Below are 56926 nucleotides of genomic sequence, written 5' to 3'. Positions count from 1 at the left end.
CGGTCCCTCGGCGGCGAGCAGGGTGCGCGCTCCGGCGCGGACCTCCAGGTCCGTTGCGGTTATCACGCGCGCATACTCCTGTTGCTATTTGTCGTCGGTGAAGACCGGTGGGCGCTTCTCTTTGCGCGCTGCGACGGCCTCTTCGAAGTTGCTGGTCAGCAGGCGCACATAGAGCTGTCCGAGCCCTTCGGCCTGCATATGTCCCTCCAGACTACCGGCATCCAGACCGCTCCACAGCGTGCGCTTGGTCAACTCGACACCCGGGCGGGAGAACCCGGCGATCCGTTCGGCCATGTCGAAGCAGGTGTCGAGCAGCGCCTCCGGTTCGACGACCTGAGACACCAGGCCGATCCGCTCGGCCTCGGCCGCGTCGACATCGCGGCCGGTGAGCATGATCTCGAACGCCCGGGAGGCGCCGATCGCCCGCGGCAGCAGGTAGCTCAGGCCCAGTTCGCTGGCGGTCAGCCCATTGTTGATGCCGGCCGCCCGGAAGTAGGCGCCGTCCGCGGCGACCCGGATGTCGGCGGCCAGCGCCAGACAGAGCCCGCCGCCGATCGCCGCGCCGTTGACCGCCGCGATCACCGGCTGATGCAGCCGGCGCAACCCGAGGATCACGTCGTCGAGCAGTTCCATCGACCGCAGCCCGAAGCTCGGCCGGGTCAGACCGGCCACATGTGGGACGGCACCCGCGGATTTGTGATCGGCGCCGGACGAGAATCCACGTCCGGCGCCGGTCAGCACCACCGCCCGCACGTCGTTGTCGTAGCCGATCCGGGACAGCACCTCGCGCAGCGGCACCATGACGTCGAACGCCATCGAGTTCATCCGCTCGGGGCGGTTCAGCGTGACCAGCGCGACATGCGGGCGGGGACGTTCGACGGTGATGAACTCGGAGACGAACTCGGTGGGGTCGGCCATTCCAGGCACGCTATCGCGTGCCGCCGGTCAGTCCTGGGCGGGCTGACCCTGCGCGGCGATCGCCGCCTCCAGGTCGAGGTCCTTGACCTGCTGGACCAGATCCTCCAGTGCGGCGGCCGGCAGCGCCCCGGCCTGCCGGAACACCAGCGTGCCCTTCTTGAACGCCATCAGGGTGGGGATCGACTGGATCTCGGCGGCCGCCGCCAGCTGCTGCTCGGCCTCGGTGTCCACCTTGGCGAAGACGACGTCCGGGTGCTTCTCCGACACGGCGGCGAACGTCGGGGCGAAGGCGCGGCACGGGCCGCACCAGGAGGCCCAGAAGTCGACCAGCACGATGTCGTTGCCGGAAACGGTCTCGTTGAACTCCGCTGAGGTCAGGTCTTGGGTAGCCATGCCCGACCCAACGTCCGGCATCACCGAAGTTGTTCCCGGCTGGTGGCCGAAGAATGCAAAGCTGACTCACATCTGCGGGCGAACCGGCTGCTAGGTCCGCGGATAATGGTGACAATCAAGTGACCTCGGTAACGGCACCCGGACGAATCCATGATCGGAGAACCCTCGATGTCTGAGCACCCACGCACCCCCCGGTTCGCCGGCCTCGCCCTGACCGGCGCGGCCGCCCTGTCGCTGGCGGCGCTCGCCGCACCGGCACCGGCGCACGCCGACGACGGTTCGGTGATCGGCCAGGTCACGTCGGTCGCCGGCAACAGCTTCGACGTCGCCCAGCCGGGCGGGTCGGCCACGGTGACGTTCACCGACGCCACCACCGCCAGCCAGGCCATCCCGGCGCAGCAGGCCGAGATCACCCCGGGCAGCTGCCTCAAAGCCGGCCCGACCCCGGACAGCGCCCCCGCCGACAGCGGCGCGATCACCGCCCGCTGGGTGATGATCAGCACCCCGGTCAACGGGCAGTGCCCGCAGCGCCCGGGCGCACCGACACCGGTGCACCACGGGGTCCGCGGGGTCGTCACCGCCGTCGACGGCGACGTCATCACCGTGACCCGGCCGGACAACTCGACGGCCACCGTGACCGTCAACGAGGGCACCAACTTCCGCCGCCGGGTGGCGTCCAGCCCGCACGCGGTGACGCAGGGCCAGTGCGTCGTGGCCCGCGGCACCGAGGGTGGCGACGGCGCACTGCAGGCGGCCCGGGTCATCTTCTGGGCGCCGCCGCCCAGCGGCCACTGCCCGCAGCCGGCCGGATAGCGCCCGGCCGCCGGCTGAGCGGCTGCCACAGCCCACGTGGTGGAGCACCCCGGCCGGCAGCCCGTACCCTTACCAGGCGTGACTGGCATCGACCCGGACAAGCTCGCCACCTGCCTGCAGGTGCTCGCCGAGGTCGGTTCGCTGCCGCCGGACCACCCTGACTCCGTGACGGTGCGGCACGCGACCTCGCACGTCTTCAAGACGCTGAAGCAGCAGCGCCGCGCCGCCCGCCGCGACGCGGTGGCCGCCGCGGACAAGGCCGTCGTCGCCGCCACCGCGACCGGCGCACCCGGGCGCATCGATGACGAGACGCAGGGCATCCCGCTGGTGTCCACCGCCGTCGGGGCGTCGGCCGGCACCCTGCTGCGGTCCCGGCCCTGCTACATCTGCAAAACCCACTACACCGTGGTGGACGCGTTCTACCACCAGCTCTGCCCGGACTGCGCCGCGATGAGCCGGGCCAAGCGCGATGCCCGCACCGATCTGTCCGGCCGGCGTGCCCTGCTCACCGGCGGACGGGCGAAGATCGGCATGTACATCGCGCTGCGACTGCTGCGCGACGGCGCCCACACCACGATCACCACCCGGTTCCCCAACGACGCGGTGCGCCGGTTCGCCGCGATGCCCGACTCAGCCGACTGGCTGCACCGGCTGCGGGTGATCGGCATCGACCTGCGCGACCCGGCCCAGGTGGTGGCGCTCGCCGACACGGTGGCCGACGCCGGCCCGCTGGACATCCTGATCAACAACGCCGCGCAGACGGTGCGCCGGGCCCCCGGCTCCTACGCCGCGCTGGTGGAAGCCGAACGCACCCCGGCGCCCGAACTGGTCGACGTCGTCACCTTCGATCACGTCAGCGACGCGCACCCGCTGGCGTTGGCCGGCAGCCTCGCCGAACACCCGCAGCCGCACCGGCTGGCCGAGTTGGCGCTGACCGCCCGCAGCGCCTCCCCGGAGCGGATCGCCGCCGGCACCGCGATCGACGCCGGTGGGCTGCTGCCCGACACGGCCGCGGTCAACAGCTGGACGCAGCGGGTGCACGAAGTCGACGCACTGGAACTGCTCGAGGTGCAGCTGTGCAACCAGACCGCGCCGTTCATCCTGATCAGCCGGCTGCGCCCGGCGATGGCTTCCGCCGCGGCCCGGCGCAAATACGTCGTGAACGTCTCAGCGATGGAGGGCCAGTTCAGCCGGAAGTACAAGGGCCCGGGGCATCCGCACACCAACATGGCCAAGGCCGCGCTGAACATGCTCACCCGAACCAGTGCCGGAGAGATGCTCGAACAGGACGGCATTCTGATGACCGCGGTGGACACCGGCTGGATCACCGACGAACGGCCGCACCCCACCAAGCTGCGGCTGGCCGAGGAGGGCTTCCACGCCCCGCTGGACCTGGTCGACGGCGCCGCCCGGGTATACGACCCGATCGTGCGCGGCGAGGCCGGCGAGGACCTGCACGGCTGCTTCCTGAAGGACTACGCGCCGAGCCCCTGGTAGCCGTCAGGCCAGCTTCTTGCCGTAGGTCTGCCGCCCCATCAGGTACGTCGCCTCCACCCCGATCTCGCGCAGCTCCTGCGGCGGGACCCGGCGCGGATTGCCGGACAGCACAACCAGATCCGCGTACTTGCCGGGTTCCAGGCTGCCGGTCTCGGTGTCGACGTGCAGCTGCCAGGCCGCGTTGAGGGTCTGCGCGCGGATCGCGTCGTCGACGCCGATCCGCTGCTCCGGCGCCAGCACCCGGCCGCTGCCCTTGGCGGTCCGGTTCACCGCGGTGGCGATGTTGCCGATCGGGTCCGGCGGGGTGACGGTGCCGTCGTTGTGGAACGACGCCTTCAGCCCGGCGTCGAACGCGGACCGCGCCGACATCCAGTGCGCTCCGTGATCCGGCCCGAACAGCTTGTCCACCAGCACATCTCCCCAGTAGTAGATGTGCTCGATGAACAGGCTCGGGGTGACGCCCATCGCCGCGGCCCGCTGGAACTGGTCAGGCCGCATCGCCCCGACGTGCTCCAGGCGGGGGCGCAGCACCGGTTGGGCGTTGGACTTCTCGAAGGCGTCCAGTACGACGTCGATCGCCGCGTCGCCGTGCACGTGACACGACACCTGCCAGCCCTGCTTCATGAAACCGCTTGCCAGTTCCTGAATCTGCTCGGGCGAGTAGTTCATCGCGCCGCGGTGCCCGGGTCCCAGGTCCATCGTGGCGGTCGTCGGGTTGGTCAGGTACGGGAACGTGGTGAAGATGTTGCCCTGCCACGGTGAGCCGTCGGCCCACAGTTTCATCCCGATCTTGCTGAACAGCACGTCGGCGCCGGCCCGCCGGCCGCGGGCGTTGTTGGGGTCGTCCGCCAGCTCCGGGGTGCCGATCTCGTAGGCCCGGACTCGCACCGCGCAATCCGGGTCCTGCGCCAGCTTCCAGAACACATCACGCTGGCTGTCGGCCTCGTAGGAGTGCTCGCTGGCGGTGGCGATGCCAGCGCGGGCCAGCTGCGAGTATGCCCAGCGCAGGTTGTCCCCGGCGTTGGCCATGATCGCCCCGGAGAACGGCGCGGTCAGCGCCATCAGCGCTGCCGCCTCCCGCACCTCGCCGGTGAGCTTGCCGTCCGGTCCGTGCAGATACTGCGCACCGGTCGGATTCGGTGTGCTGTCGGTGATCCCGGCCGCGGCGAACGCGGCGCTGTTGCCGTAGGCGGCGTGGCCGCTGTTGGAGATGATGACGACCGGGTTGTTGGGGGCCAGCCGGTCCAATTCGGTTCGGGTGAACGGCTGCAGGCCGGTCTGCAGCAGCGGGTCGACGCCGTTGAGCAGGATCGGCTGTCCCTTGGCGGTGTCGGCGATCGCTTCGGAGAGCTTGCCGAACACCCCGTCGGCGGTGCGAACGGTGAACGGTCGCACATCGATCGCCGGCGGCGCCAGCGTCGTGCCCATCTCGAACGGGTGCCCGTGCGGTTCGATGAACGCCGGCAGCAGGGCACGCCCGCGCAGGTCGACGATCTTGGTCCGCGACCCGCGCTGGTTCAGCACGCTCTCCTTGGAGCCGACGGCGCTGATCCGCCCGCCGGTGACCGCCAGCGCCTGCACCTCCGGCGCCCACGGCGTCACCGTGACCACCGGCCCGCCGAGGAAGATCAGGTCGGCGCCGCCGTTGTCGTGCCGCGGCCAGCAGCCGCTGACGGCGGTGCCCGCGGCCGCGACCGCGAGTCCGGTCAGGAACCGTCGCCTGCTGGCTGACACCGCCACTCCTCGCGATCTGGCAGGCCACTGCGATACGCCCGCGGTGCTCAACCGTACGCGGTCGGGCTGGCGCCGATGCGACCCGTCACCCCGCCCGACTGCGCCATGCGGCACACGACGTATCGGGCCGGCCACTAGATTCTTCGGCAAGCCCCGGATTCGGAGGAGACCAGATGCTCAGCACCATGCAGGACGCCCCCCTGTCGATCGCGGACCTGCTGCGGTACGGCAGCACCGTGCACGCCGGCGCCGAGGTCATCACCTGGGAGTCGGACGGCCCGCGTCGGCAGAGCTACGCGCAGACTGGACGTCGCTGCGCGCAGTTGGCACACGCGCTGCGCAAACTCGGTGTCACCGGTGACGAGCGGGTGGCGACGTTCATGTGGAACAACGCCGAGCACCTGGAGGCCTACCTGGCGATCCCGGCGATGGGCGCGGTGCTGCACACACTGAACATCCGGCTCTTCCCCGAACAGCTGGTGCACATCGTCAACCACGCCGAAGACCGGGTGATCCTCGCCGACGCCAGCCTGCTGCCGCTGCTCACCCCGCACCTGGGACAGTTCGGCACCGTCGCACACCTGGTGATCACCGGCGGCCCGGTGCCGGAACTGACTGTGCCCGAGTCGATCACCGTGCACAACTGGGATCAGCTGATCGCCGACGAGCCGACCGAGTTCGACTGGCCTGCGACTGATGAGCGCCAGGCGGCCGCGCTGTGCTACACCTCCGGCACGACCGGCGACCCGAAAGGCGTCGCGTACTCCCACCGTTCGATCTGGCTGCACTCGATGAGCGTGTGCATGACCGACGGGATGGGGCTCCGTCAGGGCGACATCGCGCTGAACATCGTCCCGCAGTTCCACGCCATGTCATGGGGAATGCCCTACGCGGCGTTCATGATCGGCGCGTCACTGCTGATGCCCGGGCCGTTCCTGCAGCCGGCGCCGCTGGCGGAGATGATCGCAGCGGTCCGGCCGAACTTCGCCGCGGCGGTGCCGACGATCTGGCAGGGGCTGCTGCGCTACCTGGAGGACCACGACGTCGACATCTCGTCGATGAAGAAGGCCGTCGTCGGCGGGTCGGCCGCCCCGCCGTCGCTGCTGCACGACTACCAGGACCGCTACGGCATCACGGTGCTGCACGCTTGGGGCATGACCGAGACGTCGCCCCTCGGCTCGGTCGCCAACCCCCCGGCCGGAACCACCGGCGACCTCGCCTGGAGCTACCGGCACACCCAGGGCCGGTTCCCGGCCAGCGTGCGCGCCCGAGTCGTCGCCGACGACGGCACGGTGCTGCCCAACGACGGCGAGAGCGTCGGCGAACTGGAGGTGCAGGGCCCCTGGATCGCGGGCAGCTACTACCTGGTCGACGCCCCCGACAAGTTCGACGACGGCTGGCTGCGCACCGGCGACGTCGGGTCCATCACCCCCGACGGCTATCTGACGCTGACCGACCGAACCAAGGACATCATCAAGTCCGGCGGCGAGTGGATCTCCTCGGTGGACCTGGAGAACCTGATCATGGGGCACCCCGACGTGCTGGAGGCCGCGGTGATCGGCATCCCCGACCCCAAGTGGGATGAGCGGCCGCTGGCGGTGGTGGTGCTGCGTGCCGGCGCCGCCACCACGTTCGCGGAGCTCAAGGGCTACCTCGCGGAGAAGGTCGCCAAGTGGCAGTTACCGGAGAACTGGGCCGCCGCGACCGAGATCCCCAAGACCAGCGTCGGCAAATTCGACAAGAAGCGGTTGCGGGCGGCGTTCGCCGCCGGCGAGCTGAGCCTCGAACGGGTCTGAGGCTCAGTACTTTCCGGCGAAGCGGGGGTCGACGTCGCACATCGCCTGCCCGCCGCGCACACCCCAGTTGTCGGGTCCGCCCTCGCGCAGCAGGATCGTGACGTGATCGGCGGGGATGCCGCATACCGCCAGGCGCTCCACGACCTCCCGGTAGAAGTGCCGCTTGGTCTCGATGGGCCGGCCGGTGACCGCGTCGACGGTCACGATCGTGGCCAGTTCGGGCCGCGCAAGGCTCTCCGGGCAGGCGAAGCGGTGCGGCTCATGGACGAGCAACCGGACCCGCTTGTCGGCGGCCGGGACGCCGAACGCGGCCACCAGCGCATCGTGCACCGCGTCGATGATCGCGACCTCTTCGGCCTGGGGGTAGCTGCGACGGATCTCCACAACGGTGCTCGGCATGGGGTGGATCGTCCCACATCGATCGCGGTCGAGACTGCGCCGGTCTAGGTCAGGTCGTCGTGGTCGCCGCGCACCCAGGCGATGTGCCGATCTGCGGAGAAGCGGACGACTGCGGCGGCGTCGCTGTCGATCTCATTGGTGAACAGCCCGTAGATCCGGTCGAACCGCAGCGCCGCCAGGGTGTCGGCCATCCGTTGCACGACGGCGGCCGACAGCGGAATCCGGTTGGGGTAGCTGCGCAGGAACGCGACCGTGCGCCGGTCCGGGTTGGGGAAGATCGTGTCGCCGACCAGCAGCACACCGCGCCCGTCGGCGCCGCCGGACCAGCAGGCCACCGCGCTGCCCGGGAAGTGCCCGCCGACCTGTGTCACCGACACTTCGGGCGTGAGATCCAGTGTCCCCGACCAGTATTCGATCACCGGGTCGGGACGTGCCAGCCACGCCGCGTCCGCGGCGTTGACGTACACCGGCACCGGGCGGCCTTCGGAGCCCAACGCGTGGCTCCACGCCGCCTGCGCACCGAACATGTGCGGGTGACTGGTGACGATCGCTGTCACCGGTCCGCGGTCGCGCACCGCGGTCACCGCGGCGTCGTCCAGGAAACCCGGCGGATCCCACAGCACGTTCCCACCCGCACCGCAGATCAGCTTGCCGAATTGGCCGATGCCGACCGCCGGGGCTGCGCCGACACCGAGCAGTCCGGGTTCGAGTTCGACGACGGTGCTGCGCACCCCGGACGCGGTCAGTTCCGGAAGCGTCGCCCAGTGCTGACCGTCGGCGGGCACCCACTGCCGGTCGTCGGCGCAGATCGCGCAGACGACCGGCAGCGGTTCGGCGTGCTCGACGCCGCATGTCCGGCAGACCGCGAACATGCTGTCCGGTCGGCTCAGACGGTGAAGCCGACGGCGCGCATCATCTCGCGGCCCTCATCGGTGATCTTGTCCGGGCCCCAGGCCGGCTCCCACACCCAGGTCAGGTCCAGCGTCTTGACCAGGCCGGTGCCGACGGTGGCGTTCTCGACCTGCTCGAAGATCATGTCCTGCAGCGGGCAGGCCGGCGAGGTCAACGTCATGTTGATGACGGCGGCCGGGCCCTCGTCGTCCTGGCGCAGCGACAGGTCGTAGACCAGCCCCAGGTCCATCACGTTGATGCCGATCTCGGGGTCGATGACGTCATGCATCGACTCCTCCACCTCGGCGAGCAGCTCCTGCAGTTCGGGGGCGGTTTCTGCGGCCATCAATCCATCTCCATCGTTGCTTCGGCACCGGGTCCATCCGGTACCTGGGTTGTCACGCTGGCCGTTGCCAGCGCGTGCTCCTGCGTTCCGGCGCCGCCCGCGGATCTCGCCGCAAGTGCTTGCGCCAGCGCGTCTTTGAACGCCATCCAGCCCAGCAGCGCGCATTTCACCCGCGCCGGGTACTTCGACACCCCGGCGAACGCGATCCCGTCGCCGAGCAGTTCCTCGTCGCCCTCGACGGTGCCGCGCGAGGACAGCATCTCGTGGAAGGCGTCGAAGATGTGCAGCGCCTCGGTCACCGACAGCCCGATCAGCTGCCCGGTCAGCACCGAGGTGGCGGCCTGCGAGATCGAGCAGCCCTGCCCGTCGTAGGAGATGTCGTCGACGGTCTGGCCGTCGTCGGAGAGCGCCACCCGCAGCGTCAACTCGTCGCCGCAGGTCGGGTTGACGTGGTGCACTTCGGCGCCGAACGGCTCCCGCAGCCCGCGGTGCTGCGGGTGCTTGTAGTGATCGAGGATCACTTCCTGGTAGAACTGCTCGAGTCGCATCGGCTCACGCCCCGCCGAAGAACTGCACCGCGCGGTGGATGCCGGCCAGCAGCCGGTCCACCTCGTCGACGGTGTTGTACACCGCGAACGACGCCCGCGCGGTGGCGGCGACGTTGAACTTGCGGTGCAGCGGCATCGTGCAGTGGTGCCCGACCCGTACGGCGATGCCCTCGTCGTCGAGCACCTGCCCGACGTCGTGGGCGTGCACGCCGTCGATCACGAACGACACCGGGGAACCGCGGTCGACCATCGTTGTGGGCCCGACGATCTGCACGCCCTTGATGCCGGCCAGCCCGTCCAGGGTGGCCGCCACCAGATCGCGCTCGTGCGCCTCCACGGCGTCCATGCCGATCGCCTGCAGGTACCTCGCGGCGGCGGCCAACCCGACGACTTGCGAGGTCATCGGGGTGCCGGCCTCGAACCGCTGCGGCGGCGGCGCGTAGGTGCTCGACGCCATCGTCACGGTCTCGATCATCGACCCGCCGGTCAGGAACGGCGGCAACGCGTTGATCAGCTCACGGCGGCCGTAGAGCACCCCGATTCCGGTGGGCCCGAGCATCTTGTGTCCGGAGAACCCGGCGAAGTCGACGTCGAGCGCGTGCAGGTCGACCGGCTGGTGCGGCGCCGACTGGCAGGCGTCCAGCACGGTCAGCGCACCGACCGCCTTCGCCCGGCCCACCAGTTCGGCGACCGGCGCCAGCGCTCCGGTGACATTCGAATGATGGGTGAACGCAACGACTTTCACCCGCTCATCGAGTTCCAGCGAGTCCAGGTCGATGCGGCCGTCCGGGGTCACCGAATACCACTTCAGCGTCGCCCCGGTGCGCCGCGCCAGCTCCTGCCACGGGATCAGGTTGGCGTGGTGCTCCAGCTCGGTCGTGACGATGACGTCGCCGGGGCCGACCGCACGGTCGAACCTGCTGTCCCCCAGCACATACGACACCAGATTCAGCGCCTCGGTGGCGTTCTTGACGAACACCAACTCGTCGGCGTCGGCGCCGACGAACGCCGCGATGGTGGCGCGGCCGTCCTCGTAGGCGTCGGTGGCCTCCTCCATCAGCTGATGCGCACCGCGGTGCACGGCGCCGTTGGAGTTCAACAGGAACTCCCGCTCGGCGTCGAGCACCGCCAGCGGCTTCTGCGAGGTCGCCCCGGAATCCAGGTACGCCAGCTGTTTTCCGCCGCGCATCACCCTGCTGAGGATCGGGAAGTCCACCCGGATCGCGGCTAGATCCAACGCCGCCGAGCGACTGACGGAAAGGGTCATGTCACGCCCCTGCCGGTGCCGCCTGCTGGGTGAAGCGTTCGTAACCGTTCTCTTCGAGCTCGTCGGCGAGCTCCGGCCCGGCCGACTCGACGATCCGGCCGGCGGAGAAGACGTGCACGAACTGCGGCTGGATGTAGCGCAGGATCCGGGTGTAGTGCGTGATCAGCAGGATGCCGCCGTTCTCGGCCTCCTTGTAGCGGTTGACGCCCTCGCTGACGACCCGCAGCGCGTCGACGTCCAGACCGGAGTCGGTCTCGTCGAGGATCGCGAACTTCGGCTTGAGCATCGACAGCTGCAGGATCTCGTGGCGCTTCTTCTCGCCGCCGGAGAACCCCTCGTTGACGCTGCGCTCGGCGAACGCCGAGTCGATGCCGAGCGCCTCGAACGCCGCCCGCTGCTCCTTGATCCACAGGCGCAGCTTCGGCGCCTCACCGCGCACCGCGGTGACCGCCGTGCGCAGGAAGTTCGACATCGTCACGCCGGGCACCTCGACCGGGTACTGCATCGCCAGGAACAGGCCGGCCCGAGCGCGCTCGTCGACGGTCATCTCCAGCACGTCGGCGCCGTCGAGGGTGATCGACCCGGACGTCACCGTGTAGTTGGGGTGGCCGGCGATCGCGTAGGACAGCGTCGACTTGCCGGACCCGTTGGGGCCCATCAGCGCGTGCGTCTCACCGGAGTTCACGGTCAGGTCGACGCCGTGCAGAATCGGGATCGGGGCGCCGCCCTCATCACCGACACCGCCCGGCAGAACGCTGACGTGCAGATCCTTGATTTCCAGAGTGCTCATTGGCTTTTCGTATCCTTCGGGGGTTTTGGGGATTAGTCGGTCTCAGTGATCGCGAGTTCGCGCTCGATGGCCTCGGTGAGACGCTCCTGCACGGCCTCCACCGGGATCCGATGGATGATCTCGCCGAAGAATCCGCGGACGATCAGCTTGCGGGCGGCCTCCTCGGGGATGCCGCGGGCCAGCAGGTAGAACAGCTGGGCGGCGTCGAAGCGGCCGGTGGCACTGGCGTGGCCGGCGCCGGCGATCTCACCGGTCTCGATCTCCAGGTTCGGGATCGAATCGGCGCGAGCGCCGTCGGCGAGCACCAGGTTGCGGTTCACCTCGAAGGTGTCGGTGCCGACGCCGGCCGCCCGGATCAGCACGTCGCCGACCCAGACGGTGTGTGCGTCGGGCAGTTCGGAGGTCGGATCGCCTTGCAACGCACCCTTGTACAACACGTTCGACTTGCAGTTGGGCTGGCTGTGGTCGACGAACAGCCGCGACTCCAGGTGCTGACCGTCGTCGGCGAAGTACAGGCCGAGCATCTCGGCGTCGCCGCCGGCGCCCTCGTAGCGGATCCGCCCGGTCAGCCGGATCAGCTCCCCGCCCAGCTGGATCGCCGAGTGCCGCAGCACCGCGTCCTTGCCGAGCACCGCGTGGTGCATGGTGACGGCGACCATGTCGGCGTCCGCCTCGGCCACCCACACCACGGTCAGGTGCGCGCCGTTGCCGACCACGAACTCCACGTTGTCGGCGTAGGTACCGCCGCCGCGCAGGTCGATGACGACGGTGGCCTGCGACAGCTCCTCGGCGCGAATCTGCAGGTGCCCGTAGGCGGTTTCGCCGGCGCCGGGACCGGTGACGGTGATCTCCACCGGCTCGGCGACGACGGCCTGCTTGGCGACGGTCACCACGACCGCATTGGCGAACGACGAGAACGCCTGGGCGGCAACACGATCGGCGGGCACTCCGGCCTGGCCGAGCCGTGCGTCACCACGCTCGACGACCTCGATCTCGACACCGGCCGCATCGGTGACCGTGACGGTGGCGGCCGCAGTCGGATGTGCGGTGCCGTTGTGCAGGCCGCGCAGCCGCCGCAGCGGAGTGAACCGCCACGCCTCGTCACGGCCGCGCGGCACCTCGAAGGCGTCCACGTCGAACGAGGTGAACGCGGTGCCCTTGTTGAGGATCGCGCCTTCGCCGGCCTCGTGCAGGTTCTGTGCAGCAGTGGTCGTCACTCAGCCCACCGACCCTTCCATCTGCAGCTGGATCAGCTTGTTCAGCTCCAGGGCGTACTCCATCGGCAGCTCCTTGGCGATCGGCTCGACGAAGCCGCGCACCACCATCGCCATCGCCTCGTCCTCGGCCATGCCGCGGCTCATCAGGTAGAACAGCTGGTTCTCGCTGACCTTGGACACGGTGGCCTCGTGGCCGACGGTGACGTCGTCCTCGCGGATGTCCACGTAGGGGTAGGTGTCACTGCGGGAGATGTCGTCGACCAGCAGCGCGTCGCACTTGACGCTGGCCTTCGATCCGCGGGCGCCCTTGTGGATCTCCACCAGGCCGCGGTAGGAGGACCGACCGCCGTTGCGCGACACCGACTTCGAGACGATGTTGCTGGAGGTGTTCGGCGCCAGATGCACCATCTTGGCGCCGGTGTCCTGGTGCTGGTCCTCGCCGGCGAACGCCACGGTGAGCACCTCGCCCTTGGCGTGCTCGCCGGTCATCCAGACCGCCGGGTACTTCATCGTGATCTTCGAACCGATGTTGCCGTCGACCCACTCCATCGTGGCGCCGGCCTCGGCCCGGGCCCGCTTGGTGACCAGGTTGTAGACGTTGTGGCTCCAGTTCTGGATGGTGGTGTAGCGAGCGCGGCCGCCCGGCTTGACGATGATCTCCACCACCGCGGCGTGCAGCGAGTCCGAGGAGTACACCGGCGAGGTGCAGCCCTCGATGTAGTGCACGTAGGCGTCCTCGTCGACGATGATCAGCGTCCGCTCGAACTGGCCCATGTTCTCGGTGTTGATCCGGAAGTAGGCCTGCAGCGGGATGTCGACGTGCACGCCCTTCGGCACGTAGATGAACGACCCGCCACTCCAGGCGGCGGTGTTCAGCGCGGAGAACTTGTTGTCGCCGGCCGGGATCACCGTGCCGAAGTGCTCGCGCACCAGGTCCTCGTGCTCCTGCAGCGCCTGGTCGGTGCCGAGGAACACCACACCCTGGGCCTCCAGGTCCTCGCGGATCTTGTGGTAGACCACCTCGGACTCGTACTGCGCGGCCACGCCGCCGATGTAGCGGGCCCGCTCGGCCTCCGGGATACCCAGCTTGTCGTAGGTGTCCTTGATCTCCGGGGGCAGGTCGTCCCAGGTCTGCACCGGCTTGTCGCTGGCCTTGACGTAGTACTTGACCTGGTCGAAGTCGATGGTGCCCAGCTCACCGCCCCACTTGGGCACCGGCTTCTTCAGGAACGTCCGGTAGGCGCGCAGCCGGGTCTCCAGCATCCACTCCGGCTCGTTCTTCTGCGCGGAGATGTCGCGCACCACCTGCTCGGTGATGCCGCGCCGCGCGCCGGCACCGGCATGGTCGGTGTCCGCCCAGCCGTAGGCGTAGCCGCCGGCCAGTGAGGCGATCGTCTCCTCCTGGGTCAGCGGCTCCACCGCTGCGGTGGGGGCCTCTGGAGTGAGGGTCATGGTGACGCTCCTTCGGTGCTCGTGGTGGCTTCGGCGCAGTGGGTGCGTCGAAGGTCGATCAATGCTGCTGGTGCTGCTCTTCGGGCTTCGCGGCCCGCTTGCTCTTGTTCGGTAACGGGACATGGGTGGTGCAGACATAGCCGCCGTCTGCGATGGTGGCCAGTCGCTGGACGTGGGTGCCGAGCACGTCGGCCACCGCCTGGCGCTCGGCCCGGCACAGTTCCGGGAACTCCTTGGCGACGTTGGCCACCGGGCAGTGGTGCTGCAGAATCTGCACCCCCGGCACTCCCCCGTCGACCCGGGCGGTGGTGGCCGAATAGCCGGCCTTGGTCAGCGCCGCCGCGATCTTCTCGGCCGTCGCCTCGACGTCGGCGTCGCTGCTGCCGTCGATCGGGGTGACCTCGGCCAGGATGGCGTCGATGCGCTGCCGGGCGAACGCGACCACCGCGTCCTCGCCGCCGATCTCGCGCAGTTGGCGCATCGCCGCCACCGCGAGGTCGTCGTAGCGGTGGCCGAGCTTGCCGCGGCCCGCCTCGGTGAGCCGGAACCGCTTCGCCGGCCGCCCGCGGCCCACCTGCTGCCAGGCCGCCGCGGCGTGGGCTTCGGCGTCGCCGGCCTCGATCAGCGCGTCCAGGTGCCGGCGTACCCCGGCTGCGGACAGGCCCAGCCGGGTGCCGATCTCCCCGGCGGTGATCGAGCCGGACTCCATCAACAGTCGCACCACGGCGTGCCGGGTGCCCTCGTGCGAATCGTGAACCTCGGCGACCTCGGGTACGGCCGGCCGGGTGTTGCGCAAAACCGCACCGCCGGGACGCTGCCCGGCGGTCTTGGTTGCGGCCCTCACCTCGGTACCGATTTTCACAACACCAGTGTGACGCAATTCCGGTGACGGGTCTAGGCAGGGTTACCTCAGTTTCGGGCCCGATCGGAGTTGCGCTGGTCACAGTCTCGCGGCACCCGCAACCCCGACAGCCTCCCCGGACGGGCGGTGCCGGCGAAACCGTCGCAGCTGCCGGTCGCACCGGCCACAATGACCGGGACGCAATCGACAACCCCTGGAGGCACGGTGACCAGCTACCGGATCGGTTACCTGATCGGCAGTCTGTCGAGCAGGTCCATCAACCGGATCCTGTCCAGGGCGTTGATCCGGCTGGCCCCGCCGGAGCTGGAGTTCACCGAGATCCCGATCGCCGACCTGCCGCTGTACAGCCAGGACTACGACGCCGATTACCCGCCGCAGGGCCGGGCACTCAAGGAGGCGCTCGCCACCGCCGACGGCATCCTGTTCGTCACCCCGGAGTACAACCGTTCCATCCCGGGCGGGCTGAAGAACGCCATCGACTGGGCCAGCCGCCCCTGGGGCGACAACTCACTCACCCACAAGCCTTCGGCGGTGATCGGCATATCGACCGGCAAGATCGGCACCGCCGTCGCCCAGCAGAGCCTCCGCAGCGTGCTCAGCTTCTGCAACTCCCCGCAGATGAACGCCCCCGAGGCATACCTGCAGTACTCCTCCGAAGTGTTCGCCGACGACGGCGAGGTGCTCGATGAGAACACCGCCCGGTTCCTGCGCGACTACATGATCGAATTCGCCGACCACGTGCGCCGGGTGCGCACCGTGCTGCCACCGCAGCCCTGACCCCGGTGCCGGTTCACCCGCGCACCCGGAACCGGCCGCACCCCCGATAGTCTGCTGTGATGGCAGCCCGCCGGCATTCGCTGAGCACCTCGATCGCTCACTTGCACGGCGACGAGCGCACGGTCGGCGCACCGCTGAACCACGCCGAACAGGTCGCGCTGCGCCGCACCCGGCTGTTCGGTTCCACCGGCACGGTGCTGATGGCGATCGGCGCGCTGGGCGCGGGTGCCCGGCCGGTGGTGCAAGACCCGACGTTCGGGGTGCGCCTGCTCAACCTGCCGTCCCGGCTGGCGACGGTGGCGCTGACGATGACCACCACCGGCGCGGTGATGATGGCACTGGCCTGGCTGATGCTGGGCCGGTTCACGCTGGGGACACGGCGGATGTCACGCAGCCAGCTGGACCGGCTGCTGCTGCTGTGGATGCTGCCGCTGCTGGTGGCGCCGCCGATGTACAGCAAGGACGTCTACTCCTATCTGGCGCAGAGTCAGATCGCCCGGATCGGCCTGGACCCCTACCGGGTGGGTCCGGCCCCGGCGCTCGGACTCGACCACGTGTTCACCCTGTCGGTACCCAGCCTGTGGCGGGAGACGCCGGCGCCCTACGGGCCGCTGTTCCTGTGGATCGGCCGGGGCATCTCGACGGTGACCGGGGAGAACATCGTCGCCGCGGTGCTGTGTCACCGGCTGGTGGTGCTGGCCGGGGTGGGCCTGATCGTCTGGGCAGTGCCGCGACTGGCGGCGCGCTGCGGGGTGGCCGAGGTCAGCGCACTGTGGCTCGGGGCGGCGAACCCGCTGCTGCTGATGCACCTGGTCGCCGGCATCCACAACGAGGCGCTGATGCTCGGGCTGATGCTGACCGGCACCGAGTTCGCCCTGCGCGGCATCGACTCCCCCGATCCGCTGCTGCCGACGGACCTGCGCCGGTGGCGGGACTGGGCGCCGACCGCCGAGTTGCTGGCCGGCGCGGTGCTGATAACGATGTCGTCGCAGGTCAAGCTGCCCTCGCTGCTGGCGTTGGGTTTCGTCGCGATGGCGCTGGCCTGGCGCTGGGGCGGGAACCTGCGGGCCTTCCTGCTGGCCGGCACCGGGGCGATCGTGCTGGCTGTGGCGGTCTCCGGCCTGATCGGCTGGATCAGCCGGCTCGGGTTCGGCTGGGTGTTCACCCTCGGCACCGCCAACGTGGTCCGCAGTTGGATGTCGCCGCCCACGCTGCTGGCGCTGGGCACCGGGCAGATCGGGATCCTGCTCGGCCTCGGCGATCACACGACCGCGGTGCTGTCGCTGACCCGTGCCATCGGCGTGCTGATCATCGCGGTGGTGGTGACCTGGCTGCTGCTGGTGGTGTTGCACGGCCGGCTGCATCCGGTCGGCGGTCTCGGCGTCGCTCTCGGGATCACCGTGCTGCTGTTCCCAGTGGTGCAGCCGTGGTACCTGCTGTGGGCGATCATTCCGTTGGCAGCATGGGCGACCCGTCCGGGCTTCCGGATCGCGGTGATCGGGGTGACGCTGGCGGTGGGAATCTTCGGCCCGACCGCCAACGGCGACCGGTTCGCGATCTTCCAGATCGTCGACGCAACCCTGGCCAGTGCCGCCATCGTCGCCGCGCTGATCGCGCTGACGTATACCCGGCTGCCGTGGCGGGCGCTGCCCGACGAGACGGAGAACACACCCGCCCCGGAGCACGACCCGGCGTCGGACGCTTACGCTAATTCCCCGTGACCGCCGTGAACTCAGCCTCCGACATCGCGGTTCGGTTGCGCGGAGTGCGCAAGCAGTACGGTGCCACCGCCGCGGTCTGTGACCTCGACCTGGAGGTGCACCGCGCCGAGGTGTTCGCCCTGCTCGGCCCGAACGGCGCCGGCAAGACGACGACCGTGGAGATGTGCGAGGGCTTCGTGCGGCCGGACGCCGGCACCATCGAGGTGCTCGGCCTGGATCCGATCACCGACAACGACCGGCTGCGGGAACGCATCGGCGTGATGCTGCAGGGTGGCGGCGGCTATCCCGCAGCCCGGGCCGACGAGATGCTCAACCTGGTCGCGTCCTACGCCGCCGACCCGCTGGATCCGCAGTGGCTGCTGTCCACCCTGGGCCTGACCGACGCCGCCCGCACCACCTACCGGCGGCTCTCCGGCGGTCAGCAGCAGCGGCTGGCGCTGGCCTGTGCACTGGTCGGGCGGCCCGAACTGGTGTTCCTCGACGAGCCCACCGCCGGGATGGACGCCCACGCCCGGGTGGTGGTGTGGGAGCTGATCGACGCGCTGCGCCGGGACGGGGTGACGGTGGTGCTGACCACGCATCACCTCAAGGAGGCCGAGGAGCTGGCCGACCGGATCCTGATCATCGACCACGGGTCGGCGGTCGCCGCGGGCACCCCCGCCGAGCTGACCCGCACCGGCGCCCAGGGCGAGGTGCGGTTCACCGCGCCGCCCCGACTGGAGTTGTCACTGCTGGTCGCGGCGCTGCCGGAGGGGTACCGGGCCGTCGAGGCACTGCCCGGCGAGTACCTGGTCGAGGGGCCGGTCAGCCCGCAGGTGCTGGCCACGATCACTGCGTGGTGCGTCCGCGTCGACGTGCTGACCACAGCACTGCGGGTGGAGCAGCGCACCCTCGAGGACGTGTTCCTGGATCTGACCGGAAGGGAGCTGCGCGCATGACAGCCGAACCGACCTTCCCACCGGGCACCTTCGCCCCCGACCCGCGGCCCGCCGCGGTGGCGAAGATGCTGGCCGCGCAGTACCGGCTGGAGCTCACCCTGCTGCTGCGCAACGGCGAACAGCTGCTGCTGACGATGTTCATCCCGATCACCCTGCTCGTCGGCGGCACCGTGCTGCCACTGGGGCCGTTCGGCGAAGGCCACGCGCAGCGCGTCACGACGCTGCTGCCGGTGATCATGGCGCTCGCGGTGATCGCCACCGGGTTCACCGGCCAGGCGATCGCGGTGGCCTTCGACCGCCGCTACGGGGCACTGAAACGCCTCGGCGCCACCGCACTGCCGGTGTGGGGTGTGGTCACCGGTAAGTCGCTATCGGTGGTGACGGTGGTGTTCCTGCAGACCCTGCTGCTCGGGTCGATCGCCGCGGGTCTGGGCTGGCGGCCGACGGCGGCCGGGCTGGCGCTGGGCGGTGTGGTGATCGCGCTGGGCACAGTGTGTTTCGCCGCGCTGGGCCTGCTGCTCGGCGGCAGCCTGCGCGCCGAGATCGTGCTGGCCGTCGCCAACCTGATGTGGTTCGTGTTCGGCGGGTTCGCCGCCCTGACCGTGGAGACCGAACTGGTACCGCCCGGGCTCAAGTGGCTGGCCCGGCTGACCCCGTCGGGGGCGTTCACCGAGGCGCTGGCGCAGGCGCTGACGGTCTCCGTCGACTGGTTCGGCATCGTGGTGGTCCTGGTGTGGGCGACGCTCGCCGGCTTCGGCGCGGTGCGCTGGTTCAGGTTCAGCTGATGAGCACACCCGTCGGACGCGTGCTACTGCGGCTGGTCGATCTGCTACCGATGCCGAGCCTGCGCACCCAGCGGATCCTGGCCGCCGCCGTCGTCTTCACCCAGGGCTTCATCTCGGTGACCGGGGCCATCGTCCGGGTCACCGCATCGGGCCTGGGCTGCCCGACCTGGCCGCAGTGCTTCCCGGGCAGCTACACCCCGGTGGCGCGGGCGGAGGTACCGCACATCCATCAGGCGATCGAGTTCGGCAACCGGATGGTGACATTCGCGGTGGTGATCGCCTCGGCGTGCATCGTGCTGGCCGTCATCCGGGCCCGCCGGCGCCGGGAGGTGCTGGTCTACGCCTGGCTGATGCCGGGGTCCACCGTTCTGCAGGCCGTGATCGGCGGTATCACCGTGCGCACCGGGCTGACCTGGTGGACGGTCGCGGTGCACCTGCTGGTCTCCATGTTGATGGTGTGGCTGTCGGTGCTGCTCTACGTCAAGGTCGGCGAACCCGATTCGGGCGCCGTGGAGCGCGAGGTCGTCCCGGCCGCGCTGCGCCGGCTGACCGCACTGTGCGCGCTGACGCTGGCCGCGGTGCTGGTCACCGGGACGCTGGTGACCGGCGCCGGCCCGCACGCCGGCGATAAGAGTTCGGCGCGTGCCGTCGCCCGGCTCAAGGTGGAGGTCGTCGTGGTGGCGCACCTGCACGAGTCCCTGCTGGTGGCGTTCATCGGCCTGCTGATCGGGCTGGGGTTCGGACTGGCTGCGGTGACGGCTTCCCGCGCGGTGCGAGTTCGGCTGGCGGTGGTGATCGGGCTGTCCTGCGCCCAGGGGTTGATCGGGGTGGTCCAATACTTCACCGGGGTGCCGGCCGCGCTGGTGACGATGCACGTCGCCGGGGCGGTGCTGTGCACGGCGGCGACGGCGGCGCTATGGGCCGCGATGCGCGAACGGGTCCAGCCGCAGCCGGTCTAACGCGGACTCGACCGCGAGCGCGAACCGGCGCTGGGCGTCGTCCCGCCCGGCCGTGTTCAAGCCGCGCCAACCCAGTTGCGGTGCAACCAGATCCAGGCTGACCAACCGCACGTCGTCCGGCGGCCCGGTCACGTCGGCCCGGGCGTACAGCAGTTCGTCGATGCGGATGCTCAGCCGTTCGGCGGCCGCCCGCAGTGCTGTACGGCCCAGATCCCAGAGTTCGAAGTCGGGTTCGACGCTGTCGATGGTCCCGCCACCCGCCTGGAACGCATGCGACTGCCCGCCGGCGAAGAAGATCAGCGCCGTCGTCTCCCCCGACTGCGCGCCTGACGCCGTCGGCACCCCCGCGTACTGCAGGTCGCGCAGGTAGTGTGCGCCGACGTTCCAGGCCACCACATCCGGTGCGTTGAGCAGATTGCGGACCTTGGTGGTCCAGGCCAGGAACCCGGGGTCGGATGTCACCTCGCGATGGGCGGCCCGCAGGATCACCAGGTCGGCGTCCAGGGTATCCGGATCGTCCCAGGACAGTGAGCGCGCATGCAGGCCGCGCCGGCGCAGCGCGTCGATCAGCCGCTCGTCATCCACGCGGCCTGTGCTCTCGCCAGACGACAGCGGATCCCCCGCCAGCACGATGCGCGGATGGAAGATGTCGGGCCGGGCCAACTTCATGCGAGCCTCATGCCTGAGGATGATAGTCACCATGCATGCCGTGGAAGTCGCGAAAACCGGTGGACCCGAGGTCCTGAGCTACGTCGAGCGGCCGCAGCCGACGGCGGCACCCGGCCAGGTCGTGATCGAGGCGAGGGCCGTCGGGGTCAACTACATCGACACCTATCTCCGATCCGGGGTGTACCCGGCGCAGCTGCCGTTCATCCTCGGCGGTGAGGTGGCGGGCACGGTCGCCGAGGTCGGCGAAGGCGTGCAGAACCTGCGGGTCGGCGACCGCGTGGCGACTGCAGCGGCCACCGGCGGTTACGCGCAATATTGCACGGCACCAGCCGAATTGGTGGCGTCACTGCCGTCGACCGTGGATTTCGATGTCGCGGCGGCGGCGATGCTCAAGGGACTTACCGCGCACTATCTGATCACCTCGGTGTACCCGGTGCAGTCCGGTGACACCGTGCTGCTGCACGCCGGCGCAGGCGGGGTCGGTTTGATCCTGACCCAGTGGGCCACGCACCTGGGCGCGCGGGTCATCACCACGGTGTCGACGGCGCCGAAAGCGGAGCTGTCGCGGCGGGCGGGTGCCGTGGAGGTGCTGGACTACCCGGATGATCCGGCAGCGTTCGGCACCCGGATCCGCGAGTTGACCGACGGGGCCGGGGTGGCGGCAGTGTACGACGGGGTGGGTGCGACGACGTTCGACGCCAGCCTGGCCGCACTGGCGGTGCGGGGCACGCTGGTGCTGTTCGGCGCCGCCAGTGGTCCGGTGCCCCCGGTGGACCCGCAACGGCTCAACGCCGCCGGGTCGGTGTACCTGACCCGGCCGACCCTGGTGCATTTCACCCGCACAGAGCAGGAATTCTCCTGGCGCACCGGCGAACTGTTCGACGCGATCGCGGCGGGGATCCTCAAGGTGACCGTGAGTGGGCACTACCCGCTGGCGGCAGCCGCCGACGCGCATCGGGATCTGCAGGCGCGCAAGACCGTCGGCTCGATCGTGCTGACCCCTTAACCGTCGTCGGCCCAGGTGTCGGGCAGCAGCGGCACCCGCGGACTTTCGCGGAACCCGTTGTCCGACAGCCGGATCAGCCCGGTCGGTGCGCCTGCGGTGTCGCGATGGACCGCGCCGGCGAAGCCGCCCGGTCCCATGCCGCGCTGCGACGGGCCCCAGTCCGGGTCGACTCCGACGTTGGCGGTCACGAACGCGTCGTGGTGTTCGTGCTTCGCCGACCGGCGGCGCCGGCGCTTGCGGGCCTGCGCCCGCTCCTCAGCGGCCGCTGCCGCGACCTCCGCGGTCGGCGTTTTGCGCTTGGCTTCGCTGCCGGCCCCGGCGCCGAGGCCGGCGCCCAGACCCGGCCCGAACCTGGTGCCCGGTCCACCGCCGACCGCATACGGGAACGCGAACGCCGGGGCAGCCGGGGCCGGTGGCGTCGGCGGGACGCCGGCGGCGGGACTCATGGTCGCGGGAGGCGGTGCGGGTGGCGGGGGTGCCGGTGGCGCAATCACACCGGGACCGGCGCCGACGGCAACCGGTAGCACCGCCGGAGGGACGACGGCCGGCACCGGCGGCACCGGGGCCGTCGGCGCGCCCGTCAGCCCGGCCAGCCCGGCCAGCCCGGCCAGCGAACCGGCCGGCGCCAACGCCGCACCCATCGCCGCCGCCATCAGCGCCGGCGACTGGCTCAGGGTGCTCACGAATTGCATGACGTGCGTGGGCCAGTCGAACAGGGCGAGTGCGGCGATGTATTGCAGCGCCCGCACCAGCTGGGTCGGATCCTGGGTCACGGTGAGCAGGTTCTCGAAAAGTTCCAGCCCGCGGGCCAGATACCAGATCGGCTGGGCGGCGTTCGAGTAGTAGTCGTAGACCTGGCCGTTGAGCGTGCCCGCGGCCGGGTTCCAGTTCACCCCGAAGTTCCGCAGGAAGTCGGCCACCAGCGTCGTCAGCCAGTTGGAGACCGTCGGATCGTGCGCCACCGTACCGTCTTCGATCCCAAGGCTTTTCAGGATCGGATCGAGGAAGTCGAGCATTCCCTGCAGCGGGTTGCGCGGCGTCGACGGGTCCGCGGCCGACCCGGACCGCAGCACCGGCACGACTGCCCCCGGATGCGGCAGCGACGCTCGCGTCGCATCGGAGATCGCCTGGTAGGTCTGCATGACGGTGGCCGCTTGCACCCACATCCGCGCGTAGTCGGCCTCGTTGACGGCGATCGAAATCGTGTTGACCCCGAAGAAGTTCGTCGCGACCAGCACCCCGTGCATCGCGTGGTTGGCGGCCAGTTCGGCCAGCGTCGGCATCGCCGTCAGCGCCCCGGCGTAGGCCGCGGCGACCGCCTGGTGCCCGGCTGCCGCCACGGCACTGTCCGCAGCCGCCCGGTCCAGCCACGCCAGGTACGGAAGGTGCGCCGCTGAGTATGCTTGCGCGCTCGGTCCCTGCCACGCCCCGGCCTGCACCGCGCCCAGCACCGCCGTCAGTTCGGCGGCGCTCGCCGCGTACTCCGCGCTCAACGACGACCACGCCCCCGCCGCCGCCAGCAGTGGCCCCGGTCCCGGTCCCGCGCTCAGCAGCATCGAATGGACCTCCGGCGGCGACGCCATCCACACCCCGGCACCCCTTGCCTCCGGGGCCGACACGTCCCCGCGAATCGACCCAAACTTATATTTCGGTGTCCCGAACTATAGGTTATGGCGATCCGCTCCGAATGGGCGACACGGTGCTATCCGCCGGCCGGCTCCCAGGTCGTCGGCAACACCGGCATCCGGGCCCGCCCGCCGAACCGGTCGTCGTCGAGCATGGTGAGCCCCGCGGGCCGGGCCGCACCGGCCGGCGCCGCCCCGGCTAACCCACCGACACCGGCACCCCGGTCCGACGGCTCGGTAGCGGGCGGTGCCCAGTCCGGCGTGAGACTGACGTGCAGGTCCATGTCGCCGGCTCCGGCCTTGCGCTGCTTGGCACGGCGCCGGCGCCGAGCCTGGGCCTCCTCGCGGGCGGCCGCCGTGGCCGCGTTCGCGGCGGCAGCACTGTCGGGCTCGGGTGCCTTGCGCCGGGCACTCGCCGGGGTGGACATCCCCGATCCGGTTCCGATGCCGGGCGGGCCGACCAGGTACGGCGGGAAGAACGACGCAGGGGCCGGGGCGGGCGGTGGCGCCGGTGGTGGCGGTGGGCCGCTGACGCCCGCGGAGGCCGGGGCCGGTGCGGGTGGTGGCGCCGGCGCCGGGGCGGGCGCCGGGGGCGTCGGCACACCGGTGCTGGTCGCGAACGTCGGCGACACATCCGGCAGCACCGGCAGCGGGGCCGGGACGGGCTGCGGCAACGCGGCCAGTCCGGCGAGGCCGGCCAGCCCACCAAGCGCGCCCGCCGGCGCGGCCGCCACCGCTCCCGCCACGGCGGCACCCAGCGTCTGGCTGAGCAGTGGCAGCGCCTCGATGATGTGCGTCGGGAAGTCGAACAGCGCCCAACTGAGCAGCCACTGGAACGCGGCGACCGGGTTGTGGCCGAGTTGCTGCACGAAGTACAGGCCGTCTTCAAAGAGTTCCAGGGAACGGGCCACCCACCACATCGGCTGAAAGGCGTTCTGGTACGCGTCATAGGTCAGGCCGTTGAGGGTGCCGGCGGAGGGGTCCCAGTTCAAGCCGAAGTTCTTCAACACGTCCGCGACGAAACTGGTCAGCGAGTTGGAGACCGTCGGGTCGTGGGCGAGTTGACTGTTGCCGATCCCGAGGTGCTCCAACTGGTCGACCAGCCACTGCGGCAGCCCCAGCGGGTTGTCGCCGTCCTCGGCGGCCTGGCCGGTCGACTCGGATTTCACGACGTGCGGCGCCGGTCCCGGCTGCGTCACTGCCCCGACGGCGGCGGCCGAGGAGCCCGCATAGGTTCCCATCACGGTCGCGGCCTGGACCCACATCCGGATGTAGTCGGCTTCGTTGAGGGCGATCGGGATCGTGTTGATTCCGAAGAAATTCGTCGCTACCAGCACCCCGTGCGTGGCGTGGTTGGCGGCCAGTTCCGGCAGCGTCGGCATCGCCGCCAGCGCACCCGCGTACGCCGCGGCCGCTGTCTCGTGCTGTGCCGCCGCCGCGGCGCTGTCGGCGCCGGCCCGGACCAGCCAGGCCAGGTACGGCAGGTGCGCAGCGACGTAGGACTCGGCGCTCGGCCCCTGCCACGCCCCGGTCTGCACCGCGCCCAGCACCGCCGTCAGTTCGTCGGCGGTCGCCGTGTACTCCGCACTCAGCGACGACCACGCGCCCGCTGCGGCCAGCAGCGGCCCCGGCCCCGGGCCGGCACTCAACAGCGTCGAGTGCACCTCCGGCGGTGAGGCCATCCACGCCACAGCAGCCGTCACCGCCTCACACCCGCGTCACCGGCGTTGTTGAACATGATTGTCATTATCGACGGATCGCGGCGGCGAACGCAAGCCGAACCGCGAGGTTGATACAGGTGGCACGATCGGGTCCATGGCGATCCCGCAGTTCATCGTCGATCTGCGCACCCGGATCGGCCACGACCCGCTCTGGCTGATCGGTGTGACGGCGATCGTGCTGTACGACGACCGGGTGTTGCTGGTGCGGCGGTCCGACAACGGCGTCTGGGCTCCGGTGACCGGGATCGTGGACCCTGGTGAGGAACCCGCAGACGCCGCGATCCGAGAGGTCGCGGAGGAGACCGGTGTCACCGCCGTGCCCGAGCGCCTGGTGTGGGTGCATGCCACCGCGCCGGTCGTGCACGTCAACGGTGATCGGGCGCAGTACCTCGACCACGTGTTCGTGCTGAATTGGCAGGCCGGCAAGCCCTATCCGGCCGACGACGAGAGCACCGACGCGCGGTGGTTCCCGGTGACCGCACTCCCGCCGATGCCGGAGCACCTGCGGGCGAGGATCAGTGCGGGGCTGGTCGCTGGTGAGCGCACCCGCTTCGACTGGACCGGTGGGCCCTGATCAGAACAGGGTCGGCAGGTTCAGTGCCGAGTCGACGGCCAGCGCGCAGAACACCACCGCCAGGTAGTTGTTCGACTGCAGGAACAGTCGCAGTGGCTTGACCGGCTCACCGCGGCGCACCCCGGCGTAGAGCTGGTGGCCCATCGTCAGGAACCATGCCCCGGCCAGCGCCGCGACCGCCGCGTACAGCCACCCGGCGGCCGGCACCAGCGCCAGGGTCGCGGCCACCATCAGCCAGCTGTAGATCAGGATCCGCTTGGTGACGACGCGCTCGCTGGCCACCACCGGCAGCATCGGCACGCCGGCCGCCCGGTAGTCCTCCTTGTAGCGCATCGCCAGCGCCCAGGTGTGCGGCGGCGTCCAGCAGAAGATCACCGCGAACATCACCAGCGCCGGCCAGTCGACCCGGCCGGTCACCGCCGCCCAGCCGATCACCACCGGCATACACCCCGCGATACCGCCCCACACGATGTTCTGCGAGGTCCGGCGCTTGAGCAGCATCGTGTAAACCACGGCGTAGTACGCGATCGTGGCGACCGCCAGCAGCGCGGACAGTAGGTTGGCGAAGCGCCACAGCCACCCGAACGCAGCCAGGCTCAATGCGAGCCCGAACAGCAGCGCATCACGCTGCGGCACCGCGTCCCGCGCCAGCGGCCGGCGCGCGGTGCGTTTCATCATCTTGTCGATGTCGGCGTCGACCACGCAGTTCAGCGTGTGTGCGCCCGCAGCGGCGAGCATCCCGCCGAACACGGTGTTCAAGATGAGTACCAGGTGCTTGGTGTCCACCGCGCCGCGCTCGGCCAGAAGCATCGCCGGAATGGTCGTGACCAGCAGCAACTCGATGATGCGCGGCTTCGTCAACGACAGATAGGCCAGCAGCACACTGCGTATTCGGCGCGACGAAGCGCGCTCCCGAATACTCACGTGATGACTCCTAGGGATCGCAGCAGCGACAGCAGCTTCTACTACGGACGATGGTAGACCGCGACACCGCCTGCACCGAATCGCAGGGTCGGAGCAGCGGGTTTCCAGCGGGGACGAAGTTGCACGCGGTATTCCCGAGGCCACTGTGATATGTCGCATTCCGCGATATTCGCGCCTCGCCACTGCACAGGCCGCGACCCGGCACTAGTGTGAGAGCCAACCGGTTTGCCGACGATGAGGATCTGAACTTTCGTGACCACTGTTGAAGAGATCTCCGCCCTGACCCGACCGCATCATCCCGCCGACTGGGCAGAGATCGATTCAGTCGCCGTGGACACCGCCCGAGTTCTGGCGGCCGACGCCGTACAGAAGGTCGGCAACGGCCACCCGGGCACCGCGATGAGCCTCGCACCGCTGGCGTACACGCTGTTCCAGCGGGTGATGCGGCACGACCCGTCCGACCCGCACTGGCTGGGCCGGGACCGGTTCGTCCTCTCCCCGGGCCACTCCTGCCTGACCCTGTACATCCAGCTGTACCTGGGCGGATTCGGTCTGGAACTGTCCGACCTCGAAGCGCTGCGGACCTGGGGCTCCAAGACCCCCGGCCACCCGGAGCACGGCCACACCAAGGGCGTGGAGATCACCACCGGGCCGCTCGGCCAGGGGCTGGCCTCCTCGGTCGGCATGGCGATGGCATCCCGCTACGAGCGCGGCCTGTTCGACCCGGACGCCGTGCCAGGCACCAGCCCGTTCGACCACTACGTCTTCGTGATCGCCTCCGACGGCGACATCGAGGAGGGCGTGACCAGCGAGGCGAGTTCGCTGGCGGCCGTGCAGCAGCTCGGCAACCTGATCGTGTTCTACGACCACAACAAGATCTCGATCGAGGACGACACGAACATCGCCCTGTGCGAGGACACCGCCGCGCGCTACCGCGCCTACGGCTGGCACGTGCAGGAGGTCGAGGGCGGAGAGAACGTCACCGCGCTCGAAGAGGCGATCACCAACGCCAAGGCCGTCACCGACAAGCCGTCGTTCATCTCGGTCCGCACGATCATCGGCTACCCGGCACCGAACAAGATGAACACCGGCGGCATCCACGGTTCGGCGCTCGGCCCCGACGAGGTCGCCGCCACCAAGACCGCCCTCGGATTCGACCCGGAGAAGTCGTTCGACGTGCGCCCGGACGTCATCACCCACACCCGGGGGCTGGTGGCCCGCGGCAAGGAGGCGCACGACGCCTGGCAGGGTGAGTTCGAGGCGTGGGCCAAGCGCGAACCGGAGCGCAAGGCGCTGCTGGACCGGCTGCTGGCCGGACAGCTCCCGGACGGCTGGGACGCGGACCTGCCGCAGTGGGAGCCCGGCTCCAAGGCGGTCGCCACCCGGGCGGCGTCCGGCAAGGTACTCTCCGCGGTCGGCCCGAAGCTGCCCGAATTGTGGGGCGGCTCAGCGGATCTGGCCGGCAGCAACAACACCACGATGGACGGCGCCGATTCGTTCGGGCCGGCGTCGATCACCACCCGCGAGTACAGCGCGAACCCGTACGGCCGCACGCTGCACTTCGGCATCCGTGAGCACGCGATGGGCGCGATCCTGTCCGGCATCGTGCTGCACGGCCCGACCCGCGCCTACGGCGGCACGTTCCTGCAGTTCTCCGACTACATGCGCCCGGCGGTGCGGTTGGCGTCGCTGATGGACATCGACCCGATCTACGTGTGGACGCATGACTCGATCGGCCTCGGCGAGGACGGCCCGACCCACCAGCCGATCGAGCACCTGGCCGCGCTGCGGGCGATCCCGCGGCTGGCGGTGGTGCGTCCGGCTGACGCCAACGAGACCGCCCACGCCTGGCGCACCGTGCTGGCCCGCGGCGCCGACAGCGGCCCGGTCGGGCTGATCCTGACCCGCCAGGGCCTGCCGATCCTCGAGGGCACCGACGCCGACGGGGTGGCCCGCGGCGGCTACGTGCTCAGCGACGGCGGGTCGGGCGAGCCCGACGTGGTGCTGATCGCCACCGGCTCCGAGGTGCAACTGGCGGTTGCTGCACAGAAACTGTTGGCCGACAAGGACATCCACGCCCGCGTCGTGTCGATGCCGTGCGTGGAGTGGTTCGAGTCGCAGCCGGCCTCCTACCGCGACGCGGTGCTGCCGCCGACGGTCTCGGCCCGCGTCGCCGTCGAGGCCGGCATCGCCCAGTGCTGGCATAAGCTGGTGGGTGACACCGGGCAGATCGTCTCGATCGAGCACTTCGGGGCCTCCGCGGACTACCAGACCCTGTTCCGCGAGTTCGGTTTCACCCCCGAGGCCGTCGCCGCCGCCGCCGAACGTGCCTTGGACAACTGACTCGCCAACCGATTCGCTAACCGACGATCACACCGAGAGGGAGTACGAACATGACGTCATCGACTCAGAACCCCAACCTGGCCGCCCTGAGCGCGGTCGGCGTCTCGGTCTGGCTGGACGACCTGTCCCGGGATCGGCTGACCTCCGGCAACCTCAAGGAGCTCACCGAGACCCGCAGCGTCGTCGGGGTCACCACGAACCCCACGATCTTCGGTAACGCACTGCAGCACGGCAACGCCTACGACGCGCAGCTCAACGAGCTCGCGGCCCGCGGCGCCGACGTGGACGCCGTCATCCGCACGGCCACCACCGACGACGTGCGCAACGCGTGCGACGTGCTGCGCGGCGCCTGGGAGGCCTCCGACGGCGTCGACGGCCGGGTGTCGATCGAGGTCGACCCGCGGCTGGCACATGACACCGACAAGACCGTGCTGCAGGCGATCGAACTGTGGAAGATCGTCGACCGGCCGAACCTGTTGATCAAGATCCCGGCGACCAAGGCCGGTCTGCCGGCGATCACCGCGGTGCTGGCCGAAGGCATCTCGGTGAACGTCACGCTGATCTTCTCGGTGCAGCGGCACCGCGAGGTGATGGATGCCTACCTGGCCGGTCTGGAGGCGGCCAAGGCCGGCGGACACGACCTGTCCAAGCTGCACTCGGTGGCCTCGTTCTTCGTTTCCCGAGTGGACACCGAGATCGACAACCGGCTGGACAAGGTCGGCTCGGCGGACGCACTGGCGCTGCGCGGCAAGGCCGGCATCGCCAACGCACAGCTGGCCTACGCAGCGTTCGAGGAGGTGTTCGCCGGCACCCGCTACGCCGCGCTGAAGGCTGACGGTGCCCGGGTGCAGCGGCCACTGTGGGCGTCGACCGGGGTGAAGAACCCGGCCTACCCGGACACCCTGTACGTCACCGAATTGGCGGCGCCGCACACCGTGAACACGTTGCCGGAGAAGACGATCGAGGCGGTCGCCGACCACGGTGAGATCCGCGGTGACACCGTCACCGGCACCGGTGCGGCCGCGCAGCAGGTGTTCGATCAGTTGACCGCGGTCGGGATCGACCTGGCCGACGTGTTCCAGGTACTCGAGGACGAGGGCGTCGCCAAGTTCGAGAAATCCTGGAAGGAACTGCTCGACGCCACCCAGGCCAGCCTCGACGCCGTCGGAAAGTAGCCGTGACCGGATCAGCCACCCGCGGCGCCGCCGCCACGTGGCTGAATCCCTTGCGCGACAAGCGCGATAAGCGGCTACCGCGGATCGCCGGGCCGTGCGGCGTGGTGATCTTCGGGGTGACCGGGGATCTGGCACGGCGCAAGCTGATGCCGGCGATCTACGACCTGGCGAACCGCGGGCTGCTGCCGCCGACCTTCGCGCTGGTCGGGTTCGCCCGTCGGGACTGGGCGGACCGGGACTTCGCCGAGGTGGTGGAGTCCGCGGTCCGCCAGCACGCCCGCACACCGTTCCGACAGTCGGTGTGGGATCGGCTGGCGGCCGGATTCCGGTTCGTGCAGGGCACTTTCGACGACGATGCGGCGTTCGCCAGGTTGGCGCAAACCCTGGCGGCGCTCGACGCCGAACGTGGCACCGGCGGCAATCACGCCTTCTACCTGTCGGTGCCGCCCGACGCGTTCCCGGTGGTCTGCCGGCAGCTGCACGCCTCCGGGCTGGCACGGCCGCAGGGTGATCGCTGGAGTCGGGTGGTGATCGAGAAGCCGTTCGGTCACGATCTCGCCAGTGCCCGCGAGCTGAACACCGTGCTCAACAGTGTCTTCCCGGAGGAGTCGGTGTTCCGCATCGACCACTACCTGGGCAAGGAGACCGTCCAGAACATCCTGGCGCTGCGCTTCGCCAACCAGCTGTTCGATCCGATCTGGAACGCCCACTATGTCGACCATGTGCAGATCACGATGGCCGAGGACATCGGGCTGGGTGGGCGCGCCGGATATTACGACGGGATCGGTGCGGCCCGGGACGTCATCCAGAACCATCTGCTGCAGCTGCTGGCACTGACCGCGATGGAGGAGCCGGTCAGCTTCTCCCCCGCCGAACTGCAGGCCGAGAAGATCAAGGTGCTCTCCGCGACCCGGCTGGCACTTCCGCTGTCCGAGACCACGTCCCGCGGCCAGTACGCCGGCGGCTGGCAGGGCGGCGAACAGGTCGTCGGGCTGCTCGAGGAGGACGGTTTCGCGGCCGATTCGACCACCGAGACCTACGCCGCGATCACCCTGGAGGTCGACACCCGGCGCTGGGCCGGTGTGCCGTTCTACCTGCGCAGTGGAAAACGGCTGGGCCGCCGGGTGACCGAGATCGCGCTGGTGTTCAAACGCGCACCGCACCTGCCGTTCGACGCCACCATGACCGACGAACTCGGCAAGAACGCACTGGTGATCCGGGTGCAGCCCGACGAGGGCATCACGCTGCGGTTCGGCTCCAAGGTGCCCGGGCATCTGATGGAGGTCCGCGACGTCAACATGGACTTCTCCTACGGCTCGGCATTCTCCGAGGACTCCCCGGAGGCCTACGAACGGCTGATCCTGGACGTGCTGCTCGGTGAGCCGTCGCTGTTCCCGGTCAACGACGAGGTCGAATTGTCCTGGCAGATCCTGGATCCGGTGCTGGACAACTGGGCCGCTCGCGGGAAGCCGGAACCGTATCCGGCGGGCACCTGGGGCCCGCCCTCGTCGTTCGCGATGCTGGCCCGCACCGGCCGGGAATGGCGGCGGCCGTGATCCGCGCCGACGCCGTGGGGGCACCCTCAGCTGTGCAGCGGCGAGGGGGACGACTGATGAGCGATGCGGAGGAGTGGCGTCGATGATCGTCGAACTGCCGGACACCACCACCACCGCGATCAGCAAGCGGCTCAACGCGTTACGTGAGCAGGTCGGCGCGGTGACGATGGGCCGGGTGCTGACCCTGATCATCGCGCTGGAAACCGATGCACTGCTGGACGAATCGGTGGCGGCCGCCAACATCGCCGGTCAGGAGCACCCCAGCCGGGTGATCGTGGTGATCGCCGGCGACGCAGCACCCGGCGAGAGCCGACTGGACGCGCAACTGCGCCTGTTCGGCGATGCCGGCGCCGGTGAGGTGGTGGTGCTGCGACTGTCGGGTCCGCTGGCCGCCCACGCCGACGCGGTGGTGGTGCCGCTGCTGCTGCCGGACATCCCGGTGGTCGCGTGGTGGCCGCAGACGGCCCCGCAGGCGCCGGCTGCCGATCCGCTGGGCCGGCTGGCGGTGCGTCGGATCACCGACGCCACCAATGTCGCGGACCCGCTGGCGGCGATCCGCAGCCGGTTGACCGGGTACCGTCCGGGTGACACCGACCTGGCGTGGAGCCGGATCACCTACTGGCGGGCGCTGCTCGCCTCGGCGCTGGACGAGCCGCCGTATCTGCCGATCAACGCGGCGGTGGTCTCCGGCCTGGCCGGCGAACCGGCCCTGGATGTGCTGGCCGGCTGGTTGGCCAGCCGCATCGACGGGCCGGTGCACCGACTGGTTGGCGACCTGCGTATCGAGTTGGTGCGCGACGGCGACACCGTGTCGTTGAGCCGGCCGCAGGACGGCACGACCGCGACCCTGCGCCGCACCACCAAACCCGATGCGTTGATCCCGCTGCCACGCCGGGACACCTCCGAGTGCCTGGCCGAGGATCTGCGCCGGCTCGACCCCGACGTCATCTACGGCGCCGCCCTGCGCGGCATGGAGAGGGTGGATTACCGATGAACCACGAGGTGGCGACCTACGCCGACCCGCAGGCACTGGTCGTCGCGGTCGGTGACCGGTTGGCCGCGGCCATCACGGCGGCGATCAGCGCCCGCGGCCGGGCGCAGATCGTGCTGACCGGCGGCGGCACCGGCATCGGGCTGCTGCGCCGGCTCGGCGAGCACGCCCAGACGATCGACTGGGAGCGCGTGCACGTCTACTTCGGTGACGACCGGTTCGTCCCCGCCGGCGACGGCGAACGCAACGAGAAGCAGGCCCGCGAGGCGCTGCTCGATCACGTCGGCATCCCGGCCGGCAACATTCACGCGATGGCGGCCAGCGACGGCGCCTACGGCGACGACCTGGACGTGGCCGCGCTGGCCTACGAGCGGCTGCTGGCCGAGCACGCCGAACCCGGGGAGCGCACCCCCGACTTCGACGTGCACCTGCTGGGCATGGGCCCGGAGGGGCACGTCAACTCGCTGTTCCCGGAGACCCCGGCGGTGCGCGAGACGGCCCGGCTGGTGCTGCCGGTCTACGACTCCCCCAAACCGCCGCCACGGCGGATCACGTTGACGCTGCCCGCCGTTCGACGGTCTCGAGAGGTGTGGCTGGTGGTGTCGGGCGCGGCGAAGGCGGCGGCGGTGGCCGCCGCGATCGGCGGCGCCGACCCGGTCGACATCCCGGCCGCGGGGGCCCTCGGGCGCGAACGGACGCTGTGGCTGCTGGACGACGCAGCGGCCGGCCAACTGCCGCACTGACTTCCCCGCGTCGACCGCGCACCACACGCGGTCGCCGGTCATAATGTCTGTCATGGCAGACAGGACCGGCACCGGCCCGGAGCGCAGACGGCTCAAGACCCTCGCCCAGGCGGCGTTGAACGCGGACGTGACCGTCGGGCAGCTCGAGGATGTGCTGGGCGGTCTCGGCGGCACGATGAACGAGTTGAACAAATCACTGGTGGGCCTCAACGCCACCGTGGAGCGGCTCGGCAACGGGCTCGACCACCTCGAAGAGACCATGTCCAGCCTCGACGATCTTGCCGGGCGACTGGTGGCGCTGATCGAGCCGGTGGAGGCGATCGTCAGCCGGATCGACTACATCGTGGAGGTCGGCGAGACGGCGATGTCGCCGCTGGCGGCGACCGAGAACGCCATGCGCAGCATGTTCAACACGCTGTGGCGCCGGAAGTAGGCTGCTGCCGGGTCAGCGCGTCGCCCCGGCGGCGGGCAGTTTCACCCCGGCCTTGAGGTAGCGCCCGGTCTGCGCGGTGCGCCCGTAACCGTCGACGAACTTACCGTTGGCGAACACGATTTTGCCGCCGACCGCGGTGGCCACCACCGCGCGGTCGTTGCGGTTGACCATCCGCGACAGCCCGCCGAAGAACGGAGCCGGCGCCTCGTGGTACTCGGCCAAGGAGTCGTCCAGCCCGGCCGGGTCGATGACGACGAAGTCGGCGCGGTCGCCTTCGCGCAGGTAGCCGGCGTCCAGTCCGAACCAGCTGCCGAGTTCACCGGTGAGCCGGTGCACCGCGGCACCCAGCGACAGCACCGGGGTGCCGGCCCGCTCGGCGTCGTGCATCCGCTTGAGGAAACGGAGCGCGAAGTTGTAGAACGCCATGTTGCGCAGGTGCGCACCGGCGTCGGAGAAGCCCATCTGCACGTTCGGGTCGGTGGCGATCTTGTCCAGCACCGCCGGCCGGTGGTTGCCAACGGTGGTGGTCCAGCGGACGTTCTTCTCGCCGTTGGCGACCAGCACGTCGAGGAAGACGTCCAGTGAGTGCAGGCCGCGTTCGTCGGCGATCTGACCGAAGGTTTTGCCGACCAGGGTGGCGTCGGGGCACTCGACGATGGTGGCGTCGTGGAAGTCCTTGTGCCACAGGCCCGGCATGTGCCGTTTGAGTAGGAACTCGCGGCGGAACTTGCGCCGGTAGTTCTCGTCGGCGAGCAGTTCGTTGCGCTGGAGCTGATCCCGCAGGTGCAGGGCGGCGGTGCCGGCGCCGAACTCCTCGAACACCGGCAGGTCGATGCCGTCGGAGTACAGCGTGAACGGCACCGGCAGGTGCTGGAACTTCACCTTGGAACCGAACACGGCGTTGCCGACGGCGGCAGTGCCGCGCAGCACCAGGTCGGCACCGGGGGCGGACTTGCCGTCGGCCACCACCAGCAGGCTGATCGGGACCGCGCCGCGGCGCAGGAACCGGTTGCCCGAGGCCGCGAAGAACATCACCGCGGTCAGCGGGTTCTTCACATTCGGGGCGCTCTGCAGCAGCCGGTCGTGCTTGCGGAGCACGTCGATCAGCCGCCACCGCTCATGCCACCAGGCGTAGGTCGACGGCAGCGCCCGGGAGCGGTACCGGTCGCCGTCGAGCTTGTCGATCGCCGAGTCCATCCCGGACATGCCGAGCATGCCCGCGTCCAGCGCCCGGCCCAGCATCTCGGCCATCCGGTTGAGTTCGGCGCGACTGGGCACCGTCCAGGTGTTGGTGGCGCGGCCCAGGCCCAGCACCGCGGTGCGCAGATCCGAATGGCCCAGGAACGACGTCACGTTCGGCCCGAGCGGCAGTGCGTCGATGGCCTTGACGTAGCCCTCGGGGTCGTCCCAGGTGCGGAACTCCTCCAGGGCGGCCAGCACGTGTTTGCGCGGCACCGCCTCCACCCGGCTAAACAGGTCGGCGGCGTCCTCGTTGCTGGCGTACACCGTCGACATCGAGCAGCAGCCGAGCACAATCGTGGTGACGCCGTGCCGGACGGATTCGTCCAGGCCGGGGTTGAGCAGCACCTCGGCGTCGTAATGGGTGTGGATGTCGACGAAGCCCGGCGTCACCCATTTGCCGGCGGCGTCGATGATCTCCGGACAGTCGGTCTCATCCAGGGGACCGAATGCGACTTCGGCGACGCGCCCGTCTTTGATACCCAGGGTGGCGCGGCGGGGTTCGGCGCCGGTGCCGTCAAACCACAGGCCGTCACGAACGATCAGATCGAAGGTCACACTGTGACCCTAGTCGTGCGGCGAGACGCGGGTCACGCGTATTTGATCAGCAGGCCCATCGCGATGATCGACACGATCCAGATCGCGACGATGAACAGCGTCAGCCGGTCCAGGTTCTTCTCCACCACCGTCGAACCCGACAGGCTCGACTGCACGCCGCCACCGAACAGTGTCGACAGGCCGCCGCCCTTGGCGCGGTGCAGCAGCACCAGCAGCACCACCAGCAAACTGGTGATGACCAGGAGGATCTGCAGCGTCAAGATCATGGGCGCTACCCTACCGTGCCAGGCGATGCCGCCCCATGCCCGGTCGGATTCGGCCTGGTGAGACGGATCGGTCTCACCACGGTGTCGCCTGATAGCGTCATAAGCCGTCTGATTGGAGATGGACCGTTGACGTTACGTGTTGACCCGAACTTGCTGCGTGGCTTCGCCACTCAAGCTGATAGCGCATCAACGGCGATTAGGGACGCGGATGTCGGGAAGTTGGTTTCCGACGGCGCTGACGGTGTGTCCGGGTCGAAGACCCAGTGGATGGCGCGTCATATCGGCACGCACATAGCCTCCATCGAAGCGGCGATCGCTGATGGAGTTCGAGGCATGGGCGCTGCGGTACGTGGTGCTGGGGATCGATTCGAGGTCGAAGACGGCGAACTGTCCACCAAGTTCACGGACCTCTTTTAGCTCGTGCTGCCGTCACGACCACAACTGCAAGCCTGGAATCCGGATTCGTTGGCGCCGGCCGGGGATGCCATCGATACGGCCGGCGGATCGGTGTATACCGCGGTGCGTGGTCTTCAAGATTCGATCGACCGGATGCCCGAGGCGGGCGCGTGGGCGGGCAAGTCTCACGATGCGGCGACGGCTATGTTTTCCCGCGCAACGGAACGCGCATCGAAGTTCACCTCGTATGCCGAAGGAGTGGGTTCGGCATTCAAAGGCGGGGCAAACACCATTGGCGGTGCCCGATATCGACTGCTGCAGGCCGTCGACGACATCGACGCGGGCGAATTGCAGGTCAATGATGCCTGGGTGGTGTTGATCAAGCCGGTCCGGATGTCGGAGGAGAAGATTGCCGAATTAAAGGTCCAAGCCGCGAAGGATCAAACAGAGATCAACCGGTTGCTGTTGGCGGTCGGCGATGCCGACGACCAGGCCGCAGACGCGATGCAGGCCGCCGCGCAACGGTACGGATTTGAGCTTCCCGATCAGTCGCAGTCCTGGCTAAACCTCGGCGATCTGCCACCCGGAGATCAGGTGCCCAACCCGCGGACTCCGGATGGGTTGGAGGAGCAATCACTGATCCGCGCTACGGATCAGATGACGAACATCCGGGAGGTCAGCGATTCACTCAACTCCTACGGTGACCTCGTCACCACAGTTGCCATGCAAGATGGCAGCAAGAAAGTGATCACCCAGCACAATCCGTTTGGCGACAAGAGTAAATCGGAATTCCGCACGTGCACCGAGTACGACAAATCAGGTCATATGTTGGCCAGCACCAGTTCCTGGCATGAGCTGAGCGATGGCAGCCATCGCACAGAGATCAGTTACCCAGACGGTTCGGTGTGGGCCGTGTCGATGGATCACAGCGGTTATCTGACCAGTGGATTCATAACGCCCGATGGTCGTCGCGTCGCAGTTCCCGTGGAGATAGTCGATAAATGGTCTAGCTACGCCGGAGCTGGGCTCACCGGCTTACAAAGGCACATCGGTCGAGGCGGTAGCCTGCCGATGGTGTCAGCGGAGTCAGTCACAAAGATCGGTGGCGCAACAAAATTCGGCAGCCCAGCGCTGGCAGCAGCGACAGCAGTCTACGACGTAGCAATGGCTAACAACCTCCATGACAGGTGCGCCGCTGCAGTTGGTGGCATTGTCGGCGCCGGAAGCGCTTTTGGTGGCGAAAAGCTTGGCGCCGCCCTCGGTTCGGCAGCCGGCCCATTCGCACCCATTGCGGTACCCGTGTTGGCGGCTGCAGCTGGCTACGCCGGCGGATCCTACGGGACGGATTTCGGTAAATTTATAGGAGATATAATATGTCCGTACTGACCATGCCGAAACCGACCGGATGGCGCGACATCCGACAGACGTTCAGTTGGGCATGCTTCGGCATGTTGGGACTTTTCAGCTGGTTTATCTATTTAGGAATTGCAGCCGGAGTTCGAGGAGATTACCTGAGTGCGTTCGCAATACTCGGATTTCTGTCCGGCCTAACCGCCCCTATCGCAGGGGCAGGCCTTATCGTGTTCGGGAGAATGTCGACCCGCGTCGCCCATGACGAGAAGGGAACAACATTCCTCCCTGACCGATGTTTGAACGTGTTTTGCCTGTCAGGTTTCGTGTTACTAATTCCAGCTTGTATAGTATTGACAATTTTTATACCGCGTGGAGGAATAGCGATACCGATGTCGCGCGGCTGGCAGGTATTCTCACCCTATCTTTTTGGAATGATAGCCGTGATTGCCGCCTGCGGACTGATTTCAGCTTGGAACAGGGGCGGCGTTGGGCATTTCACGATAACTCCAAGTTATATAGAGAACGCAGATATACTGTCTACAAAATCCGTAGCATGGGAAGATGTTGTCGCCGTAAGGGATGTTGCTGACACCGCGAAGGCCCAGAACGCGATCGTGCTGAGTTTAAGGAATGGTTCCGAGCAGGTCATCCAGGGGGCAGGCGCATACGTCCCACATGGCGCAGCCCTCTACTGGATGGTGCAGCACTACTTTCGGCATCCTGAAGACCGCCCAGAACTGACCGATGGCCGGGCCATCGACCGCCTCCGCGGCGGACTTTTCGATGTCGACCAGCAGTGATACCGGTTAGAAAAACTCCCACACCCAAGAGGTCAGCTGATCCGCGTCACGGCAGCGGCCCGCCGGCGGCCAGCGCCGCCAGGATGGCGAACTGCTCGCCGTCCAGCGACGCCCCGCCGACCAGTCCGCCGTCCACGTCGGGCTGACCGATCAGCTCGGCGACGTTCTTGGCGTTGACCGAGCCGCCGTAGAGCACCCGGACGGTCTCGGCGATCTTCGGGGTGGCCAGCTTGCCCAGTTCGGCGCGCACCGCGGCGCACACCTCCTGCGCGTCGGCCGCCCCGGCGACCCGCCCGGTTCCGATCGCCCAGACCGGCTCGTAGGCGATGACGCTCTCCGCGATCTGCTCGTTGCTCAGCCCGGCCAGCGACCCGCGCAGCTGATCCACGCAGTGCGCCACGTGGTTGCCGGCTTCCCGGATCTCCAGCGGCTCGCCGATGCAGATGATCGGGGTGAGCCCGTGCTTGAGCGCAGCCGCCGCCTTGGCGGCCACCAGGGCGTCGTCCTCGTGGTGGTACATCCGCCGCTCGGAGTGCCCGACGACGACGAACGTGCAGCCCAGCTTGGCCAGGAACGCGCCGCTGACCTCACCGGTGTAGGCCCCCGAGTCGTGGGCGGAGACGTCCTGCGCCCCGAACGTCAGCCGCAGCTTGTCGCCGTCGACCAGGGTCTGCACGCTGCGCAGATCGGTGAACGGCGGCAGGACGGTGACATCGACCTTGTCGAAGTACTTGTCCGGCAGCGAGAACGCCACCTTCTGCACCAGCGCGATGGCCTCGAAGTGGTTGAGGTTCATCTTCCAGTTGCCGGCGATCAGCGGCTTGCGGGCCATCGGGTTCCCCTACTTGTCCAGTACCTGGATGCCGGGCAGCGCCTTGCCCTCCAGGTATTCCAGTGACGCACCACCGCCGGTGGAGATGTGCGAGAAGTCGTCGTCGGGCAGGCCGAGCGCCCGCACCGCGGCCGCGGAGTCCCCGCCGCCGACCACGCTGAACGCGCCCTTGCCGGTGGCCGCCGCGATCGCCTCGGCCACGCCCTTGGTGCCGGCGGCGAACGCCGGGAACTCGAAGACGCCCATCGGGCCGTTCCAGAAGATGGTCTTGGCGTTGGACAGCAGCGCAGCGAACCGCTCCACCGAGCCGGGACCGATGTCCAGACCCATGGTGCCCTCCGGAATCGCCTCCGCGGCAACGGTTTGCGCAGTCGCATCGGCGCTGAACTTATCGGCCACCACGATGTCGACCGGCAGTCGCAGCACGTCGGCGTAGTCGTCGAGCAGTTGCCGGCAGGTGTCCACCATGTCGGCTTCCAGCAGCGAGTTGCCCACCGAATAGCCTTGCGCGGCAAGGAAGGTGAAGCACATACCGCCGCCGATCACGATGCTGTCAGCCTTGGCGGCCAGCGACGTGATCACACCCAGCTTGTCGGAGACCTTCGAGCCGCCCAGCACCACCGCGTAGGGGGCTTCGCCCTCACCGGCCAGCTTCTGCAGCACCGCGACCTCGGCCGCGACCAGCTTGCCGGCATACGACGGCAGCAGCGTGGCAACGTCGTAGACCGAGGCCTGCTTGCGGTGCACCACCCCGAACCCGTCGGAGACGAACGCACCCGGCGAACCGTCCGGCGCGGCCACCAGTTCGGCCAGCTGACGGGCCAGCGCACCGCGCTCGGCGTCGTCCTTGCTGGTCTCACGCGGGTCGAAGCGGATGTTCTCCAGCAGCAGCACGTCGCCGTCGGTCAGGCCCTCGGCCCGGGCCAGCGCGTCGGTGCCGACCACGTCGCCGGCCAACTGCACGTGCCGGCCCAGGTGCTCCCCGAGCGCGGTGGCGACCGGCGCCAGCGAGAACTTGGCTTCCGGCCCGTTCTTCGGGCGGCCCAGGTGCGCGGTGACCACGACCTTGGCGCCGGCCTCGACCAGTGCCTTGATCGTCGGCACCGAGGCGATGATCCGCCCCGGATCGGTGATGTTCGCGTCGTCGTCGAGCGGGACGTTCAGGTCGGAGCGCACCAGCACGCCCCGACCCGACACACCCTCGGCGATCAGATCGTCGACAGACTTGATTGCCATCGTCGGTGGCGGCTTTACAGCGACTTGCTGACCAGCTCGACCAGGTCAACGAGGCGGTTGGAGTAACCCCACTCGTTGTCGTACCAGGAGACGACCTTGACCTGGTTGTCGATGACCTTCGTCAGGCCGGAGTCATACAGCGAGCTGTGCGGGTCGGTGACGATGTCGGACGAGACGATCGGCGCGTCGTAGTACTTCAGGATGCCCTTCATCGGACCGTCCGCAGCGGCCTTGTAGGCGGCGTTGATCTCCTCGACGGTGGCCTTCTTCTTCAGGTCCACGGTGAGGTCGGTGACCGAGCCGGTGGGGATCGGCACCCGCAGCGCGTAGCCGTCCAGCTTGCCCTGCAGCTCCGGGAGCACCAGGCCGATCGCCTTGGCGGCGCCGGTGCCGGTCGGCACGATGTTGATGCCGGCGGCACGGGCACGACGCAGGTCGGAGTGCGGGCCGTCCTGGAGGTTCTGGTCCTGGGTGTAGGCGTGGATGGTGGTCATCAGGCCGTGCTCGATGCCGAACTCGTCGTTGAGCACCTTGGCCAGCGGCCCGAGGCAGTTGGTGGTGCAGGACGCGTTGGAGATGATGTTCTGGCTGCCGTCGTACTTGTCGTCGTTGACGCCGAGCACGATCGTGATGTCCTCGTCGGAGGCCGGCGCGGAGATGATGACCTTCTTGGCGCCCGCGTCCAGGTGCCCCTGCGCCTTGTCCCGCTTGGTGAAGATGCCGGTGGACTCGACGACGACGTCGACACCCAGGTCACCCCAGGGCAGGGCGGCCGGGCCCTCCTTGACCTTCAGCGACTTGATCTTCTTGTCGCCGACGACGATCGTGTCGTCGCCTTCCAGGGACACGTCCTGCGGCAGCCGGCCCAGGATCGAGTCGAACTTCAGCAGGTGGGCCAGCGACTTGTTGTCGGTGAGGTCGTTGACCGCGACGATCTCGATGTCTGTGGCCTTGCCCTGTGCCTGCTGGGCGGCGACCGCCCGGTAGAAGTTGCGACCGATACGGCCGAAACCGTTGATGCCTACCCGGACCGTCACTGCTCTCTCCTTGTGTATGCGCTGCTGGTGTACTGCCTGTCAGCCTAGTGCGTGACGGGGCGCACAGCGCAGGGACGTGCAGAAAGCCGGCTTCAGCGGTCCGAACCCACGGTGACCTGCACCGGGAACTCATCGGGGGGCTCCGGCCACGGCTGGCGGGTCAGCATGTCGGCGATCGCGACACGCCCGGCCTCGACCAGCCCGGTCTCGGCGTCGACGATCCGGTAGGCCTGCCACTGGTGCTGGATCGGCTGGCCCTCCAGCACGATCACCCGCACGTCGCCCGCGGCGAATCCGCAGCGCCGCTGCACCGCCGCCAGCAACTGCTCGTTGTGCAGGTGCCCCTCGCCGAAGTTCCAGCCGACCAGCGGCCCGGCGACGATCTCGCCCTCCCGGATGACGTAGTCGGTGTCGTCGGGATCCGCCCCGAGGGCCCGCGGGAGCAGCCCGTTGAGCGCGCGGCCGTGCAGGTGCATGGCGCGGAACGCCGCCGGCACCTTCTCCCCGACCAGTTCGGCGGTCTCCGGGCCGTAGAGCCGGGTCAGCTGGTTGATCACCAGCGGCGCGCTCTTGACGACGCGCTCCTCCAGGCGGTCTTCGGCGCCGGGCTTGAAGCACCACAGGCTGGTGGCCCAGTTGCCGGCGTAGTAGCGCATCGCCGGCAGGAACGAGATCTGCTGCGGGAACAGGTTGCCGGCGATCGGCACCGCGGCCAGCCCGATCAACAGGATCACCAGCAGCGGCGGCGAGCTCAGGTCGTAGACGCGGGTCGAGCCGTGCGCGCCGAACAGGAAGAACAGCGAGAAGATGAAGAAGACGTTCCACTCCAACGGCACCCCCATCGGGAGGTTGGAAATGATGTTGAGGTGGAAGACCACCATGAATCCGATCAGCGCCCACCGCCACGGCTGATCGGCGGCGACGAGCACCAGTACGCCCGGGATCAGCAGTTCCGCGGTGGTGCCGCCGACGTGCGCCATCAGCGCCGGTAACCGCGACGGCCGCAGGTCATCGACCGGATCGCGGTACAGCGCCCGCTTGAACGGTGCGAACAGCCTGGGGCGCAGCAGGGCGTTGTTGCTGGTCATCACCGCCACGACGTACGGGAAGTGGTGGTTGAGTTTGGACGTCGCGGCCCCCCACCACAGGCCGAGCATGATGATCTTGAATGCGGCGATCTGATCGGTGCAGCTGAAGAAGAACACGAACAGCGTCAGCCAGTAGTGCTCGGCGCGGGCGGCCAGGAAGATCGTCTTGTCGCGCAGGCCGGCCAGCACGACCGTGACGATCAACGGCACCACCACCGCAGGACGCAGCAGTCCGTCCGCTCCGGGCGACAGCAGCGCCCACACCGCCGACGCCAGCACGGCCGCGTACAGCACGACGTCGAGCACGGTGCGGGTGTCACCGGCGGTCAGCGGCACCCGGCCCGGCCACGGCGGCAACCGGATGGTGCCCGGCCGCAGCCAGTACAGGAAGCCGCCGATCGGCGGCCAGAACCGCCCGGTCAGCGGACCGGAGCCGCAGCCCAGGCCCAGCACCTCGAACAGCAGCGAGAAGATCACCAGTTTCTGGTAGACGATCGGCTGCGTCCACCAGTCACCGATGCGGCTCAGCCCACCCAGTCCCGGGGTGAGTGCGATCAGCGCGGCGGCACCACCGGCGTACAGCCCGATCTTGAACAGGTACAGCAGGTAGACCGCGGAGGGTGTGCCGAAACCGTGCTGCGCCCAATCCCGGCTGAGGATCTGGATGCGGGTGGCGCGCGGCAGGGTGTGCCAGGTCTGCGGGTCGATGTCGGGGAGGGCCGGTCTGATGAATCCCATGGTGAAAATCACCCTAGGCGGCGACGCCCCGCGTAAGGCCGGAATGCGTGAGCCGGCACCGGTGTTGGGCATTGCCGTGCGCATCGACACCTGGTCTGACGTGGTCTGCCCGTTCTGCTACATCGGCAAGCGGAAACTGGAGGCGGCACTGACCCAGACCGGGGTCGACGCCGACGTGCACTGGCACAGTTTCGAGCTGGATCCACACGCCCCGCCGGTGCTGCAGCAGCCGATGGCGGACATGCTGGCAGCCAAGTACGGGTTCGGCCGCGACCGGGCGCTGGCGTTCCTGGATCAGCAGCGGGCCGCCGCGGCGGCGGTCGGGCTGGACTTCGATTATGTGAACATCAAGCGCGGCAACACCTTCAACGCGCACCGCCTGATCCACCTGGGCGAGGCGCACGGCCTGGCCGGGGCGGTCAAGGAACGCTTCCTGCGGGGGTATTTCACCGAGGGCGCCGCGATCGGTGACTCCGCAGTGCTGACCGAACTGGCCGTGGACGCCGGACTGGACCGTGCCGCGGTGACGGCGGTGCTGGCCGGCGACGCCTACGCCGACGACGTGCGCGCCGACGAACGCCGGGCCGACGAACTGGGCATCCACGCGGTGCCGCACTTCGTGATCGACGGGCGCACGGTGATCTCCGGCGCGGCCGACGTTTCGCAGTTCGTCGAGGCGCTGCGGGCCGAGTCGGCTCACTCCGAACGGTAGCCCGCCCGCAGCAACGCCGGCGGCCGGAACGGCGCCCACTGCCCCGTCGGCTGCGCCAGCCGGTCGGCGATCGCGAAGATCACCGCCGGGTTGTGTGCGAAGCCGAGATGGCTGGCCGCGACGACGATGTTCTCGGTGCGCGGCGCCGCAACAGTACGGCAGATGCGCCAGCCCACGATGCCGTCGAGCGGGGAGTAGATCGAGGTAGTGGGCACCGGCAGCGGGCCGGCGTCGGGATGCGTCCGATCCGGGTCGCGGCCCTGCAGTCCGCCGTACCAGCGCGCCCACGCCGACCAGTGCGGCCACGGCGGGAAATCGGACAGGTCCTCGGTGGCGGGTTTGCGGTCGGCGGTCAGTGCGGCGGCCAGTCGCACCGGGGTGCCCAGCGTGATGACCTGGCGGATGTCGGCCGGCCGGCGGCGGGCGATCTGGCGGGCGTAGAGACCGCCGAGGCTCCAACCGATCAGCGAGATCGGGACGCCAAAACGGCCGGTGAGCTCATCGAGTCGGGCCGCCATGCCGCGGGTCGCCGCGCCGGTGGGGCCGTCGTTGCGACCCAGCCCCCAACCGAAGGTGCGGTAGCCGAGTCGGCGCAGCACCGATCGCAGCAGCGCCGTCGAGGAGTCCGCCGAACCCAGTCCGGGTAGCACCAACACCGGATGACCGTCACCGCGCGGCAGCAGTGCCAGCAGCGGTGCGCCGGCGGCCAGCAGCCCGAAATCGGCGACAGCCCGGGCCGGTTCGGTCAGATAGAGCAGGCGTCCGGGCACGGCCATCCCCCGATTATGGGCCCTGGAGCAGTTCGCGCACCGATTGGCGGGTTCCGTAGGCCCGCAGCATCGCGCTGGCCGGTCGGGGCCGGACCGACAGCGGCCACCAGAACCAGCGCCCGAGCAGCGCCGCGATCGACGGGGTCATGAAGGAGCGGACGATCAGCGTGTCGAACAGCAGCCCCAGCCCGATGGTGGTGCCCACCTGACCGAGGATCACCAACTGGCTGAACGCGAACGTGGACATGGTGGCGGCGAACACCAGCCCGGCCGAGGTCACCACCGAACCCGACCCGGCCATCGCCCGGATGATGCCGGTGTTCAGCCCGGCGCCGATCTCCTCCTTGAACCGGGAGATCAGCAGCAGGTTGTAGTCCGACCCCACCGCCAGCAGCAGAATCACGGCCAGCGCCAGCACCACCCAGTACAGCTCGATGCCGAGAATGTCCTGCCACACCAGCACCGACAGCCCGAACGAGGCGCCCAGCGACAGTGCCACCGTGCCCACGATGACGATCGCGGCGACCAAGCTGCCGGTGATGAACATCATGATCAGCAGGATCAGGCTCAGCGCCGCGACGCCGACGATCATCAGGTCGTACTTCACCATCTCCTGGATGTCCTTGTAGGTGGCCGCGGTACCTGCGATGTAGAGGTGGGAGCCCTCCAGCGGGGTGCCCTTCACCGCTTCTTTCGCCGCGTTGCGGATGGCGCTGATGTGCGAGATGCCCTCGGGCGTCGCCGGATCGCCGTCGTGGGTGATGATCATCTGCGCGCCCCGGCCATCGGGTGACACGAACAGCTTCAGGCCCCGCTTGAAGTCGGGGTTGGCGAACACTTCCGGTGGCAGATAGAAGGAGTCGTCGTTTTTGGCCTTGTCGAAGGCCTGCCCCATCGCGGCCGGGTTGTCGTTGGCGAATTCCGCCTGGCCGTTGATCCCGGAATTGGTGGCGTAGTTCGACAGGGTAAGTTCCAAATTCTGCAGCTGGTCATCGATCTGCGGTGGCAGCAGTGCTATCAGCTGCGGTTGCAGCGCGTCCAACTTGTCCAGACTCGCGGTGATGCTGGCGAACTGTTCGCCGAGCTGATCGACGCTGTCGGCCGTGTCGAAGCCGTTGCGGAGGGCGAAGCACAGTGGGATGTCGTAGCAGTGCGGCTCCCAGTAGAAGTAGCTCTGGATCGGCCGGAAGAAATCCAGCAGGTTCGCGATCCGGTCCCGCATCTCGTTGATGATGACGATCGTGTCCTGAAAGCTCTGGGTCTGCTCGTGGGTGGCCGCGGCACTCTGCTGCTGCAGGCTGTACTGCTGCCGCAGAATGCCGATGGTGTCCCGCAGGATGCCGGCCTGCTTGAGCAGGTCAGCCGCACGCTCCTTCTGGAACTGCAGGTTCATCACTTGCCCGACACTCGGCTGGCTGAGTTGAAACGGGATCGAACTATGGTCCAGCGGCACCCCCAGCGGTCGCGTGATCGCCTGCGTCTTGGCGATGCCGGGGGTGTGGAAGACGTTTTTGGCGATCCGTTCGAGCACCAGCATGTCGGCTGGATCGCGCAGGTCGTGGTCGGCTTCGACCATCAGCAGTTCGGGGTTGAGGCGGGCCTGCGAGAAATGCCGTTCCGCGGCCGCGTAGCCGACCTTGGCCGGGGTGTCGTCGGGCAGATACGGCTTCGAGTCGTAACTCGTCCGGTATCCGGGCAGGGCGAGTAGGCCGATCAGGGCGACCGCGATCGTCACCACCAGAATCGGCCCCGGCCAACGCACGATGGCGGTGCCGATGCGCCGCCACTCCCGGGTGCGCATCGCGACCTTCGGCTCGAACAACCCGAATCGGCTGCCGACGGCCAGGACGGCGGGAGCCAGGGTGAGCGCGGATGCCACCGAGACGATCATGCCCACCGCGGCGGGCACCCCCATCGACTGGAAATACGGTTGGCGGGCGAACGTCAGGCAGTAGACGGCGCCGGTGATGGTCAGGCCCGACCCCAGTACGACGTGGGCGGTGCCGTGGAACATGTCGTCGAAGGCGGTCGCGCGGTCCTCGTGGATGCCGCGGGCCTCCTGGTAGCGCCCGACGAAGAAGATCGCGTAGTCGGTTCCGGCGGCGATCGCCAGCAGCGTCAGGATGTTCACCGAGAACGTCGAGAGCTCGATCAGGCTGTAGTTGCCCATGACGGCAACGACGCCGCGCGCCGCGGCCACCTCGACCAGCACCGTGATCAGCACCAGCAGTGTGGTGACCAGGGACCGGTAGACCCACAGCAGCATCACCACGATCACCGCGAAGGTGATCAGGGTGACCTTCAGGATGCCCTCGTTGCCGACCTCGAACTGGTCGGTGATCAGCGGTGAGGCGCCGGTGACGTACGCAGTGACGCCCGGCGGCGCCGGGGTGCGCTGCACGATGCGCCGCACGGTGTCGACGGATTCGCTGGACAGCGCGTCACCTTGATTGCCGGCCAGATACACCTGCACCAGTGCGGCCTTGCCGTCGGTGCTCTGCGCGGCCGACGCCGTCAACGGATCGCCCCAGAAGTCCTGAACGTGCTCGACGTGCTTGGTGTCGGCCTCGAGTTCGCCGATCAGCGTGTCGTAGAACCGGTGGGCGTCGTCGCCGAGGGGGGCGTCGCCCTCCAGGACGATCATCGCCGCGCTGTCGGAGTCGAATTCCTCGAACACCCTGCCGATGTGTTTCATCGCCTGCAGCGACGGCGCGCTCGGGGAGCTCATGCCGACCTGATGGGCTTTGGCGACGGTCTCCAGGTTCGGGACGACGATGTTCGTGATCACGGTCAGGGCCAGCCACACACCGATGATCGGCACCGCCAGCATCCGGATGCTGTGCGGCAGGCGCCGTCGGGCCTGGTGTGCACTCATCCGGATTTATCCAGGCAGAACGTGTAGGCGCGCACCTCGTGGACGGTCCGCTCGGCTTTGACCTCGTCGTTGATGACGATGCGGCAGCCCAGCATGTCGCCGTCGCCCTGGGCGGTCAGGTTGGCGATGACCGCGGGGTCGGTGGTGGTGATCTCGTAGCGCCAGGGCAGCAGCGCGTGGTCGACCCGCTGCGGCGCGGCATGGATGTCCTGGTAGTTGATCGTCGCGGTGGCCCCGGCTGCACCGAAGACCTCGTAGACGACGTGCTTGGGGTTGAACGGGGTGCTGTCGTTCAGGACGCCGGTCGGGGTGGAGGTGTCGTTGTGCGATCCGAAGATGCCGTGCAGCCGGTAGACGGTACCCCCCGCGAGTGCCAGCACGACGACGGCCACCAGCGGCATCCACCCGCGCCGGGCCAGCCTGCTCACCGAAATCCGCTGCACCCGTAGACCCCCTCGACAACCGGCGGCACGATCGCTCGGGCGAAGGTCGGCGTGGGCCCCTTCGGGCGGGGATCGACAGCTAAACGCTACTGTGCCGAGCCACCCCGGGCGGCGGATTCGGGTTTACCGGGGTCAGGCGTCTTCCAGCAGTTCCGGGGTGACCGCGGACTCGGTGTCGGGGATGCCGTCCTGTTTGGCCTTGCGGTCGGCCATCGACAGCAGCCGGCGGATGCGCCCGGCGACGGCATCCTTGGTCATCGGCGGGTCAGCCAGCCGACCCAACTCCTCCAGTGACGCCTGCCGGTGCTCGACCCGCAACTGACCGGCCGTCGCCAGATGATCCGGCACGGTGTCACCGAGGATCGCCAGTGCCCGCTCCACCCGCGCGGCCGCGGCCACCGCGGCGCGGGCCGACCGGCGCAGGTTCGCGTCGTCGAAGTTGGCCAGCCGGTTGGCCGTCGCCCGGACCTCGCGGCGGATGCGGCGCTCCTCCCAGACCAGCCGGGTGTCCTGGGCGCCCATCCGGGTCAGCAGCGCGCCGATCGCCTCGCCGTCGCGGACCACCACCCGGTCGGCGCCGCGCACCTCACGGGCCTTCGCGCTGACCCCCAGCCGGCGGGCCGCGCCGACCAGGGCCAGGGCGGCCTCCGGACCCGGGCAGCCGACCTCCAGCGCCGACGAGCGGCCCGGCTCGGTGAGCGACCCGTGCGCCAGAAAAGCTCCGCGCCAGGCGGCTTCGGCGTCGGCGACGCTGCCGCCGACGACCTGCGCCGGCAGCCCCCGCACCGGGCGGCCGCGCAGATCCAGCAGGCCGGTCTGCCGGGCCAGCGCCTCGCCGTCCTTGGTGACCCGCAGCACGTAGCGGGTGCTCTTGCGCATCCCGCTGGCCGTCAGCACGTGCACGATCGCGCTGTAGCCGTACAGGTCGAAGATGTCCTTGCGCAGCCGGCGGGCGATGACCCCGGCATCCACCTCGGCTTCCACCACCACCCGGCCGGCCACGATGTGCAGCCCGCCGGCAAAGCGCAGCAACGCCGCCACCTCCGCGCGGCGCGCACTCACCGACGTGACCGCGAGACGGCTCAGCTCGTCTTTGACTTCGGCCGTCATCGCCACGACTCGTTACCTCCCGGCCCGATCCCGCTAGGTCCACTCACGCCGGTTCGCCGGCCCCCACCCTCGACCTGCGGCGGAACAGGGGTCGGGACCGTCAACGACGCCGTACCGGCGTCCCGGACCCCGTCCAAGGCTGCCGCCAGCTTGCCCGGGTCATGTAAAGGTGTACCAGGTCGGGCGACATCGACGAACCGAACCTCGGCGGCGAACACCGCCGCAGCCCGCCGCAACTGGTCGCGCTCCCGCTCGCTGGGCACGTGGCCGGCGTCGACGATCACATGGTCGACGCTGAAACCCTGCGCGTGCTGGCCGAGCACCTGAAGATGCCGCTCAGCGGAGAAGCCGGCCGTCTCCCCCGGTTCAGCCACCAGATTGAGCACCAGCGCCCGTCGCGCCTTGGTCGCCTGCAGCGCCGCGGCCAGGCCCGGCACCAGCAGGTGCGGGATCACGCTGGTGAACCAGGACCCCGGGCCCAGCACCACCAGGTCGGCGGCCATGATCGCGTCGACGGCCTGCCGGGTGGCCGGCGGGTTGCCCGGCAGCAGCCGGACCCGGCGCACCTTGCCCGGGGTGGTGGCGATCGCGACCTGACCACGGATCATCCGCGGCAGCCGCGGGTCGGCGTCCAGCCCGGAGACGTCGGCCTCGATCTGCAGCGCGATCGGGCACATCGGCAGCACCCGGCCCTTGACACCGAGCATCCGGCCCACCTCGTCGAGCGCGGCAACCGGGTCGGCCAGCACCTCGTTGAGGCCGGCCAGCAGCAGGTTGCCGATCGGATGCCCGGCCAGCGCCCCGGTGCCGCCGAACCGGTGCTGCAGCACGGTCGCCCACAGTCGCCCGGTCGGGGTGTCGGACGCCAACGCCGCCAGCGCCATCCGCAGGTCCCCCGGCGGGATCACGTCCAGTTCACTGCGCAGCCGGCCCGACGACCCGCCGTCGTCGGCGACGGTCACCACCGCGGTGACGTGCGGGGTCAGCCGGCGGGCCGCCGACAGCGTCGCGTACAGCCCGTGCCCGCCACCGAGTGCGACGATGGCCGGGTTCGCGCCCGGTCCGGTGCTCAGCGTCATTCGCGGCCCAGATCCCGGTGCAGCACCCGCACCGCCAGTTCGTCGTGGGTGTCCTCGGCATCCAGCAGCCGGGCCAGCGCCTCGGCGATCGCCACGCTGCGATGCTTGCCGCCGGTGCAGCCGATCGCCACCGTCATGTACCGCTTGCCCTCCCTGCGATAGCCGCCGACCACCAGCGACAGCAGCCGATGGTAGGTGGTGAGGAATTCGTCGGCGCCGGGCTGCCCGAGCACGTAGTCGCGCACCGCGGGGTGCTGGCCGGTGTGCGGGCGCAGTTCGTCGACCCAGTGCGGGTTGGGCAGGAACCGCACGTCCATCACCATGTCGGCGTCCATCGGCAGCCCGTATTTGAACCCGAACGATTCGACGGTGATGCTGGTCGGGGCGCTCACCGCGTCACCCCCGAACACCTTCTCGATGTTCTCGCGCAGCTCCCGCACGCTCAGCACCGACGTGTCGATGACCAGGTCGGCGACCGCACGCACCGGCGCCAGCATCGTCCGTTCGGCGGCGATGCCCTCGGTGAGCGTCTGGGTGCCCTGCAGCGGGTGGCTGCGCCGGTTGTGCTCGTACCGGCGGATCAGCACGTCGTCGGACGCCTCCATGAACAGCACGCTCGGGTTGACGCCGCGGGTGGCCAGTTCGGTGCGCACCGAATCCAGGTCGCCGGTGAACCCGGCCGAGCGCACATCCATCACCGCCGCCAGCTTGGTGATCCGCGAACCGGCGGCCAGGCCCAGATCCACCATCCGGGTGATCAGGTCCGGCGGCAGGTTATCGGCCACATACCAGCCCAGGTCTTCGAGCACCTTGGCCGCGGTGCCGCGACCTGCCCCGGACAGTCCGGTCACCAGGACGACGTCGATTCCCGGATCGGCCGCGACGGTGCCCGATTCCGGCATGTCCGTCGGTGGTGCCTCGCTTGTTTCGCCGCTCATCCCGACTTCCGTTGCTGTTCAGCGGTGTCCGCCGCATCGCCGGCCCCCAGCGCTTCGAGGACGGCGGCGGCGGTCGCCGCGCCGATCCCCGGAATCGAGGTGAGCTCTTCGACGGTAGCCTTTTTCAGCCGCGCCACCGACCCGAAATGCGAGATAAGCACCTTGCGCCGATGCTCGCCGAGACCGGGCACCGCATCCAGCGCAGACGCCGTCATCCGCTTCGACCGTTTGCTGCGGTGGTAGGTGATCGCGAAGCGGTGCGCCTCATCGCGGATCCGCTGCAGCAGGTACAGTCCCTCGCTCTGCCGGGGCAGGATGAGCGGATCCGGCTCCGAGGGCACCCACACCTCCTCCAGTCGCTTCGCCAGGCCGATGGCCGCCACGTCGGTGATGCCGAGTTCGTCGAGCACCGCTTGCGCCGCATTCACCTGCGGCGCACCGCCATCGACGACATACAGGTTCGGCGGATAGGCGAACTTCCGCGACTTACCTTCCGGGGCAAGGACTCCCGCCTCCTGCGCCTCCAGGTGGTGTTTGAAGCGCCGCCGGGTCACCTCGGCGATGGAGGCGACGTCGTCGGAACGCCCCTCCCCCGCAGCCTCTTTGATCGCGAAGTGCCGGTAGTCGGATTTGCGGGGCAGGCCGTCCTCGAACACAACCAGCGAGCCGACCACGTCGGTGCCCTGCACATGGCTGATGTCGACGCATTCGATCCGCAGCGGCGCATCGGCCAGTCCGAGCGCGTCCTGGATGCTCTGCAGTGCCGCGGAACGGGCGTTGAAGTCACCGGCCCGCTTGAGTTTGTGTTGCACCAGTGCGTCTTTGGCGTTGCGCTGCACGGTCTCGGCCAGGGTGCGTTTGTCACCGCGGGCGGCGACCCGCAGCGAAACGCGGGATCCGCGCAGGCCCGACAGCCAGTCGGTCAGCTCGCCGGCGTTGTCCGGCAGGCAGGGCACCAGCACCTCGCGCGGCACCGGGTTGCTGGCCTCGTCCGCGGCGTCGCCGAGTTCGGACTGATCGCCGTAGAACTGCGTCAGGAACTGCTCCACCAGTTGCCCGTCACCGGGATCTGAGGGGTCATCGGAATCTGAGGGGTCGCCGGACTTCTCGACGACCCAGCCGCGCTGACCACGCACCCGGCCGCCGCGCACGTGGAACACCTGGACCGCGGCCTCCAGGTCGTCCGCTGCGAACGCCATCACATCGGCGTCAGTGCCGTCGCCGAGCACCACCGCCTGCTTCTCCAGCGCCCGCTTCATCGCAGCGATGTCGTCGCGCAGTCGGGCCGCCTTCTCGAAGTCGAGCCGTTCGGCCGCCTCGGTCATCTGCTTCTCCAGGTGCCGGATGAAGCGGTCGGTCTTGCCGGACAGGAAGTCGCAGAAGTCGTTGACGATCTGCCGGTGCTCCTCGGCGCTGACCCGGTCGACGCACGGCGCGCTGCACTTGCCGATGTAGCCGAGCAGGCACGGCCGGCCGATCTGCTGCTGGCGTTTGAACACCCCCGCCGAGCAGGTGCGTGCCGGGAAGACCCGCAGCAGCAGGTCCAGCGTTTCGCGGATCGCCCAGGCGTGCGAGTACGGGCCGAAGTACCGCACCCCCTTCTTGCGTGGGCCGCGGTAGACCATCAGCCGCGGGTACTCCTCATTGAGGGTGACGGCCAGCACCGGGTAGGTCTTGTCATCGCGGTAGCGGACGTTGAACCGCGGATCGAATTCCTTGATCCAGTTGTATTCCAGTTGCAGCGCTTCGACTTCGGTGTTGACCACCGTCCACTCGACACCGGCGGCGGTGGTCACCATCTGCCGGGTGCGCGGGTGCAGTCCGGCGATGTCGGCGAAGTACGACGTCAGCCGGGACCGCAGGCTCTTCGCCTTGCCGACGTAGATGACCCGCCCGTGGGTGTCCCGGAACCGGTAGACGCCCGGTTCGACCGGGATGGATCCGGGTGCCGGGCGGTAGGTCGCAGGGTCTGGCACGGTTACCAGGCTAGCGACGATCGCAAGCACGACGGAGTCGGGCGCTGAGGATCGGCGCCACGGGGTCAGTCGTCGTCGCCCGGCGACACGCCCTCGTCGTCCGGTCGGTAACGGGCCAGTAGTTGCCGCACCGTGCGCATGGCCTCCACCGCGCGTTCCCGGTCGATCGACTGGATCGCCACCACCGGGAGATATTCGTCGGCGGGCAGTTCCAGCCGCGCCCACCGCTTGCCAGCCGGGAACGACACGCCGACCACCGCCGGCCACGGGATCAATCGCTCCCCGAGCACGTTGCGGACCGCCACGCCGGCCGGCCCCACCCGCAGCCGGGGCCGGGTGAACAGCAGCACGCCGCCGGCGGCGATCAGCCCGAGCAGCACCATCGCCACCTGGTCGGACGCGCGGAAGATCACCCCGCTGGCCTTGATCGTCAACAGCAGCGCCACCGCGACGTGCCCGATGACAATCAGAATCGCTGCGCCCCAGGCGAATTGGCGCATCCGGTGCGGACGCACCTGCAGGTCCCACTCAACCGTCGACGGTGCCGTCATCGGCCGCGGAGATCCCGCAGGGTCAGTGCCGTGCTCAGCGCGGCCGCCGCGGCCTGCGCACCCTTGTCCTCGGTGGAATCGGGCAGCCCGGCACGGTCCAGGGCCTGCTGCTCACTGTCGACGGTCAGCACGCCGTTGGCGACCGGTGTCGCCGCATCCAGCGAGACCCGGGTCAACCCCTGCGTCACCGCGTCGCACACGTAGTCGAAATGCGGAGTCCCGCCGCGGATCACCACGCCCAGTGCGACGACCGCGTCGTGGTTGCGGGCCGCCTCCTGGGCGACCACCGGGATCTCGATCGCCCCGAGCACCCGGACCACCGTCGGCTCGGGGATGCCGGCGTCAGCGGCCACCCGGCGAGCCCCGGCCAGCAGCGCATCGCAGATCGTGGTGTGCCAGGTGCTGGCCACGATCGCCAGTCGCACACCGGAGGCGTCCAGCGCCGGCATGTCCGGCACACCGGTGCCACTCACTGCGTCGCGCCCGGGTTGACCACGTCGTCCAGGCCGGTCAGGTCGTGGCCCATCCGGTCCCGCTTGGTCATCAGGTAGCGGATGTTCTCGGCGTTGGCACGCACCGGCAGCGGCACCCGCTCGATGATGTGCAACCCGTAGCCGTCCAGTCCGACCCGCTTGGCGGGGTTATTGGTCAGCAGGCGCATCGAGCGCACCCCGAGATCGACCAGGATCTGCGCGCCGATGCCGTAGTCGCGGGCGTCGGCCGGCAACCCCAACTCCAGGTTGGCGTCGACGGTGTCGTGGCCGGCGTCCTGCAGCTGGTAGGCCTGCAGCTTGTGCAGCAGCCCGATGCCCCGGCCCTCATGACCGCGCATGTAGAGCACCACGCCGCGGCCCTCCCGAGCCACCAGCTCCAGGGCGGCGTCCAGCTGCGGGCCGCAGTCGCAGCGCTGCGAGCCGAACACATCACCGGTCAGACACTCCGAGTGCACCCGGACCAGCACATCGTCGCCGTTGTTGTGCGGACCGGCGATCTCACCGCGCACCAGCGCGACATGTTCGACGTCCTCGTAGATGCTGGTATAGCCGACCGCCCGGAACTCGCCGTGCCGGGTCGGGATGCGCGCCTCGGCGACCCGCTTGACGTGCTTCTCGTGCTTGCGGCGCCACTCGATCATGTCGGCGATCGAGATCAGCGCCAGACCGTGCTCGTCGGCGAACGCCCGCAGCTCCTCGGTCTGGGCCATCGAGCCCTCGTCCTTCTGGCTGACGATCTCGCAGATCGCCCCGGCCGGCTGCAGCCCCGCCATCCGGGCCAGGTCGACGGCAGCCTCGGTGTGCCCGGGCCGGCGCAGCACACCGCCGTCCTTGGCGCGCAGCGGAACCACGTGACCGGGCCGGGTGAAATCCTCGGCGACCGCGCTCGGGTCGGCGAGCAGCCGCATCGTCGTCGCCCGATCGGCCGCCGAGATGCCGGTCCCCACACCGTGTTTCGCGTCGACGGTGACGGTGTAGGCGGTCCCGTGCTTGTCCTGGTTCATCGCGTACATCGGCAGCAGGCCGAGCTTGTCGCAGATCGCGCCGTCCAGCGGCACGCACAGGTAGCCGGAGGTGTAGCGCACCATGAACGCCACCAACTCGGGGGTCGCCTTCTCGGCGGCGAAGATCAGGTCGCCTTCGTTCTCGCGGTCCTCGTCGTCGATGACGACGACGGCCTTGCCGGCCGCGATGTCGGCTACCGCCCGTTCGACGGTGTCCAACTTCGTCATCTTCTGCCACCTTGTGCTCGTCATCGCCGCACGCCGGGATCGACGCGGTTCGCTGTCCAGTATGAACCACCGCCGACCAGCAGCGGACACCGTCGCTGACTGATCGGGATTCGACGGCGGTCGACCGATGGACTTTCCCCATCCCGTCGGTGATTCCGTTCAGGGGCCGAATCGAACCCGCAGTGCTGTCACCGCGTCCCGTTAAAGTTGGCGAGGCCAGGGTTTCCGAACGACGAATCGCCAGCCGGCGAGGATCGCCATCAGCGCACCCCAAGGAGGACCCCCGTCATGGTCTGGGGAATCGTACTCGCGGTACTTCTGGTGTTGCTTGTCATCGGCGGCCTCATCGCCGGTGTTGTGAATCTCATATTCCCGTTCGGTCGGGCGCCGGCGTCGAATACAGAGCTCGCCGTCATTCTCGCCATCAGCTTCTTCACATTGCTATTGACAGTCTTGATGGCGGAACTGGGCGGCGCCTGGTTCGTCTTACCCATTGCGGTGGGGTTGACGGCGGTGTCGATCATTCGTCATTCGGCGCCGGTGCTTGAGACCGACGAACAACGTCGAATACGTGTGGCCGAAGAGGGGAGACGTGCTGCCGCCCGGGAGAGAGTCGCAGCACGCAAACGGATTGATGATTTCGGTAAAGACGGACTCTCGCTCATCGCTCGTGCACAGCGTGCCGTTGACGGCATCATGGCGACGGAGGCCGCCCGAGACGGCTGGCTGGGCGACGCGGACGACCTGGATTTCTCTGCCGATTTGACGATGATCACCGGAACCCTGAAGCAAGCTCGCCGCATGGAGAAATTGGCCGCGAAGTCGAAGGCCATCCCCCGACCGAGTGACGAAGACACCAGCATGGTTCGCGACGCCGAACGCGCGGTCAAGCATCTGCGGAGCGCCGTCAAACAGCGTGCCCAGATACTCGACGACTGTGCTAGCCAAGCGCGCCATGTCGATCGAACCCTGGCTCAGGAACGCGAAGATGCGAGGCTCGCCGAACGTCGCGACGAGGCACGGCGTCAGCTTGCCGCCGAGCTCTACGGGGTTGAAGCCGCGCCGCCGGCTTCCCATTCGGACGCTGCCGATGCAGTGCAGGCCTACGTTGCGGCATTCCGCGAACTCAAGGGCGTCATCGATGAGCAACGCCGCCGCGAAATCACCAAGACGCTCGACTCGGACTGATTGGGTCGGCTGGTGGCATCAGAACTGCTACCGCTGCAGCAACCGCTCCACGTACTTCGCGATCACGTCCACTTCCAGGTTCACGACCGTCCCGACCGGGGCCCGACCCAGCGTCGTCAACTCCAGGGTGGTCGGAATCAACGACACCTCGA

The 56926-nt window shown here is 69.0% G+C and carries 55 protein-coding genes (2 of these 55 only partly in view); 21 read left to right on the top strand and 34 right to left on the bottom strand.

What is annotated here, in order from left to right:
• The 3 genes in view from KIH27_RS01515 to trxA are tightly spaced (at most 27 nt apart) and all read right to left on the bottom strand, a layout consistent with a single transcriptional unit that may run on beyond the window.
• Nucleotides 1-66: the 5' end (the start) of an ABC-F family ATP-binding cassette domain-containing protein gene (locus tag KIH27_RS01515; protein ID WP_214091128.1), read on the bottom strand. Its footprint begins 1569 nt before the window's first position; 66 of the gene's 1635 nt are visible here — the first part of the coding sequence; its start codon is at nt 64-66; its stop codon lies off the left edge, out of view.
• 18 nt (nt 67-84) lie between these two features.
• Nucleotides 85-918, bottom strand: a complete 834-nt coding sequence (locus KIH27_RS01510; RefSeq protein ID WP_214091127.1) for an enoyl-CoA hydratase — start codon at nt 916-918, stop codon at nt 85-87.
• 27 nt (nt 919-945) lie between these two features.
• Complete coding sequence (trxA, locus tag KIH27_RS01505) at nt 946-1311, bottom strand: thioredoxin (protein ID WP_214091126.1); 366 nt, start codon at nt 1309-1311, stop codon at nt 946-948.
• A gap of 168 nt (nt 1312-1479) precedes the next feature.
• On the opposite strand from trxA, the gene KIH27_RS01500 reads away from it, so the two are divergent.
• Together KIH27_RS01500 and KIH27_RS01495 are read left to right on the top strand one after the other, a co-directional pair.
• Entirely contained in the window at nt 1480-2124 is a 645-nt protein-coding gene (locus KIH27_RS01500; RefSeq protein ID WP_214091125.1) for a DUF5666 domain-containing protein, read from the top strand.
• 78 nt (nt 2125-2202) lie between these two features.
• Complete coding sequence (locus KIH27_RS01495) at nt 2203-3621, top strand: SDR family NAD(P)-dependent oxidoreductase (RefSeq protein WP_214091124.1); 1419 nt, start codon at nt 2203-2205, stop codon at nt 3619-3621.
• Nucleotides 3622-3624: 3 nt separating this feature from the next.
• Here the strand turns inward: KIH27_RS01495 and KIH27_RS01490 are convergent, their stop codons facing one another.
• On the bottom strand, nt 3625-5355 hold the full coding sequence (locus KIH27_RS01490; protein WP_214091123.1) for an amidohydrolase: 1731 nt from the start codon (nt 5353-5355) through the stop codon (nt 3625-3627).
• Nucleotides 5356-5528: 173 nt separating this feature from the next.
• Between KIH27_RS01490 and KIH27_RS01485 the strand changes: the two genes are divergently transcribed.
• A complete protein-coding gene (locus tag KIH27_RS01485; protein WP_214091122.1) occupies nt 5529-7151 on the top strand; it encodes a long-chain fatty acid--CoA ligase in 1623 nt (540 codons plus the stop codon).
• Nucleotides 7152-7154: 3 nt separating this feature from the next.
• Here the strand turns inward: KIH27_RS01485 and KIH27_RS01480 are convergent, their stop codons facing one another.
• From KIH27_RS01480 to KIH27_RS01440, 9 genes are read right to left on the bottom strand one after another with little or no spacing between them, the layout of a single operon-like run.
• On the bottom strand, nt 7155-7550 hold the full coding sequence (locus tag KIH27_RS01480) for a tautomerase family protein (RefSeq protein ID WP_214091121.1): 396 nt from the start codon (nt 7548-7550) through the stop codon (nt 7155-7157).
• Nucleotides 7551-7594: 44 nt separating this feature from the next.
• Nucleotides 7595-8422, bottom strand: coding sequence for an MBL fold metallo-hydrolase (locus KIH27_RS01475; RefSeq protein ID WP_214091120.1), 828 nt, complete (start codon nt 8420-8422; stop codon nt 7595-7597).
• Between the two features lie 14 nt (nt 8423-8436).
• Nucleotides 8437-8787, bottom strand: a complete 351-nt coding sequence (locus KIH27_RS01470; RefSeq protein WP_214091119.1) for a metal-sulfur cluster assembly factor — start codon at nt 8785-8787, stop codon at nt 8437-8439.
• The gene (gene sufU, locus KIH27_RS01465) at nt 8787-9335 is read right to left on the bottom strand and encodes a Fe-S cluster assembly sulfur transfer protein SufU (RefSeq protein ID WP_214091118.1); all 549 of its coding nucleotides are present in this window, start codon (nt 9333-9335) and stop codon (nt 8787-8789) included. The genes KIH27_RS01470 and sufU overlap by 1 nt, the downstream gene beginning before the upstream one ends.
• Before the next feature lie 4 nt (nt 9336-9339).
• Nucleotides 9340-10602 carry a cysteine desulfurase gene (locus tag KIH27_RS01460; RefSeq protein WP_214091117.1) on the bottom strand — a complete coding sequence of 421 codons (1263 nt, stop codon included), beginning with the start codon at nt 10600-10602 and terminating at the stop codon, nt 9340-9342.
• A gap of 1 nt (nt 10603) precedes the next feature.
• On the bottom strand, nt 10604-11392 hold the full coding sequence (gene sufC / locus KIH27_RS01455; RefSeq protein ID WP_214091116.1) for a Fe-S cluster assembly ATPase SufC: 789 nt from the start codon (nt 11390-11392) through the stop codon (nt 10604-10606).
• Nucleotides 11393-11424: 32 nt separating this feature from the next.
• On the bottom strand, nt 11425-12609 hold the full coding sequence (sufD, locus tag KIH27_RS01450; RefSeq protein WP_214091115.1) for a Fe-S cluster assembly protein SufD: 1185 nt from the start codon (nt 12607-12609) through the stop codon (nt 11425-11427).
• Nucleotides 12610-14061, bottom strand: a complete 1452-nt coding sequence (gene sufB / locus KIH27_RS01445) for a Fe-S cluster assembly protein SufB (protein ID WP_214091114.1) — start codon at nt 14059-14061, stop codon at nt 12610-12612. It abuts the gene before it with no gap.
• A gap of 58 nt (nt 14062-14119) precedes the next feature.
• A complete protein-coding gene (locus KIH27_RS01440; protein WP_372451284.1) occupies nt 14120-14857 on the bottom strand; it encodes a helix-turn-helix transcriptional regulator in 738 nt (245 codons plus the stop codon).
• 270 nt (nt 14858-15127) lie between these two features.
• Between KIH27_RS01440 and KIH27_RS01435 the strand changes: the two genes are divergently transcribed.
• From KIH27_RS01435 to KIH27_RS01415, 5 genes are read left to right on the top strand one after another with little or no spacing between them, the layout of a single operon-like run.
• Nucleotides 15128-15700, top strand: a complete 573-nt coding sequence (locus tag KIH27_RS01435; protein ID WP_307856757.1) for an NADPH-dependent FMN reductase — start codon at nt 15128-15130, stop codon at nt 15698-15700.
• Between the two features lie 59 nt (nt 15701-15759).
• The gene (gene mptB / locus KIH27_RS01430) at nt 15760-17421 is read left to right on the top strand and encodes a polyprenol phosphomannose-dependent alpha 1,6 mannosyltransferase MptB (RefSeq protein ID WP_214091111.1); all 1662 of its coding nucleotides are present in this window, start codon (nt 15760-15762) and stop codon (nt 17419-17421) included.
• Entirely contained in the window at nt 17418-18359 is a 942-nt protein-coding gene (locus tag KIH27_RS01425) for an ABC transporter ATP-binding protein (protein ID WP_307856756.1), read from the top strand. The genes mptB and KIH27_RS01425 overlap by 4 nt, the downstream gene beginning before the upstream one ends.
• The gene (locus KIH27_RS01420; RefSeq protein ID WP_214091110.1) at nt 18356-19144 is read left to right on the top strand and encodes an ABC transporter permease; all 789 of its coding nucleotides are present in this window, start codon (nt 18356-18358) and stop codon (nt 19142-19144) included. The genes KIH27_RS01425 and KIH27_RS01420 overlap by 4 nt, the downstream gene beginning before the upstream one ends.
• The gene (locus tag KIH27_RS01415) at nt 19144-20103 is read left to right on the top strand and encodes a COX15/CtaA family protein (RefSeq protein ID WP_214091109.1); all 960 of its coding nucleotides are present in this window, start codon (nt 19144-19146) and stop codon (nt 20101-20103) included. The genes KIH27_RS01420 and KIH27_RS01415 overlap by 1 nt, the downstream gene beginning before the upstream one ends.
• Here the strand turns inward: KIH27_RS01415 and KIH27_RS01410 are convergent.
• Nucleotides 20059-20772 carry a DcsG N-terminal domain-containing protein gene (locus KIH27_RS01410; protein ID WP_214091108.1) on the bottom strand — a complete coding sequence of 238 codons (714 nt, stop codon included), beginning with the start codon at nt 20770-20772 and terminating at the stop codon, nt 20059-20061. The two genes, KIH27_RS01415 and KIH27_RS01410, sit on opposite strands and share 45 nt — an antisense overlap.
• Nucleotides 20773-20803: 31 nt before the next feature.
• Between KIH27_RS01410 and KIH27_RS01405 the strand changes: the two genes are divergently transcribed.
• Nucleotides 20804-21778, top strand: coding sequence for a quinone oxidoreductase family protein (locus tag KIH27_RS01405; RefSeq protein WP_214091107.1), 975 nt, complete (start codon nt 20804-20806; stop codon nt 21776-21778).
• Here the strand turns inward: KIH27_RS01405 and KIH27_RS01400 are convergent.
• Complete coding sequence (locus KIH27_RS01400; RefSeq protein ID WP_214091106.1) at nt 21775-23361, bottom strand: PPE family protein; 1587 nt, start codon at nt 23359-23361, stop codon at nt 21775-21777. The two genes, KIH27_RS01405 and KIH27_RS01400, sit on opposite strands and share 4 nt — an antisense overlap.
• A gap of 119 nt (nt 23362-23480) precedes the next feature.
• Entirely contained in the window at nt 23481-25085 is a 1605-nt protein-coding gene (locus KIH27_RS01395) for a PPE domain-containing protein (RefSeq protein ID WP_250149361.1), read from the bottom strand.
• Nucleotides 25086-25218: 133 nt separating this feature from the next.
• Here KIH27_RS01395 and KIH27_RS01390 point away from each other — a divergent pair, with 133 nt between their 5' ends.
• On the top strand, nt 25219-25698 hold the full coding sequence (locus tag KIH27_RS01390) for an NUDIX hydrolase (RefSeq protein ID WP_214091104.1): 480 nt from the start codon (nt 25219-25221) through the stop codon (nt 25696-25698).
• On the opposite strand, the gene KIH27_RS01385 is transcribed toward KIH27_RS01390, so the two are convergent.
• Entirely contained in the window at nt 25699-26622 is a 924-nt protein-coding gene (locus KIH27_RS01385; RefSeq protein ID WP_214091103.1) for a heme o synthase, read from the bottom strand.
• A gap of 252 nt (nt 26623-26874) precedes the next feature.
• Here KIH27_RS01385 and tkt point away from each other — a divergent pair, with 252 nt between their 5' ends.
• From tkt to KIH27_RS01355, 6 genes are all read left to right on the top strand, one after another.
• Complete coding sequence (tkt, locus tag KIH27_RS01380; RefSeq protein WP_214091102.1) at nt 26875-28965, top strand: transketolase; 2091 nt, start codon at nt 26875-26877, stop codon at nt 28963-28965.
• A 50-nt stretch (nt 28966-29015) separates the two neighbouring features.
• Nucleotides 29016-30140 carry a transaldolase gene (gene tal / locus KIH27_RS01375; RefSeq protein ID WP_214091101.1) on the top strand — a complete coding sequence of 375 codons (1125 nt, stop codon included), beginning with the start codon at nt 29016-29018 and terminating at the stop codon, nt 30138-30140.
• 2 nt (nt 30141-30142) lie between these two features.
• Nucleotides 30143-31696, top strand: a complete 1554-nt coding sequence (gene zwf, locus KIH27_RS01370; protein WP_214091100.1) for a glucose-6-phosphate dehydrogenase — start codon at nt 30143-30145, stop codon at nt 31694-31696.
• An 82-nt stretch (nt 31697-31778) separates the two neighbouring features.
• The gene (gene opcA / locus KIH27_RS01365; protein ID WP_214091099.1) at nt 31779-32690 is read left to right on the top strand and encodes a glucose-6-phosphate dehydrogenase assembly protein OpcA; all 912 of its coding nucleotides are present in this window, start codon (nt 31779-31781) and stop codon (nt 32688-32690) included.
• Nucleotides 32687-33430: a 6-phosphogluconolactonase gene (pgl, locus tag KIH27_RS01360; RefSeq protein WP_214091098.1), complete on the top strand. Its 744-nt coding sequence runs from the start codon at nt 32687-32689 to the stop codon at nt 33428-33430. Before opcA ends, pgl begins: the two co-directional genes overlap by 4 nt.
• Nucleotides 33431-33473: 43 nt before the next feature.
• A complete protein-coding gene (locus KIH27_RS01355) occupies nt 33474-33863 on the top strand; it encodes an ATPase (RefSeq protein WP_214091097.1) in 390 nt (129 codons plus the stop codon).
• A gap of 12 nt (nt 33864-33875) precedes the next feature.
• On the opposite strand, the gene KIH27_RS01350 is transcribed toward KIH27_RS01355, so the two are convergent.
• Nucleotides 33876-35660 carry an N-acyl-D-amino-acid deacylase family protein gene (locus KIH27_RS01350; protein ID WP_214091096.1) on the bottom strand — a complete coding sequence of 595 codons (1785 nt, stop codon included), beginning with the start codon at nt 35658-35660 and terminating at the stop codon, nt 33876-33878.
• Between the two features lie 32 nt (nt 35661-35692).
• Nucleotides 35693-35926 (bottom strand): preprotein translocase subunit SecG, encoded by a 234-nt coding sequence (gene secG / locus KIH27_RS01345; protein ID WP_214091095.1) that lies wholly within the window; start codon nt 35924-35926, stop codon nt 35693-35695.
• 126 nt (nt 35927-36052) lie between these two features.
• Here secG and KIH27_RS01340 point away from each other — a divergent pair, with 126 nt between their 5' ends.
• The 3 genes from KIH27_RS01340 (at nt 36053) to KIH27_RS01330 (ending at nt 38475) form a co-directional block, all read left to right on the top strand.
• Nucleotides 36053-36343 (top strand): hypothetical protein, encoded by a 291-nt coding sequence (locus KIH27_RS01340; protein WP_214091094.1) that lies wholly within the window; start codon nt 36053-36055, stop codon nt 36341-36343.
• Between the two features lie 132 nt (nt 36344-36475).
• Entirely contained in the window at nt 36476-37708 is a 1233-nt protein-coding gene (locus tag KIH27_RS01335; protein ID WP_250149360.1) for a hypothetical protein, read from the top strand.
• Entirely contained in the window at nt 37696-38475 is a 780-nt protein-coding gene (locus KIH27_RS01330) for a hypothetical protein (RefSeq protein ID WP_214091093.1), read from the top strand. Before KIH27_RS01335 ends, KIH27_RS01330 begins: the two co-directional genes overlap by 13 nt.
• Before the next feature lie 46 nt (nt 38476-38521).
• On the opposite strand, the gene tpiA is transcribed toward KIH27_RS01330, so the two are convergent.
• The 4 genes from tpiA to KIH27_RS01310 all read right to left on the bottom strand — a co-directional run bounded on the left by tpiA (nt 38522) and on the right by KIH27_RS01310 (nt 43406).
• Entirely contained in the window at nt 38522-39307 is a 786-nt protein-coding gene (tpiA, locus tag KIH27_RS01325; protein ID WP_214091092.1) for a triose-phosphate isomerase, read from the bottom strand.
• A 9-nt stretch (nt 39308-39316) separates the two neighbouring features.
• Nucleotides 39317-40543, bottom strand: coding sequence for a phosphoglycerate kinase (locus KIH27_RS01320; protein ID WP_214091091.1), 1227 nt, complete (start codon nt 40541-40543; stop codon nt 39317-39319).
• A 14-nt stretch (nt 40544-40557) separates the two neighbouring features.
• Nucleotides 40558-41580 (bottom strand): type I glyceraldehyde-3-phosphate dehydrogenase, encoded by a 1023-nt coding sequence (gene gap / locus KIH27_RS01315; RefSeq protein ID WP_214091090.1) that lies wholly within the window; start codon nt 41578-41580, stop codon nt 40558-40560.
• A gap of 92 nt (nt 41581-41672) precedes the next feature.
• Nucleotides 41673-43406 (bottom strand): DUF3556 domain-containing protein, encoded by a 1734-nt coding sequence (locus KIH27_RS01310; RefSeq protein ID WP_214091089.1) that lies wholly within the window; start codon nt 43404-43406, stop codon nt 41673-41675.
• On the opposite strand from KIH27_RS01310, the gene KIH27_RS01305 reads away from it, so the two are divergent.
• On the top strand, nt 43405-44118 hold the full coding sequence (locus tag KIH27_RS01305; protein WP_214091088.1) for a DsbA family oxidoreductase: 714 nt from the start codon (nt 43405-43407) through the stop codon (nt 44116-44118). The two genes, KIH27_RS01310 and KIH27_RS01305, sit on opposite strands and share 2 nt — an antisense overlap.
• Here KIH27_RS01305 and KIH27_RS01300 read toward each other — a convergent pair.
• The 10 genes from KIH27_RS01300 to KIH27_RS01255 all read right to left on the bottom strand — a co-directional run bounded on the left by KIH27_RS01300 (nt 44103) and on the right by KIH27_RS01255 (nt 55586).
• Complete coding sequence (locus KIH27_RS01300) at nt 44103-44894, bottom strand: alpha/beta hydrolase family protein (RefSeq protein ID WP_214091087.1); 792 nt, start codon at nt 44892-44894, stop codon at nt 44103-44105. The two genes, KIH27_RS01305 and KIH27_RS01300, sit on opposite strands and share 16 nt — an antisense overlap.
• Nucleotides 44895-44901: 7 nt before the next feature.
• Nucleotides 44902-47763, bottom strand: coding sequence for an MMPL/RND family transporter (locus KIH27_RS01295; protein WP_214091086.1), 2862 nt, complete (start codon nt 47761-47763; stop codon nt 44902-44904).
• Nucleotides 47760-48206, bottom strand: a complete 447-nt coding sequence (locus tag KIH27_RS01290; protein WP_214091085.1) for an MmpS family transport accessory protein — start codon at nt 48204-48206, stop codon at nt 47760-47762. Before KIH27_RS01290 ends, KIH27_RS01295 begins: the two co-directional genes overlap by 4 nt.
• A 132-nt stretch (nt 48207-48338) precedes the next feature.
• Nucleotides 48339-49316 carry a DNA-binding protein WhiA gene (gene whiA / locus KIH27_RS01285; RefSeq protein WP_214091084.1) on the bottom strand — a complete coding sequence of 326 codons (978 nt, stop codon included), beginning with the start codon at nt 49314-49316 and terminating at the stop codon, nt 48339-48341.
• On the bottom strand, nt 49313-50395 hold the full coding sequence (locus KIH27_RS01280) for a gluconeogenesis factor YvcK family protein (RefSeq protein WP_214091083.1): 1083 nt from the start codon (nt 50393-50395) through the stop codon (nt 49313-49315). Before KIH27_RS01280 ends, whiA begins: the two co-directional genes overlap by 4 nt.
• The gene (gene rapZ, locus KIH27_RS01275) at nt 50392-51297 is read right to left on the bottom strand and encodes an RNase adapter RapZ (protein ID WP_214091180.1); all 906 of its coding nucleotides are present in this window, start codon (nt 51295-51297) and stop codon (nt 50392-50394) included. Before rapZ ends, KIH27_RS01280 begins: the two co-directional genes overlap by 4 nt.
• Before the next feature lie 32 nt (nt 51298-51329).
• Nucleotides 51330-53309, bottom strand: a complete 1980-nt coding sequence (gene uvrC / locus KIH27_RS01270) for an excinuclease ABC subunit UvrC (protein ID WP_214091082.1) — start codon at nt 53307-53309, stop codon at nt 51330-51332.
• A 65-nt stretch (nt 53310-53374) separates the two neighbouring features.
• Nucleotides 53375-53860, bottom strand: coding sequence for a PH domain-containing protein (locus KIH27_RS01265; RefSeq protein ID WP_214091081.1), 486 nt, complete (start codon nt 53858-53860; stop codon nt 53375-53377).
• Entirely contained in the window at nt 53857-54309 is a 453-nt protein-coding gene (gene ribH, locus KIH27_RS01260; protein WP_214091179.1) for a 6,7-dimethyl-8-ribityllumazine synthase, read from the bottom strand. Before ribH ends, KIH27_RS01265 begins: the two co-directional genes overlap by 4 nt.
• 20 nt (nt 54310-54329) lie before the next feature.
• A complete protein-coding gene (locus KIH27_RS01255) occupies nt 54330-55586 on the bottom strand; it encodes a bifunctional 3,4-dihydroxy-2-butanone-4-phosphate synthase/GTP cyclohydrolase II (RefSeq protein ID WP_214091080.1) in 1257 nt (418 codons plus the stop codon).
• A gap of 288 nt (nt 55587-55874) precedes the next feature.
• Between KIH27_RS01255 and KIH27_RS01250 the strand changes: the two genes are divergently transcribed.
• Nucleotides 55875-56774 (top strand): hypothetical protein, encoded by a 900-nt coding sequence (locus KIH27_RS01250; protein ID WP_214091079.1) that lies wholly within the window; start codon nt 55875-55877, stop codon nt 56772-56774.
• A 27-nt stretch (nt 56775-56801) separates the two neighbouring features.
• On the opposite strand, the gene KIH27_RS01245 is transcribed toward KIH27_RS01250, so the two are convergent.
• On the bottom strand, nt 56802-56926 hold the end of the coding sequence (locus KIH27_RS01245) for a riboflavin synthase (RefSeq protein ID WP_214091078.1). 475 nt of this gene lie beyond the right edge of the window; 125 of the gene's 600 nt are visible here — the last part of the coding sequence; its start codon lies beyond the right edge, outside the window; the stop codon is at nt 56802-56804.

Origin of the sequence: Mycolicibacter acidiphilus (assembly GCF_018455725.1) — a bacterium.
GTDB classification, from domain to species: Bacteria; Actinomycetota; Actinomycetes; order Mycobacteriales; family Mycobacteriaceae; genus Mycobacterium; species Mycobacterium acidiphilum.
Note: the sequence above shows the minus strand (reverse complement) of the source record. Positions and strands in the feature narration are given on the sequence as shown.

Bases quoted from the DNA above. Each gene is read 5' to 3' on its own strand.
- KIH27_RS01510 (WP_214091127.1), bottom strand. From the start codon at position 918: ATGGCCGACCCCACCGAGTTCGTCTCCGAGTTCATCACCGTCGAACGT.
- trxA (WP_214091126.1), bottom strand. From the start codon at position 1,311: ATGGCTACCCAAGACCTGACCTCAGCGGAGTTCAACGAGACCGTTTCC.
- KIH27_RS01500 (WP_214091125.1), top strand. From the start codon at position 1,480: ATGTCTGAGCACCCACGCACCCCCCGGTTCGCCGGCCTCGCCCTGACC.
- KIH27_RS01485 (WP_214091122.1), top strand. From the start codon at position 5,529: ATGCTCAGCACCATGCAGGACGCCCCCCTGTCGATCGCGGACCTGCTG.
- KIH27_RS01480 (WP_214091121.1), bottom strand. From the start codon at position 7,550: ATGCCGAGCACCGTTGTGGAGATCCGTCGCAGCTACCCCCAGGCCGAA.
- KIH27_RS01475 (WP_214091120.1), bottom strand. From the start codon at position 8,422: ATGTTCGCGGTCTGCCGGACATGCGGCGTCGAGCACGCCGAACCGCTG.
- KIH27_RS01470 (WP_214091119.1), bottom strand. From the start codon at position 8,787: ATGGCCGCAGAAACCGCCCCCGAACTGCAGGAGCTGCTCGCCGAGGTG.
- sufU (WP_214091118.1), bottom strand. From the start codon at position 9,335: ATGCGACTCGAGCAGTTCTACCAGGAAGTGATCCTCGATCACTACAAG.
- KIH27_RS01460 (WP_214091117.1), bottom strand. From the start codon at position 10,602: ATGACCCTTTCCGTCAGTCGCTCGGCGGCGTTGGATCTAGCCGCGATC.
- sufC (WP_214091116.1), bottom strand. From the start codon at position 11,392: ATGAGCACTCTGGAAATCAAGGATCTGCACGTCAGCGTTCTGCCGGGC.
- sufB (WP_214091114.1), bottom strand. From the start codon at position 14,061: ATGACCCTCACTCCAGAGGCCCCCACCGCAGCGGTGGAGCCGCTGACC.
- mptB (WP_214091111.1), top strand. From the start codon at position 15,760: ATGGCAGCCCGCCGGCATTCGCTGAGCACCTCGATCGCTCACTTGCAC.
- KIH27_RS01420 (WP_214091110.1), top strand. From the start codon at position 18,356: ATGACAGCCGAACCGACCTTCCCACCGGGCACCTTCGCCCCCGACCCG.
- KIH27_RS01415 (WP_214091109.1), top strand. From the start codon at position 19,144: ATGAGCACACCCGTCGGACGCGTGCTACTGCGGCTGGTCGATCTGCTA.
- KIH27_RS01410 (WP_214091108.1), bottom strand. From the start codon at position 20,772: ATGAAGTTGGCCCGGCCCGACATCTTCCATCCGCGCATCGTGCTGGCG.
- KIH27_RS01405 (WP_214091107.1), top strand. From the start codon at position 20,804: ATGCATGCCGTGGAAGTCGCGAAAACCGGTGGACCCGAGGTCCTGAGC.
- KIH27_RS01400 (WP_214091106.1), bottom strand. From the start codon at position 23,361: ATGGCGTCGCCGCCGGAGGTCCATTCGATGCTGCTGAGCGCGGGACCG.
- KIH27_RS01395 (WP_250149361.1), bottom strand. From the start codon at position 25,085: ATGGCCTCACCGCCGGAGGTGCACTCGACGCTGTTGAGTGCCGGCCCG.
- KIH27_RS01390 (WP_214091104.1), top strand. From the start codon at position 25,219: ATGGCGATCCCGCAGTTCATCGTCGATCTGCGCACCCGGATCGGCCAC.
- tal (WP_214091101.1), top strand. From the start codon at position 29,016: ATGACGTCATCGACTCAGAACCCCAACCTGGCCGCCCTGAGCGCGGTC.
- opcA (WP_214091099.1), top strand. From the start codon at position 31,779: ATGATCGTCGAACTGCCGGACACCACCACCACCGCGATCAGCAAGCGG.
- pgl (WP_214091098.1), top strand. From the start codon at position 32,687: ATGAACCACGAGGTGGCGACCTACGCCGACCCGCAGGCACTGGTCGTC.
- KIH27_RS01355 (WP_214091097.1), top strand. From the start codon at position 33,474: ATGTCTGTCATGGCAGACAGGACCGGCACCGGCCCGGAGCGCAGACGG.
- secG (WP_214091095.1), bottom strand. From the start codon at position 35,926: ATGATCTTGACGCTGCAGATCCTCCTGGTCATCACCAGTTTGCTGGTG.
- KIH27_RS01335 (WP_250149360.1), top strand. From the start codon at position 36,476: ATGCCCGAGGCGGGCGCGTGGGCGGGCAAGTCTCACGATGCGGCGACG.
- KIH27_RS01330 (WP_214091093.1), top strand. From the start codon at position 37,696: ATGTCCGTACTGACCATGCCGAAACCGACCGGATGGCGCGACATCCGA.
- tpiA (WP_214091092.1), bottom strand. From the start codon at position 39,307: ATGGCCCGCAAGCCGCTGATCGCCGGCAACTGGAAGATGAACCTCAAC.
- KIH27_RS01320 (WP_214091091.1), bottom strand. From the start codon at position 40,543: ATGGCAATCAAGTCTGTCGACGATCTGATCGCCGAGGGTGTGTCGGGT.
- KIH27_RS01305 (WP_214091088.1), top strand. From the start codon at position 43,405: ATGGTGAAAATCACCCTAGGCGGCGACGCCCCGCGTAAGGCCGGAATG.
- KIH27_RS01310 (WP_214091089.1), bottom strand. From the start codon at position 43,406: ATGGGATTCATCAGACCGGCCCTCCCCGACATCGACCCGCAGACCTGG.
- KIH27_RS01300 (WP_214091087.1), bottom strand. From the start codon at position 44,894: ATGGCCGTGCCCGGACGCCTGCTCTATCTGACCGAACCGGCCCGGGCT.
- KIH27_RS01295 (WP_214091086.1), bottom strand. From the start codon at position 47,763: ATGAGTGCACACCAGGCCCGACGGCGCCTGCCGCACAGCATCCGGATG.
- whiA (WP_214091084.1), bottom strand. From the start codon at position 49,316: ATGACGGCCGAAGTCAAAGACGAGCTGAGCCGTCTCGCGGTCACGTCG.
- KIH27_RS01280 (WP_214091083.1), bottom strand. From the start codon at position 50,395: ATGACGCTGAGCACCGGACCGGGCGCGAACCCGGCCATCGTCGCACTC.
- rapZ (WP_214091180.1), bottom strand. From the start codon at position 51,297: ATGCCGGAATCGGGCACCGTCGCGGCCGATCCGGGAATCGACGTCGTC.
- KIH27_RS01265 (WP_214091081.1), bottom strand. From the start codon at position 53,860: ATGACGGCACCGTCGACGGTTGAGTGGGACCTGCAGGTGCGTCCGCAC.
- ribH (WP_214091179.1), bottom strand. From the start codon at position 54,309: ATGCCGGCGCTGGACGCCTCCGGTGTGCGACTGGCGATCGTGGCCAGC.
- KIH27_RS01255 (WP_214091080.1), bottom strand. From the start codon at position 55,586: ATGACGAAGTTGGACACCGTCGAACGGGCGGTAGCCGACATCGCGGCC.
- KIH27_RS01250 (WP_214091079.1), top strand. From the start codon at position 55,875: ATGGTCTGGGGAATCGTACTCGCGGTACTTCTGGTGTTGCTTGTCATC.